The sequence below is a fragment of the Streptacidiphilus melanogenes genome, assembly GCF_000787835.1.
Taxonomy (GTDB): domain Bacteria; phylum Actinomycetota; class Actinomycetes; order Streptomycetales; family Streptomycetaceae; genus Streptacidiphilus; species Streptacidiphilus melanogenes.
In genome coordinates, this window is record NZ_BBPP01000047.1 from 1 (window position 1) to 53,395 (window position 53,395).

General features: G+C 69.8%; 60 protein-coding genes and 4 pseudogenes. 27 read left to right on the forward strand and 37 right to left on the reverse strand.

Features of this window, described 5'->3' with window-relative positions; translation table 11 throughout:
• Window positions 1-112: 112 nt before the first annotated feature.
• The 3 genes from TR49_RS33205 to TR49_RS33215 form a co-directional block, all read right to left on the reverse strand.
• Window positions 113-1,243 carry an ISL3 family transposase gene (locus TR49_RS33205; RefSeq protein WP_052434854.1) on the reverse strand — a complete coding sequence of 377 codons (1,131 nt, stop codon included), beginning with the start codon at window positions 1,241-1,243 and terminating at the stop codon, window positions 113-115.
• Window positions 1,244-1,678: 435 nt separating this feature from the next.
• Window positions 1,679-1,912, reverse strand: a complete 234-nt coding sequence (locus TR49_RS33210) for a hypothetical protein (RefSeq protein ID WP_042388539.1) — start codon at window positions 1,910-1,912, stop codon at window positions 1,679-1,681.
• Window positions 1,913-2,133: 221 nt separating this feature from the next.
• A complete protein-coding gene (locus TR49_RS33215; RefSeq protein WP_042388385.1) occupies window positions 2,134-2,676 on the reverse strand; it encodes a hypothetical protein in 543 nt (180 codons plus the stop codon).
• Between the two features lie 243 nt (window positions 2,677-2,919).
• On the opposite strand from TR49_RS33215, the gene TR49_RS33220 reads away from it, so the two are divergent.
• Both TR49_RS33220 and TR49_RS42025 read left to right on the forward strand, forming a co-directional pair.
• The gene (locus tag TR49_RS33220) at window positions 2,920-3,318 is read left to right on the forward strand and encodes a hypothetical protein (protein ID WP_042388388.1); all 399 of its coding nucleotides are present in this window, start codon (window positions 2,920-2,922) and stop codon (window positions 3,316-3,318) included.
• Window positions 3,319-3,787: 469 nt separating this feature from the next.
• Window positions 3,788-4,671, forward strand: a protein-coding gene (locus tag TR49_RS42025; RefSeq protein ID WP_152627578.1) for an IS5 family transposase whose coding sequence is annotated in 2 segments (ribosomal slippage) — window positions 3,788-4,162 and window positions 4,165-4,671 — 882 coding nt in all. Because the reading frame shifts where the segments join, the coding sequence is not laid out codon by codon here.
• A gap of 170 nt (window positions 4,672-4,841) precedes the next feature.
• Here the strand turns inward: TR49_RS42025 and TR49_RS33235 are convergent.
• From TR49_RS33235 to TR49_RS33245, 3 genes are read right to left on the reverse strand one after another with little or no spacing between them, the layout of a single operon-like run.
• Complete coding sequence (locus TR49_RS33235) at window positions 4,842-5,180, reverse strand: hypothetical protein (protein WP_042388393.1); 339 nt, start codon at window positions 5,178-5,180, stop codon at window positions 4,842-4,844.
• On the reverse strand, window positions 5,177-5,356 hold the full coding sequence (locus TR49_RS33240) for a hypothetical protein (RefSeq protein WP_042388395.1): 180 nt from the start codon (window positions 5,354-5,356) through the stop codon (window positions 5,177-5,179). The genes TR49_RS33235 and TR49_RS33240 overlap by 4 nt, the downstream gene beginning before the upstream one ends.
• Window positions 5,353-5,556 (reverse strand): hypothetical protein, encoded by a 204-nt coding sequence (locus TR49_RS33245; RefSeq protein WP_152627579.1) that lies wholly within the window; start codon window positions 5,554-5,556, stop codon window positions 5,353-5,355. Before TR49_RS33245 ends, TR49_RS33240 begins: the two co-directional genes overlap by 4 nt.
• A 131-nt stretch (window positions 5,557-5,687) precedes the next feature.
• Between TR49_RS33245 and TR49_RS33250 the strand changes: the two genes are divergently transcribed.
• Entirely contained in the window at window positions 5,688-6,959 is a 1,272-nt protein-coding gene (locus TR49_RS33250) for a helix-turn-helix domain-containing protein (RefSeq protein WP_042388542.1), read from the forward strand.
• On the opposite strand, the gene cutA is transcribed toward TR49_RS33250, so the two are convergent.
• The gene (gene cutA / locus TR49_RS33255) at window positions 6,956-7,279 is read right to left on the reverse strand and encodes a divalent-cation tolerance protein CutA (RefSeq protein WP_042388399.1); all 324 of its coding nucleotides are present in this window, start codon (window positions 7,277-7,279) and stop codon (window positions 6,956-6,958) included. The genes TR49_RS33250 and cutA overlap by 4 nt on opposite strands.
• 774 nt (window positions 7,280-8,053) lie before the next feature.
• Between cutA and TR49_RS43270 the strand changes: the two genes are divergently transcribed.
• The 4 genes from TR49_RS43270 (at window position 8,054) to TR49_RS33280 (ending at window position 10,485) form a co-directional block, all read left to right on the forward strand.
• Complete coding sequence (locus tag TR49_RS43270; RefSeq protein WP_152627581.1) at window positions 8,054-8,749, forward strand: hypothetical protein; 696 nt, start codon at window positions 8,054-8,056, stop codon at window positions 8,747-8,749.
• Window positions 8,746-9,078, forward strand: coding sequence for a hypothetical protein (locus tag TR49_RS33270; RefSeq protein WP_042388408.1), 333 nt, complete (start codon window positions 8,746-8,748; stop codon window positions 9,076-9,078). The genes TR49_RS43270 and TR49_RS33270 overlap by 4 nt, the downstream gene beginning before the upstream one ends.
• 89 nt (window positions 9,079-9,167) lie before the next feature.
• The gene (locus TR49_RS33275; RefSeq protein WP_152627582.1) at window positions 9,168-9,761 is read left to right on the forward strand and encodes a DUF7878 domain-containing protein; all 594 of its coding nucleotides are present in this window, start codon (window positions 9,168-9,170) and stop codon (window positions 9,759-9,761) included.
• A gap of 229 nt (window positions 9,762-9,990) precedes the next feature.
• A complete protein-coding gene (locus tag TR49_RS33280; RefSeq protein ID WP_042388413.1) occupies window positions 9,991-10,485 on the forward strand; it encodes a hypothetical protein in 495 nt (164 codons plus the stop codon).
• Window positions 10,486-10,734: 249 nt separating this feature from the next.
• On the opposite strand, the gene TR49_RS33285 is transcribed toward TR49_RS33280, so the two are convergent.
• From TR49_RS33285 to TR49_RS33295, 3 genes are read right to left on the reverse strand one after another with little or no spacing between them, the layout of a single operon-like run.
• On the reverse strand, window positions 10,735-11,106 hold the full coding sequence (locus TR49_RS33285; RefSeq protein WP_042388418.1) for a hypothetical protein: 372 nt from the start codon (window positions 11,104-11,106) through the stop codon (window positions 10,735-10,737).
• Between the two features lies 1 nt (window position 11,107).
• On the reverse strand, window positions 11,108-11,341 hold the full coding sequence (locus TR49_RS33290) for a type II toxin-antitoxin system HicB family antitoxin (RefSeq protein WP_042388428.1): 234 nt from the start codon (window positions 11,339-11,341) through the stop codon (window positions 11,108-11,110).
• Window positions 11,342-11,363: 22 nt separating this feature from the next.
• Entirely contained in the window at window positions 11,364-12,350 is a 987-nt protein-coding gene (locus TR49_RS33295) for a 5'-nucleotidase (RefSeq protein WP_042388431.1), read from the reverse strand.
• 184 nt (window positions 12,351-12,534) lie between these two features.
• On the opposite strand from TR49_RS33295, the gene TR49_RS33300 reads away from it, so the two are divergent.
• From TR49_RS33300 to TR49_RS33310, 3 genes are read left to right on the forward strand one after another with little or no spacing between them, the layout of a single operon-like run.
• Window positions 12,535-13,206 carry a DUF4209 domain-containing protein gene (locus tag TR49_RS33300; RefSeq protein ID WP_042388433.1) on the forward strand — a complete coding sequence of 224 codons (672 nt, stop codon included), beginning with the start codon at window positions 12,535-12,537 and terminating at the stop codon, window positions 13,204-13,206.
• Window positions 13,203-13,574, forward strand: coding sequence for a PadR family transcriptional regulator (locus TR49_RS33305; protein ID WP_042388437.1), 372 nt, complete (start codon window positions 13,203-13,205; stop codon window positions 13,572-13,574). The genes TR49_RS33300 and TR49_RS33305 overlap by 4 nt, the downstream gene beginning before the upstream one ends.
• Window positions 13,571-14,539 carry a hypothetical protein gene (locus tag TR49_RS33310; RefSeq protein ID WP_042388439.1) on the forward strand — a complete coding sequence of 323 codons (969 nt, stop codon included), beginning with the start codon at window positions 13,571-13,573 and terminating at the stop codon, window positions 14,537-14,539. The genes TR49_RS33305 and TR49_RS33310 overlap by 4 nt, the downstream gene beginning before the upstream one ends.
• A 277-nt stretch (window positions 14,540-14,816) precedes the next feature.
• Here TR49_RS33310 and TR49_RS33315 read toward each other — a convergent pair whose 3' ends face one another.
• Entirely contained in the window at window positions 14,817-15,233 is a 417-nt protein-coding gene (locus TR49_RS33315; protein WP_152627583.1) for a hypothetical protein, read from the reverse strand.
• Window positions 15,234-15,644: 411 nt separating this feature from the next.
• Here TR49_RS33315 and TR49_RS33320 point away from each other — a divergent pair, with 411 nt between their 5' ends.
• Window positions 15,645-16,886: an IS701 family transposase gene (locus TR49_RS33320; RefSeq protein ID WP_042388543.1), complete on the forward strand. Its 1,242-nt coding sequence runs from the start codon at window positions 15,645-15,647 to the stop codon at window positions 16,884-16,886.
• 381 nt (window positions 16,887-17,267) lie between these two features.
• A pseudogene (locus TR49_RS33325) lies at window positions 17,268-17,708 on the forward strand (pyridoxamine 5'-phosphate oxidase family protein); the annotation flags it as partial.
• Window positions 17,709-17,733: 25 nt separating this feature from the next.
• Here the strand turns inward: TR49_RS33325 and TR49_RS33330 are convergent.
• Both TR49_RS33330 and TR49_RS33335 read right to left on the reverse strand, forming a co-directional pair.
• Window positions 17,734-18,939, reverse strand: a complete 1,206-nt coding sequence (locus TR49_RS33330) for an IS256 family transposase (protein ID WP_236653637.1) — start codon at window positions 18,937-18,939, stop codon at window positions 17,734-17,736.
• A gap of 12 nt (window positions 18,940-18,951) precedes the next feature.
• The gene (locus TR49_RS33335) at window positions 18,952-20,178 is read right to left on the reverse strand and encodes an IS110 family RNA-guided transposase (protein ID WP_042388446.1); all 1,227 of its coding nucleotides are present in this window, start codon (window positions 20,176-20,178) and stop codon (window positions 18,952-18,954) included.
• A gap of 853 nt (window positions 20,179-21,031) precedes the next feature.
• Here TR49_RS33335 and TR49_RS33340 point away from each other — a divergent pair.
• On the forward strand, window positions 21,032-21,610 hold the full coding sequence (locus TR49_RS33340) for a DUF2231 domain-containing protein (RefSeq protein WP_052434856.1): 579 nt from the start codon (window positions 21,032-21,034) through the stop codon (window positions 21,608-21,610).
• A gap of 485 nt (window positions 21,611-22,095) precedes the next feature.
• Here the strand turns inward: TR49_RS33340 and TR49_RS45985 are convergent, their stop codons facing one another.
• Window positions 22,096-22,257: a hypothetical protein gene (locus tag TR49_RS45985; RefSeq protein WP_236653638.1), complete on the reverse strand. Its 162-nt coding sequence runs from the start codon at window positions 22,255-22,257 to the stop codon at window positions 22,096-22,098.
• Between the two features lie 283 nt (window positions 22,258-22,540).
• On the opposite strand from TR49_RS45985, the gene TR49_RS45095 reads away from it, so the two are divergent.
• Entirely contained in the window at window positions 22,541-22,747 is a 207-nt protein-coding gene (locus tag TR49_RS45095) for a hypothetical protein (RefSeq protein ID WP_201776265.1), read from the forward strand.
• Between the two features lie 55 nt (window positions 22,748-22,802).
• Complete coding sequence (locus TR49_RS33355; protein ID WP_201776266.1) at window positions 22,803-23,729, forward strand: IS30 family transposase; 927 nt, start codon at window positions 22,803-22,805, stop codon at window positions 23,727-23,729.
• 237 nt (window positions 23,730-23,966) lie between these two features.
• Here the strand turns inward: TR49_RS33355 and TR49_RS33360 are convergent, their stop codons facing one another.
• On the reverse strand, window positions 23,967-24,476 hold the full coding sequence (locus TR49_RS33360; RefSeq protein ID WP_042388454.1) for a hypothetical protein: 510 nt from the start codon (window positions 24,474-24,476) through the stop codon (window positions 23,967-23,969).
• Between the two features lie 139 nt (window positions 24,477-24,615).
• Window positions 24,616-25,833, reverse strand: a complete 1,218-nt coding sequence (locus TR49_RS33365) for an alpha/beta hydrolase family protein (protein WP_042388458.1) — start codon at window positions 25,831-25,833, stop codon at window positions 24,616-24,618.
• Between the two features lie 123 nt (window positions 25,834-25,956).
• Between TR49_RS33365 and TR49_RS33370 the strand changes: the two genes are divergently transcribed.
• A complete protein-coding gene (locus TR49_RS33370; RefSeq protein WP_042388460.1) occupies window positions 25,957-26,571 on the forward strand; it encodes a TetR-like C-terminal domain-containing protein in 615 nt (204 codons plus the stop codon).
• Window positions 26,572-26,712: 141 nt separating this feature from the next.
• On the opposite strand, the gene TR49_RS33375 is transcribed toward TR49_RS33370, so the two are convergent.
• Both TR49_RS33375 and TR49_RS42030 read right to left on the reverse strand, forming a co-directional pair.
• A complete protein-coding gene (locus TR49_RS33375) occupies window positions 26,713-27,102 on the reverse strand; it encodes a L,D-transpeptidase (protein WP_052434857.1) in 390 nt (129 codons plus the stop codon).
• Window positions 27,103-27,274: 172 nt separating this feature from the next.
• Window positions 27,275-27,832: a DUF4232 domain-containing protein gene (locus tag TR49_RS42030; protein WP_084725693.1), complete on the reverse strand. Its 558-nt coding sequence runs from the start codon at window positions 27,830-27,832 to the stop codon at window positions 27,275-27,277.
• On the opposite strand from TR49_RS42030, the gene TR49_RS44175 reads away from it, so the two are divergent.
• Window positions 27,805-28,458, forward strand: coding sequence for a hypothetical protein (locus TR49_RS44175; RefSeq protein WP_052434859.1), 654 nt, complete (start codon window positions 27,805-27,807; stop codon window positions 28,456-28,458). The genes TR49_RS42030 and TR49_RS44175 overlap by 28 nt on opposite strands.
• A 669-nt stretch (window positions 28,459-29,127) precedes the next feature.
• Here TR49_RS44175 and TR49_RS33385 read toward each other — a convergent pair.
• The 4 genes from TR49_RS33385 to TR49_RS33400 all read right to left on the reverse strand — a co-directional run bounded on the left by TR49_RS33385 (window position 29,128) and on the right by TR49_RS33400 (window position 33,798).
• Window positions 29,128-30,111 carry an AI-2E family transporter gene (locus tag TR49_RS33385; protein WP_236653642.1) on the reverse strand — a complete coding sequence of 328 codons (984 nt, stop codon included), beginning with the start codon at window positions 30,109-30,111 and terminating at the stop codon, window positions 29,128-29,130.
• 444 nt (window positions 30,112-30,555) lie between these two features.
• Window positions 30,556-32,193, reverse strand: coding sequence for a phytoene desaturase family protein (locus TR49_RS33390; RefSeq protein ID WP_042388463.1), 1,638 nt, complete (start codon window positions 32,191-32,193; stop codon window positions 30,556-30,558).
• Window positions 32,190-32,639 (reverse strand): SRPBCC family protein, encoded by a 450-nt coding sequence (locus TR49_RS33395; protein ID WP_042388465.1) that lies wholly within the window; start codon window positions 32,637-32,639, stop codon window positions 32,190-32,192. Before TR49_RS33395 ends, TR49_RS33390 begins: the two co-directional genes overlap by 4 nt.
• A 25-nt stretch (window positions 32,640-32,664) precedes the next feature.
• The gene (locus TR49_RS33400) at window positions 32,665-33,798 is read right to left on the reverse strand and encodes a glutathione-independent formaldehyde dehydrogenase (RefSeq protein WP_042388467.1); all 1,134 of its coding nucleotides are present in this window, start codon (window positions 33,796-33,798) and stop codon (window positions 32,665-32,667) included.
• Between the two features lie 391 nt (window positions 33,799-34,189).
• Between TR49_RS33400 and TR49_RS33405 the strand changes: the two genes are divergently transcribed.
• Window positions 34,190-34,840, forward strand: a complete 651-nt coding sequence (locus TR49_RS33405) for a HemK2/MTQ2 family protein methyltransferase (protein WP_042388470.1) — start codon at window positions 34,190-34,192, stop codon at window positions 34,838-34,840.
• Window positions 34,841-34,859: 19 nt separating this feature from the next.
• On the forward strand, window positions 34,860-35,057 hold the full coding sequence (locus TR49_RS42040; RefSeq protein WP_084725694.1) for a CDGSH iron-sulfur domain-containing protein: 198 nt from the start codon (window positions 34,860-34,862) through the stop codon (window positions 35,055-35,057).
• Here TR49_RS42040 and TR49_RS33410 read toward each other — a convergent pair.
• Both TR49_RS33410 and ddaH read right to left on the reverse strand, forming a co-directional pair.
• Window positions 35,016-36,026 carry an iron-containing redox enzyme family protein gene (locus TR49_RS33410; RefSeq protein WP_042388473.1) on the reverse strand — a complete coding sequence of 337 codons (1,011 nt, stop codon included), beginning with the start codon at window positions 36,024-36,026 and terminating at the stop codon, window positions 35,016-35,018. The two genes, TR49_RS42040 and TR49_RS33410, sit on opposite strands and share 42 nt — an antisense overlap.
• A 25-nt stretch (window positions 36,027-36,051) precedes the next feature.
• Window positions 36,052-36,921 (reverse strand): dimethylargininase, encoded by an 870-nt coding sequence (gene ddaH / locus TR49_RS33415; protein ID WP_042388549.1) that lies wholly within the window; start codon window positions 36,919-36,921, stop codon window positions 36,052-36,054.
• A 114-nt stretch (window positions 36,922-37,035) separates the two neighbouring features.
• Between ddaH and TR49_RS33420 the strand changes: the two genes are divergently transcribed.
• Window positions 37,036-37,431: a VOC family protein gene (locus TR49_RS33420; protein WP_201776267.1), complete on the forward strand. Its 396-nt coding sequence runs from the start codon at window positions 37,036-37,038 to the stop codon at window positions 37,429-37,431.
• A 5-nt stretch (window positions 37,432-37,436) separates the two neighbouring features.
• Here the strand turns inward: TR49_RS33420 and TR49_RS33425 are convergent, their stop codons facing one another.
• The gene (locus tag TR49_RS33425; RefSeq protein ID WP_160311678.1) at window positions 37,437-38,543 is read right to left on the reverse strand and encodes a carboxylate-amine ligase; all 1,107 of its coding nucleotides are present in this window, start codon (window positions 38,541-38,543) and stop codon (window positions 37,437-37,439) included.
• Window positions 38,540-38,713, reverse strand: a complete 174-nt coding sequence (locus tag TR49_RS44180; RefSeq protein ID WP_042388475.1) for a hypothetical protein — start codon at window positions 38,711-38,713, stop codon at window positions 38,540-38,542. The genes TR49_RS33425 and TR49_RS44180 overlap by 4 nt, the downstream gene beginning before the upstream one ends.
• Before the next feature lie 282 nt (window positions 38,714-38,995).
• Here TR49_RS44180 and TR49_RS33435 point away from each other — a divergent pair.
• A pseudogene (locus TR49_RS33435) lies at window positions 38,996-39,547 on the forward strand (GNAT family N-acetyltransferase); the annotation flags it as partial.
• Window positions 39,548-39,631: 84 nt separating this feature from the next.
• On the opposite strand, the gene TR49_RS33440 reads toward TR49_RS33435, so the two are convergent.
• The 4 genes from TR49_RS33440 to TR49_RS33455 all read right to left on the reverse strand — a co-directional run bounded on the left by TR49_RS33440 (window position 39,632) and on the right by TR49_RS33455 (window position 43,089).
• On the reverse strand, window positions 39,632-39,904 hold the full coding sequence (locus tag TR49_RS33440; RefSeq protein ID WP_042388481.1) for an isoamylase early set domain-containing protein: 273 nt from the start codon (window positions 39,902-39,904) through the stop codon (window positions 39,632-39,634).
• 474 nt (window positions 39,905-40,378) lie between these two features.
• Complete coding sequence (locus tag TR49_RS45990) at window positions 40,379-40,609, reverse strand: hypothetical protein (RefSeq protein WP_236653639.1); 231 nt, start codon at window positions 40,607-40,609, stop codon at window positions 40,379-40,381.
• 73 nt (window positions 40,610-40,682) lie between these two features.
• Window positions 40,683-41,177: a hemerythrin domain-containing protein gene (locus TR49_RS33450; RefSeq protein ID WP_042388486.1), complete on the reverse strand. Its 495-nt coding sequence runs from the start codon at window positions 41,175-41,177 to the stop codon at window positions 40,683-40,685.
• A 385-nt stretch (window positions 41,178-41,562) separates the two neighbouring features.
• Window positions 41,563-43,089 carry a CYTH and CHAD domain-containing protein gene (locus tag TR49_RS33455; RefSeq protein WP_052434861.1) on the reverse strand — a complete coding sequence of 509 codons (1,527 nt, stop codon included), beginning with the start codon at window positions 43,087-43,089 and terminating at the stop codon, window positions 41,563-41,565.
• 92 nt (window positions 43,090-43,181) lie between these two features.
• On the opposite strand from TR49_RS33455, the gene TR49_RS33460 reads away from it, so the two are divergent.
• Window positions 43,182-44,180, forward strand: coding sequence for a PHP domain-containing protein (locus TR49_RS33460; RefSeq protein WP_042388488.1), 999 nt, complete (start codon window positions 43,182-43,184; stop codon window positions 44,178-44,180).
• Window positions 44,181-44,409: 229 nt separating this feature from the next.
• On the opposite strand, the gene TR49_RS33465 is transcribed toward TR49_RS33460, so the two are convergent.
• Both TR49_RS33465 and TR49_RS33470 read right to left on the reverse strand, forming a co-directional pair.
• Window positions 44,410-45,366: a TIGR03557 family F420-dependent LLM class oxidoreductase gene (locus TR49_RS33465; protein ID WP_042388490.1), complete on the reverse strand. Its 957-nt coding sequence runs from the start codon at window positions 45,364-45,366 to the stop codon at window positions 44,410-44,412.
• A gap of 199 nt (window positions 45,367-45,565) precedes the next feature.
• Complete coding sequence (locus TR49_RS33470) at window positions 45,566-46,678, reverse strand: carboxylate-amine ligase (protein ID WP_439654148.1); 1,113 nt, start codon at window positions 46,676-46,678, stop codon at window positions 45,566-45,568.
• A 163-nt stretch (window positions 46,679-46,841) separates the two neighbouring features.
• On the opposite strand from TR49_RS33470, the gene TR49_RS33475 reads away from it, so the two are divergent.
• A complete protein-coding gene (locus TR49_RS33475) occupies window positions 46,842-47,309 on the forward strand; it encodes a hypothetical protein (protein WP_042388492.1) in 468 nt (155 codons plus the stop codon).
• A gap of 9 nt (window positions 47,310-47,318) precedes the next feature.
• Here the strand turns inward: TR49_RS33475 and TR49_RS33480 are convergent, their stop codons facing one another.
• Window positions 47,319-47,642, reverse strand: coding sequence for a hypothetical protein (locus TR49_RS33480; protein WP_042388495.1), 324 nt, complete (start codon window positions 47,640-47,642; stop codon window positions 47,319-47,321).
• A 207-nt stretch (window positions 47,643-47,849) separates the two neighbouring features.
• Between TR49_RS33480 and TR49_RS33485 the strand changes: the two genes are divergently transcribed.
• From TR49_RS33485 to TR49_RS45995, 3 genes and pseudogenes are all read left to right on the forward strand, one after another.
• Entirely contained in the window at window positions 47,850-48,410 is a 561-nt protein-coding gene (locus TR49_RS33485) for a hemerythrin domain-containing protein (protein WP_042388564.1), read from the forward strand.
• A 578-nt stretch (window positions 48,411-48,988) separates the two neighbouring features.
• Window positions 48,989-49,384 (forward strand): hypothetical protein, encoded by a 396-nt coding sequence (locus TR49_RS33490; RefSeq protein ID WP_042388497.1) that lies wholly within the window; start codon window positions 48,989-48,991, stop codon window positions 49,382-49,384.
• Between the two features lie 200 nt (window positions 49,385-49,584).
• Window positions 49,585-49,858 (forward strand): annotated as a pseudogene (locus tag TR49_RS45995) (hypothetical protein).
• Here the strand turns inward: TR49_RS45995 and TR49_RS46000 are convergent.
• The 4 genes from TR49_RS46000 to TR49_RS33505 form a co-directional block, all read right to left on the reverse strand.
• Window positions 49,850-50,515, reverse strand: a complete 666-nt coding sequence (locus TR49_RS46000; RefSeq protein WP_236653640.1) for a PP2C family protein-serine/threonine phosphatase — start codon at window positions 50,513-50,515, stop codon at window positions 49,850-49,852. The pseudogene TR49_RS45995 and the gene TR49_RS46000 overlap by 9 nt on opposite strands.
• On the reverse strand, window positions 50,512-51,072 hold the full coding sequence (locus TR49_RS46005) for a hypothetical protein (RefSeq protein ID WP_236653641.1): 561 nt from the start codon (window positions 51,070-51,072) through the stop codon (window positions 50,512-50,514). The genes TR49_RS46000 and TR49_RS46005 overlap by 4 nt, the downstream gene beginning before the upstream one ends.
• A 306-nt stretch (window positions 51,073-51,378) precedes the next feature.
• Window positions 51,379-51,879, reverse strand: coding sequence for a hemerythrin domain-containing protein (locus tag TR49_RS33500; protein ID WP_042388500.1), 501 nt, complete (start codon window positions 51,877-51,879; stop codon window positions 51,379-51,381).
• A 230-nt stretch (window positions 51,880-52,109) separates the two neighbouring features.
• Window positions 52,110-52,805, reverse strand: a complete 696-nt coding sequence (locus TR49_RS33505; protein WP_042388504.1) for an HAD family hydrolase — start codon at window positions 52,803-52,805, stop codon at window positions 52,110-52,112.
• A 241-nt stretch (window positions 52,806-53,046) separates the two neighbouring features.
• Between TR49_RS33505 and TR49_RS43275 the strand changes: the two are divergent.
• Window positions 53,047-53,216 (forward strand): annotated as a pseudogene (locus tag TR49_RS43275) (glutathione-dependent formaldehyde dehydrogenase); the annotation flags it as partial.
• Window positions 53,217-53,395: the final 179 nt, after the last annotated feature.

The following is a 53,395-nucleotide window of genomic DNA, read 5'->3' on the forward strand; positions in this document are numbered from 1 at the left end:
CCGCGCTGGGGCGCCCCACCGACCAGCGCTGCTGACCCGTCCGGAACCGGGCGGCCGATTGGCCGCCTTGGCCGCCGTCGCGGGCCGGAAGATCACAGAACGTACTCCTCCATCAGCTGGGCCAGGTGCATGGTGGCGGGCCAGAGGGTGGCGATCTCCGTGTGCGCGTGGAATCGCCTGCGCGTGGACGTACATGGCCCAGTCGGCGGGGTTTGCGTTGGTTGAGGTGGCCGACCCACGGGGCGAGCGCGCGCCTGGTCTGCAGCGGTGGGATCAGCAACTGCTCGACCGTGGGTGCGTGGGCGTACTTGCGTACCGTCTTGCGGTCCAGGCCCAGGAGTTCGCCGATACGGCCGATGGCCACCCCCTTGGTGTGCAGGCTCTGGACTGCCGCGTAGCGTTCGCGGATCACGGTCGCCCGCTTGCCTTCCGGCAGCACCGTGTCGGGCCCGCCCTCCGACCGTTCATCCTCGGTTGGTTCGGGTTCGGCGAGGCAGGAGCGGTGGGCGACCACGCACTTCTCGACGGCCTCAGCCAGGTTCCTCCAAAGGTGGAACCTGTCCGCGACCTGCACCGCGTCGGGCGCGGCGGCGCGGACGGCCTCGGCGTACGCGCTGGCCCGGTCCCGGCACACGATGTCCGCGCCGGGGTGGGCTCGGAGCCAGGCGGCGAGCGTGGCGGCGGTCCGGTCGGGCAGGACGTCCACGGGGCGCCCGGCCTCGATGTCGATCAGGATGGTTCCGTAGTCGTGGCCGCGGCGGAACGCGAAGTCGTCGACGCCGAGGACGCGCGGTGCGCGCATCAGCGGTGGATCGGGGCCCTCTCGGATGAGCTTGAGCAGGGTGTTCGTGCTCGCGTGGCAGCTCAGATGCTCGGCCAGGCGGCTGCCCGCGCGGCCGGCCAGGGCGAGGGCGACCCGCTCCAACAGCCTGCGCTGGAGCACGGTCCGACGACCGTAGCGGAACGTGAGGCCCTCGACCTGCTCGGCGAAGGTCCGGCGCGGGCATCCGCCCGTGTCGCAGCGGAACCGACGGACTACCAACATGATCACCAGTGCCCGTCCGCCGGCCGCCAGGTCGGCCATCCTGCGCTGGTACCGGTCGTGGACACGTCGCGAGGTAGCGCCGCAGGATGGGCAAGCGGCCCGGTCGGAGCCGGTCCGCGCGGCGATCAGCAGTCCCGCGCCAGCCTCCCGGATCTCTTCCACCACCACGCCGGACAGATGCGGGAGCAGCGTCGTCAAGATCTCATCGGATAACACGCCTGTTCAAAGACCAAGCTGACGTCCGGTCACGCTGGGCGATCCCGAAATGTTGATCAGAGCCGTCTTCCGTGTCCTCTGGCACCCGGGCCACATGCCAGCACAGTGTGCGTGGCGCCCACGGGTCCACGCGCACGTCTTCCGCGCGCAGCTGGTAGTGGGCCATGGCGCTCTCCGCTTTGGGCGGCGCCCCGGTACGGGGGGTGTCCGGGGCGCCTGACCGCCGCGGCGCGACCCACGCGGATCACGGCGGCATCCGGCGTATCACCGCTTCCCGTGGCACCAAACCGGGCGGAGGTGAACTGCCTGCTACCCAGGCGTGTAAGCCTTGACCGGAGGCCGCTGCCTCGGCACGATCAGATTCAGATGGCCCTGCTGGTCCCCCGTCTCGCAGGGCCATCACTGCGTCCGAACGGCTCACTCCCACACGTCGGAGCCGCCGCCGATCCACTCGACCATCCGCTCAGCGTCGAGGTCGAGCTCGTCCAGGCCGGCGCGGCGGCAGAACCCGGACACGTCCCCGATGCCGTAGGCCTTCCCGACGTACTCGCCGAGGATGTCCACCCGCCGGTACGGGGGCGTCGCATCGGATTGGACGGGGTGAACGACGACGTGGGCGTGACGGTGCTCAGCGTGGGACGGCTCGGTCATGCCGCCCAGCCTCCGACGCCGACGCGGTGATCGCGTCCGCGCGATCTGGCGAAACTTCCAGAAGCGCGGCTGACACCGGCTTTGGTCCATCATCATGAACTGGTGGACGTACCTGGCGTTGATCAAGCGAGGAGCCCCCGTGCACCGGACTCGTGCACGGGGGCTTTGCTGCGATACCGAGCTTGAGGCCCGATCGGCGCGCAGCCGGTGGAGCCTTTGGATCAGTGGTGGACGCGCATCGCGCGGTCCGGTCCGGCCAGCCACTCGAGGTGGGGAGCCGTGCCCTGCGTCACGATGCCATCCGTGGCCTCGTTCAGGTGCCAGGTGCCGACCGGGACGTTCTTGCCCACGGTGATCTTGAACTGGATCTTGTACCACTTGTGCGGCACCATCGCAACGCCGTTGGCCGGCGTCGGGACGAACTGAAGCTCCGCGCCCTGCGACCACGTCCCCGTGGACGCCTGCCAGCGGTGCGTCACCGGGTTGAGCCAGCTGACCGTGAAGCCGCGGTCGGTACGCGCGGCCAAGCTCCAGACGCTCAGCCCGTAGCTCACGGCGCTGACGCGGACCGGGCTGTTCTGCATGTACCAGGCATCCGCGTAGAACGTCGTGCCGGCCTTCACCGACGCCGGGATGCCGTACGTGTTGTTGTACATGTGGTATGTGCGGCTCCCGGCCGCCGACTGTGCCGTCGCGGCACCGGCGCCCAGCCCGACGAACATTCCCGCCGCCGCGAGCGCGGTGAGCGCGCGCTTCCAGCGCATTCTTTCCTCCCCCTCAATTTGATGTTGGGGGCGCAGCTTAGCCGTTGATCAAGTGGCCCCGACAATGGGTTCACCAGTGAGTCCGGACCCATACGGGGCCTCTCGGGAGGTACCTGGGCGACCGAGGCCCCCGACGCTTGAGTCCGAAGCGTCCGGGCCGCCGCATACCCACGCACATGCACATGAGTAGGTCGATCGGCCGAGCGACACCAGCCCCCAGGGCGACAATACGAAGGGACAGCCGTGATCCGCGCCCTCAGAATCACCGCAGCGATCCTCGCCGCCACAGCCCTCGTCAGCCTCCCCACAACCGCCACCGCGATCGGGCGAACACGCGCCGTCGAGACCATCAATCTGCACATCATCTTCGTCCCTTCCGCCGGGCAGTTGAACCTGGACTACAGCGAAGGCGGCGACTTCCCGAAGGCTCTCGACGGACGCCCCCCTGAGCATCAGGTTCTGGTCCAGGGCATCGCCGTCGCGGTTTACAAGGACCGCTACGGCGGAATCGTCACGATTGCGGAAGACGCGGCTAGGCCTGGTCAGGCCCCGATCTGTGTCGCCGAAAGCTTGATGTTCCACTGCCAGGGAACTCTGGACGCGCCGGGGCTTCCGGGTCGGCCCACCGTCATCATTTACTAGGCCGTGTCCGGTGAATCGTCAGTCGTGGAGCCAGGGGTGGGACCGGAAGGTTGCGTAAGGTCAAGGTGGAAGGTGCTGGCTGATGTCTCCGGTTGCCAGCCCCGGTCCCGGGCTTCGCGGATGGCGAGGGCCACGTTTGCGGGAGTGACACCCGCCGAAGGCAAGCCGAGCCAGTTACCCGGATGCGCCTGGGGAAACCGGATGACGAGCACGGACCCTGACTGCTCGGCGTGCTCGACGGCGACCGTCAGTGGAGACTGCCCGATCCCCTGGCTGTAGGTCGGCTTGCGCCTGACAGCCCACCTGTAGGGCACTTCGGCGACCGTAATGCGCCGGGTCCCCTTGCTTGGCAGCGTCACCGATCCTCCCACCGTGCTGGCCAGTCACCCCTGAGCAGACTATTGCAGGTCACCTGGCGGCTCACGATGCCCCCGGAACCAACCGGGATTCCTTGATCGTCCGCGGGGGTGTGGGACGTGGTGATCTTACGAACGAGGAGTGGGTGCGGCTGGAGCCGCACCTGCCGGTGAACGGTGGCCGGGGAGCGCAGTGGAGCGACCACCGCCGAGTGCTCAATGGCATCTACTTCCGCGAGCGCACGGGCGTCCCCTGGCGGGATCTGCCCGTGCGTTACGGGAACTGGAAGACCGTCTATGAACGCCATCGGCGCTGGTCCGCCGACGGGACCTGGGACCGGATCCTGAAAGCCGTCCAGGCCCAGGCCGACGCGGAGGGCCGTCTGGACTGGAGCCAGGTCAGCGTCGACTCCACCACCTGCCGGGCCCACCAGCACGCCGCAGGCGCACGGAAGGCCGCCCCGACCAACGGCTCAAAAAGGGGGCAGTCCCGGCCCGCCACCGCGCCGACGAGGGACTCGGACGATCCCGCGGCGGCCTCACCAGCAAGATTCACCTGGCCGGCGAAGGCGGTCGCCGGCCACTCGGTCTCGTCGTAACCCCCGGCCAGGCCCACGACGGGAGCATGTTCGAGCAGGTCATGGCCGAGGTCCGAGTTCCCCGCCAGGGCGGCGGCCACCCACGCACACGCCCCGACGCACTGAGCGCCGATAAGGCCTACAGCTGCCGCCGGATACGGATCTACCTGCGCAGACGCCAAATCCCGCACAGCATCCCGGAGAAGAAGGACCAGGTGGGCCACCGGCTGGCCCGGGGCCAGGCGGGTGGCCGCCCACCCGCCTTCGATCGCGCCGCCTACAAGCGCCGCAACGAGGTGGAGCGCCTGATCAACAGGCTGAAGGGCTTCCGCGCCGTGGCGACGCGCTACGACAAACGCGCCTACGTCTTCCACGGCACCGTGACCGTTGCCGCGATCCGCCTCTGGCTCCACGACTGACGATTCACCGGACACGACCTAGGCCCAGTCCAGTTGCCTGAGCCGTCGGGGCCCCCGTGCACGAGTCCGGTGCACGGGGGCTTTGTGCTGTCCGCATGCTCCTCCTCGATGAATGCGGACAGGCCCACCCTGGGCGCGCAGCAGCGCGACGGGATCCCCGGGCAGGCAGCTCATCTCAACGGCCACGCGTCGGCGCGCAGAGCCCGCGCCGTCTTCGGCCCTTTCCAGTTGCCATGCATCCACCGGCCAGATTGCACGATGACGCCGCGGCCGATCTCGCCCAGCAGCTTCTGCATCGTCGGCATATTCAGCACCTCCACACCCTCCACGTGGCAGCGGCACGAACAGCGGCGCCGCTCCGAAGAGGCCGTCGGGGTTGCTCGGTGCTCGTAGCTGCCGGGGCACAGCCGGTGCAGGCGAGGAAGCGTCTCCTCGTAGCAGCAGCCGGAGCGGCCGTTCGGGCTGTCCGTCGGCCCGTCGTCGGCCCCTCGCGGTTCGATCCGGCTCACTTCTGCCACTCCTCACGCCACGCCGGGTACAGGTCGTGCAGCTGGTCGACGAGCGCAAAGCCCTCGGGCAGGAGGTGACCGCGGTAGGCCGAGCGGCGCAGGCGTTCCCAGACGGCGCGGTCGACGACCGGGTCCGGGCCGGCGGCTGGTGTCGGCTCCTCCGCGGGCGACCTCACGACGCCCGCTCCTCGGCTGCGCGCTGTTCGTGGCAGGAACAGACGCACGGCACCGTCACCCAGCCCAGCACGCGGCCCTGATAGCCGGGCGCGCTGCACATCTGGTGCAGGTCCGGCCAGCGCTCCGCGCCGGTACGGCACTCCGGCGTCGAGTAGCCGCGCAGCAGGGGGCCACCCGTCGACAACCTGCTCCCGCTCACCTGCTGCTCCCACCGTGCGATCCGTCCACTCACTGCACGATCAGCTTCCCAAGCAGCCACAACCACCCGAGAGGGCCACGGAAGGTGGCCAATCGGTGACGGGGGGCCAACAGGGGGCCAATATGGGAGCCATGACGGAGGCGTTCGGGGACCTGTTACGTCGGCTGCGCGAACGCGCCGGCCGCTCCCAGACCGAGCAGGCCGAGGAACTGTGCCGCCTGATGGGCGATCCGCTCAACAGCGTCACCAGGTCCGAGGTCTCCCGTTACGAACGCGGCGGACGCGTCCCCCGGCCCCGTATGGTCCGCCTTTACGCCCAGTCGTTCGGTGTACCCGAGGGTGAACTGCTGCGCGCCGCGGCCGTTGCACGAACCGCCCGCTCCGCTTCTACAGTCAGGGCAGGCGCCCCGAACGTGGACGCCGATCCGGAGGATCCGTTGAGACGCCGCGAGTTCATGGGCGCTGCAGCCCTCGGTGTCGGGCTTGCGGCCGAGCCTTGGAGCCGCCTCGCCTATGCCCTTGAGCGCCGCGGCCCTGCCGACGCCCAAGTGTCGGCGGCCATGACCGAGCGCACCACAGCGCTGTTTGCGGCCGAGGAGCGCATGCCCGCCCGCGAGCTGTACCGGGGCCTGGCCGAGCACCTCGACGAGCTGACCGTGCTCCTCGGCGCCGGCGGATGTCACCGCCGCGACCTCCTTGTCACCGCAGGGGAAACCGCCGCGCTCGCAGGGTGGCTGGCCTTCGACATGGGCGACATGACGACCGCCCAGCACTACTACGCTGCCGCGGCGCACGCTGGCCGCGAAGCCGACCATGAGCCGCTTCTCGCCCTGGTCCTCGCCTACGGCTCATACGCCGTCGACGAGCCCACCGGGGCCCGCAGCATGCTCCGCGCCGCACAGCAGCACGTCCGGCAGCCCGGCTGCGCCACCGCGCGCGCCTGGGTGTCCGCGCGCGAGGCGGAGGAGTCCGCGGCGATAGGAGACCGTGAGGGTGCTCTACGGGCGCTGGAGCGGGCACAGGCCGTCTTCGACTACGCCGACCCGGACAGCGAGCAGCCGTGGGTTCGGTTCTTCTCCCGGGCACGCCTGGACTCCATGACCGTCGCCACGTACGCGCGCCTGGACCACCCGGACATTGCGGAGGTGTCCGAGGCCGCGCTGCAGGCGCTGCGCCCGGAGGACGCGAAGGTGCGCGCGGTCATCCTCGGCGACGTAGCGCTCTCGTACGTTCAGCGAGGGGAGGTCGACCGGGGCAGCGAGATCGCCCGCCAGGCACTCGACGTGACGATGCGTTCGGAGGCAACGCTCGGCCGGCACCGGCTGGCTGCGGTGGCGCAGCAGCTGCCCGCCCAAGGTGAGGGCGGACAGCTGCGGGACGAGCTTCGGGCGCTACTGGGTTAGCGCGTGGTGGTCTCGGCGTCGACCCAGGCGAGGTACTCGGCACTGCCGCGCTCGATCGTCGCGGAGATGATCTCCGGCGTGTCGTAGGTGTGCAGCTGCTTGATGAGCGCCTCGAGCTCGTCGTACTTCGCTGCGGGGAGCTTGAACAGCACGCGCCATTCCAGTTCTTCCTGCAGGGCGCCATCCCACCAGTAGACGGAGCGGACCGGGCCCTCGATCTGCGCGCAGGCGGCGCCGCGGGCTTCGACGACGGCGCGCGCGAGCCCGGAGGCACGGTCGGCGCTGTCGGTGGTGGTCAGCACGGTGATGTGCTCGGCCATGGTTCCTCCCGAAGTCGGTGACGACTCGAGGCTACCTGTGGCGCTGACTACGCCGGATCTGCTCCTGGCCCCGGGACGAGGTCGGCGGGCCCCCAACCGGGGCAGCGGAGGTCGTGTGGGGTTTGTCCGCCGCGGCCGTGGCGGGCGCCGTCGTGCAGCCGGGCTGCTGGTACGCCGGAAGTACTACGGCGGGGCGCAGAGTCAGCGGATCAGCATCTACTGAGAACCGTCTGACGGCGGGCCTTGAGCAGCCCCGGTGCCCCCAGTGCTAGGCCGGGGCCTGTGCCCCGGGGGCCTAGGGAGGTTCGGAACGGGGCCCGGGAACCACACGAAGGGTGCCTGGCTGGGGAGGTGGAGGCGCCAACAAGGGCGACGCCAGCGCGGGCACCACCGAGGCCGAAGAGACGACCACGGCCACCGAGGAGTTGGCGAGCGCTGACACGGTGATCGAGACCGGCGAAGGCGCGACGCCGAGGGAGTCGACTGCAGCTTCGACAGCGCTGACACCTGGACCAACAACCCGGTCGACAACAGCACCGAAGCCAACCCCTACGCCTACGCCGACGACAACCCCCTCACCGACACCGACCCCAACGGCCACCGCCCCCTCGGCCCCACCGACGGAGGCACCAGCGCCGACAACATCTGGGCCGCCCAGCGCGGCATGACGGCCGGCTACACCGTCAGCAACGGTCACTACACCTGGCACCAGACTCCCAAGCCCGATCGGGCTGACCAGATCCGGTACCACCGCTACATCGCCAACCCCCCTACATGATCGACGATCAGTACGTGCGGGAGTATGCCGCCCACGAGCGCCAGGTCTACCTCGATCGACTGGCCTACGATCGGGCACAGGCACGACTGGCGGCTCAGCGGGCGCAAGCAAGACTGGCGTACGAGCGGGCCCAGACACAGCTGCACCAAGCCTCGGTACACTTCAACAACTACGCCTGCGGGCGTCTCGGCCGATGTGTCGGGCAACCGCAGCAGCTCCAAGGCAGCCTCCCCAAGCCGATCAAGGTTGCCGGACTGAGCTTGGGCGATGCATTCCTCACCGGGGTCGACCTCGCCCAAGGCGGCGTGGATCCAGCCACTGACGCCGCTGACGCCGTCGACATCGAAGCCCTCGACGCCGCACTCGGCGACGGCGCCGGCGCCTCCGACGCCGCCACGACCGCAGCAAAAGACAACAGCGCCGACGTCGACTGGCGCACTGAGTTCGAGAACCTGACCAAGGGGCGGCAGCCTCACGTCAGGGAGTCGCCCACGACGGAGGACATGCGCGGCCTCTTCGACCGCTGGACCACCGGAGCGGACCGGATGCCCGCGCGTGGCGCGAAGGTCCCGGACGTGTTCAAGCTGTCAGATGGAACAGTCATGCAGTGGCGACTGACCTCCGGATCCGGCGGCGAAACCATCGACATCTTCCCCGAACTCGGAAAGGCACTGAAGGTTCATCTGCCATGAGCCAGGAACAGATCATCGAAGAGATCCTCTACGAAGGCCTGGAGGACTGGGTGCCGATCGACACCGTGATCGGCTGGGCCCGAGAGACAGCCCCCGACGAATTCAAGAGCCTCACGACCTCCGTCTTGGAGGAACTGCTCGGCAACGGATGGATGCTGGCCGGGGACATCGGCGACCAGGGCTTCGAGCCGCGCCAGGGAGAGTGGCAAGCCACCCTGCAGACACTCCTGCAGGAGCTCGAGGAGATGCAGTGGGCCCCGTTCGGCGGTGGTTGCTGGTTGGCCAACACCGAGGCCGGCAGTGAATGGGTGCGACGCCGTCGTCCCTGAGGAGCTGAACTCCAACCCCTGCCAGACCGAAATCGCTGGAGCCCAAGACCGCAGTCACCCTCAGCAGGTCTTGGTATCCGCTCGACCGCGTGAGCCGTCGCCTGAGCAAGCGGCGGTCGCCGGCCTTCCATCCCGCGGAACTCGAGGCGGGTGCTCTCCGCGCCGGTTCTGCATCGACCCTGGTCCTCCATTCGGCTGCGTCGCAGCCGGACTTTGCGGGTGTGTTCAAGCCGGCAGGGTCATCAACGCCTTCCCCTTCGATGCCGGAGGATGATGAGATGGAATTCAGGTACAGCAACCTGACAATCCAAGACCTGCGGCACCGCACCCTTGCCGACCTAGTCGTAAACATCGAGGCTGATTTCCAGATCATCGAATCGGACAAGGTTCTCTACACAGAGCAATCCTTTCCGGTCTACGAACTCGCACGGCAATTGACACTGTGGGGACGCGCAGAGGAGGACGCGCTTGACGATTTCACGTTCGATTCGATGTCCTTCGAAGACCCCGGTGCCGTCCAAGTGGCCAGGAGTGGCGACGCTTGGGTCGTGTTCTCGGGATTCACGCCCGGGGTGACCAGCTCTAGTTTGAGCTTGGACAGGATTCGAGGCGCAGTCCAGAGATTTTCGGCACAACTGCGGGCGGAGCTCGACTCCCTGGGGGTTTTCGCCCCAGATATCTGAATCGACGGACAGGGCTTGGCGACATCTCGTTGCCGGGCCCTTTTCGTTGTTGTGCTGCAGCGCAATGAAACAGCTCACAGGCAGGAGACCCCGCTGATGGCGGGCGAGCCCGGGCTGTTGGAAGAACGCTCCTTGGCGCCGTTGGGGGAGCTGGACGATGCTGCGGCAGATGTCGTCAAGTCCCGTGGGGGCGACCCCTAGTGCGTGATCAGATTGGGAGGAAGTCGCAATGAGCGGCCAGAAATTGCCAACGGACGAAGCGGAGCTCTACCGGGCGTTCCTGCGAGGAGCGGTACCGTTTCGCCCCTACTCGGCAGCAGTTGACTTGGTATTCAGAGTTCCTGAACTGCGCCAATGGATGATCGACGGCGGATTCGCATACCTGCGCGAAGACAAAGAGCGGCCAACTGCCGAGATCGACTTCAAGGCCGCCACGGACCGCGTCCGTGAAGCGGTGGCCAGCGGGTCGTTCGAGTCGGAGTTCCCTCCGGGCGACTCGTGCCGCGCGGCGCTCTGGCTGGCCGCCAGCCTCGCAGGCGTCCCGCACTTGGACCCGCTGAGATTCTTCGTGGAAGCCCTGAGCGCCGACCACGCAAAGCTCTGCGCCGAGGCAGTCATGTATGCGGCGGATTTCATGGACGGCACTGCTGATCCGAGCGGCGGACTTGACGATGAGTCGATGGGGCCGCGTGAAGAACTGTTTGACAAAATCTGCTGGGAGTAGAGTTCGATCTGGCCAAGACATTATGAGTATTGGCCTCGGAGGCCCCAGGCCCAACGGAAGCGGTCCGACTTGGAAGCACGTCCGGCTTGAGGTCGGGCCTGGCAGCGATGACCGCCCCGGCGATCGCCGCCAGCACCCAATGGCAGCTTTCCTATGAGGGATCATGGGAAAGCTGCGCTTCGCTCCAAAACGGTTGGACGTCGGCTGCTTCTGCCGGTCAGCTCCTGGGCTTCAAATCGCTGTGTCCGGTCAGACCCGCCAGCCGCGGATCAGGTCGGCGCACGTGTACACGTCGGCACTGCCCGCGCGAACCGCGTGCGCCAGCTCGCTCAGCGCCCCGTAGGGGGCGTCGACGGCCTGCCCGGACGCCGCCATGTAGGCCACCGCGATCAGCGCCCCGTACAAGGCATTGCGAGCCGGCAGGGGGCGGACCGAGACAATCTCGTGGAACAGCGCCGCCGCGCGCCAGGCCGCGTCTGCGGTGTAGTCCAGTCGTGGCGTGTTGACCCGGTGCCGGGCGACCGCGGCAACCAGGCCGGAGAAGTCGTGGACGTCCGGGTATTTCGGCAGCACCTCTGCCTGGCGTTCCAGGAGCCAGCGGATGTCGACGTGGAGCTCCATCTCAGGCGGCCTGCCCGGTGGCGCTGTCCGGTTCCTCCTCCGGGAAAGCCTCGGCGAACTCGCAGGCGTGCTTCGCCAGGAAAGCGGCCGCAGTCGCGGCGCCGCCGTCCAGGCGCGGATCGCGTTCGGCCGCCTGCGTGATCAAAGCGGTCACCGTGGTGCCCTCGGCCTCGGCCCGTGCGACGAGCCGGGCATGCACATCGTCATCGAGCCGGATGTTGATCTGCTTCGTCATACCCCCAGCGTATAGCAAGCCGCTATACACCGGGGAGGTCCTGCTCGGTTTCAGTGGCCCCGGCCGGCCCCGACTGCGGCACCTGGTTGAGCTGGCCGAACGGCACGTGCACGCTGGGTGCGGCCAGCGAGGTACTGGCGAGGTGGCCCTTCTGGTCATCAAAAAAGATGTGCGGCTTCAGCACCTTCATGATCGCCCCCTTGTCGATGCCGCCAAGGAAGAAGGCGTCGTTGACCCGCAGCCCCCACCGCTTCAGGCTCATCACTGCCCGCTCGTGAGCGGGGGCGTTGCGCGCGGTGACGAGCGAGACGTGGACGCGGATCCGGTAGGTGTCATCGCTCCTGCGCCTTTCCTCCTCGCTCTGCTGGATGCGGTTCACGGCGGCTAGGAAGTCTCTCAGCGGGCCTGGGTCGAGAGGTTCATCGGCGTGAGCTGCCTCGTGCGCCCGGTATCCCTCGATCCCTTCCGTCTGGAAAACCTGCTCGGAAGCATCGCCAGCCAGCACACCGTCGAAGTCGAAGGCGATCCGCAGGTCCCCGTCATCGGAATCGTCTTGCAAGACAGGGCCGATGACCTGGCCCGCGGGCAGGCCCATGGCGACGGCCTCGCGCACGTCGCCCTCGTTGGCCGACAGGAACAAGGACATGTGCAGAGCCCGCATGAACCGGTACGGCGAGCGTCCCTGCATGAAGATCGCCCGGGTGATCGACAGCCCCCGGGCCCGGACGGATCGCATGACCCGCAGACCGGTGTCCGGATCGTTGCGGGACAAGACGATGACCTCGACCAGCGGATCGCCTTCGTCGGCGAGATCGTTCAGCGAGAGCACGCGGCGGATAAAGGAGAACGCGACGCCAGGCTGGAGTGTGTCGTCCAGGTGCTCCTGCTGGTAAGCCCGATAGCTCTCCTCGCCGTGCTCACGAAAGACCCTGTCCGAGTCAGACAGGTCGAACAAGGCGCTGGACGCGACACCGACGACCAGACGTTCAGCGAGCTCGTAAGGCGGCATATCAAACCCTCACGGACGACAGCATCCCAAGCACCGCCATCGTCGCACTGGTGTCCCTGCCCCACTGCCTGAGCACATCGGTCCGCCGGCTCCGCCATGTCGTACAACGCACGCGCATCCACCCTTCGGCCCCGTCCAGGTCTCCCCGCCCGTCGACGCCGACAAAGACCACGTCGTCGCACAGTTGGTCTTCGCGTTGGACCTGTCCGGGATTCCCACCGCCGTTCGGCTCGACCGCATCCGCGAGCGCTTCGCCCCGGACGAGGTCGAGCTGACCCTCGCCCTGGCCCACGCCACGGTGCTGCCGGTGCCTCGCGCCCGGACACTCGCCCACGCCTTCCAGTACTTCTGGCTGGGGAAGCTCGACGCGGCGGCGTGCATCGCCCTGCCGCATATCGAGCAGATCCTCCGCCAGCTCCTACGCCCCCAAGTCCCCATCGTGTCCGTGGCCAAGGGTCAGACACCCGGCACCATTGACCAACTGGGCAGGCCCATCCGCAACATGCCGGCCGCCGGGTATCCCGCAGATTGGAGCCGCGCCCTGGAGCTTCTCCTCACCCACCCCGGCCGCGGCGTGAACCTGCGCAACGACGTCTGCCACGGCTTGATCGGCACACCACCAAAGAACCGCGTCGCGCTCATCCGCCAGGCAGCTCTGTACCTGCTCAGCCACACGGGCACCGAAGCCTCACGCTTCCGGCCCAGCCCGTCCTTTGACTGGACCTGGGGAAGTGGCGCTCACTCGGGGCTCCACCGGTCAGGCACCCTCGACCAGCCCTACCGCGTGGTTTCCTCCCGGGGAGCCCGGACAAACCTTGAACGGCAACTACGACGGACGATATATCTAATCCCATGAGCGATCGAGCCATGCAGGAGCCGACGCTGCTCCTGCTCGCAGCACTGGCTGGCGAGCCGAGACACGGCTACGCCCTGATCCGCGAGGTCCATGCAATCTCCGCCGGCCGTGTCAGGCTCCGGGTCGGCACCCTCTACAGCGCCCTGGACCGCCTCCTGCGCGAGGGCCTGATCCGCGTCGAACGCGAAGAGGTCATCGACGGCCGCGCCCGCAAGATCTACGCCCTGGCCGACCCGGGACACGACGTACTGACAGCCGAAGCCGAGCGGCTCCGCGCCCTCCTGGCCGCCGTCGAGCAGAGCATCCAGCCGCGCAAGCGCCCCACCCGTGCCGCCATCAGCCCCAGCCCTAAGGGAGCCCTGGCATGACCCACCAACCGAGCCCCCTGGCCCTGCGACTGGCTCTGCGCCTGTATCCAGTCGCCTACCGCGCCGAACACGCGGCCGAGCTCACCACCACCTTCCACGACGTCACCACCGGTGCACCGCGGGCCGAGCGGCTACGCGAGTACGCGAGCCTGACCGGCACAGCCATTCGCCTGCGCGTGGGGCTGGGCCGCACCGGCCTGCCGGGACGCGTCCTGGCTCAGGCCGCCCCGTTGGCGATCGCGGTCGCGGCAGGCAGCCAACTGCCTTACCTGCTGCGCGCACACCTTCTGCTCGAATCATGGGGTTCGCCCTTGGGACCGCCGCTCGCGGACCAGGCCTGGGCTGTCGACCAGGGCCTGCTTGTGCCGCTGCTGTGGATCGCGGCCCTGGCCGTCGCGATCGCCAAGCGCTGGGGAGCCCTCCGGGTCCTGGCCCTGTTCGCCGGCCTGGACCAGGCCGTGCTGGGGATCATCCACCCCAACGCAATGCCGGTTCCCTTCGGCATGGTGATGGACGCCGACGCGTTCACCGCGCTGTCCGGACTTCTAGGCGCCGCGCTCGTTCTGGCCCCACCGCGCGAGCAACTCGCAACCGCACCCTGGCGGGGGCTGCTGCCGGCCGCGCTGACACTCGGGGTGGCCATCACCTTGGTCTTCCCCGGCTTCTACCTCCGTATCCTGCTGGGCGTCCTTTACGGCTTCTTCGGCGAAGAAGCCTCCGGGCCGATGATCGGGCCCTCCGCCGCCGTCCTCGGCTGCGTACTCGCCGCGCTGATCAGCGTCTGGGCGCTCCGGCGCCCGGAGCGCGTCGCGGGCATCGCCCTGGCCGCCCTGCCCTGCTCCCTGGCGGGATACCTGCCCACCGTCTCCGGCTACGGCGCCGCCATCAGTGCCGCCGCGGTGCTGCTCACCGGAGCGGCCGTGGCCACACTCCGCCGACGCGGCGCGCCAACCGAGCGCGCCTGAAACGCGCGGGACCGTCGCACTCTGGGGTCGTCAAGCGATAGCAGCAGGTCATCGTGCATCTGATGCCTAGCAGGTTGCGGGGGGCCTCCGGCTCCTCGAACGCCCTCTCAGCGGTGTCACATCCCGTAGCGGCTCCACAGGTAGGCGGCGCAGGGCCCCACGCCGGGAGGGCCCGGAGGTGTTGACCGAGTGGGCGGTGGTCACCGCCTGAGCAGTCTTGCGCGGTGTGCCCGCCTTGCCCGGCCGCGCGATATGGGCCCGGGCAGGGCGGGACAGGTCAGCGGGTGACGTGGATGGTGTCGGTGTTGGAGTAGTCGAGCGGGACCAGCCTGTGGTTGCGGACGGTCTCGAGGACTGCGCGCAACTGGTAGGCGCCGGGTTTGTCGAATTCGACGGACGTGACCATCACGCCGAATCCGTCGGGGTCGAACGAGATGGGCTGCGCCGGGCAGTACGCGTGCCAGCTGCCGTGCGTTCCGCTGCGCCACTGGAGGCAGAACCAGGGGTGACGGGTGCGCGAGTCTATCCCCTCCGGCTGGACGTCGAACCGGTGGTGAGCACGGACCGCGCCCGGGGCCTTGAGGACGAAGAACCTCTGCCCGGACCGGTCGGTCGCACCTGCGGTCACCGGCACGGCCGCGGCAAGTCCCACGGTGGCGGCGATCACGCCGAGGCGCAGGATACCTTTCAACACTGCTGCGATTCCCCCTCTTTCATGACACTTGAGGAAAACACGTGCCAGGTGGCAGGTGTTCGCACGCGATCGTATCCGCCTGCGGAATCGACCACGCCCCGATCCGGCGAGATACCCGCCCGCTCGCGCCGGGGCCGCACAGCGCCCGCACTCCCTCAGGTGCTGCCCCCCCGTTCAACCAGCAGGTACCGCGACCGGCCCGCCCGGTAGAGCAGGGCGTCCCAGCCAGCTCGCCTGAGGGTTGCGTCCTGGGAAGTGGTGTACGGGTTTCCACCTGATCCGGGGGGGTTGATCCTGAATCGGTTGGGCACCCGCATAGTTGAACGACCATCGGCTGATCTTCGAGGTGTCTAATACTCCAACGGTGGATCGTGTCTTGAGCTGCTGACTCTCGTTGTGCTGGGTGTGGTGGTGATAGCTGAGGCCCGTGAGTGGGCATCCGAGTTGGAGTCGTTGTTCGCGCGGACCGCCGGTCGTTTCGGGCGGGCTGACCTGCGGTGGCGGATGCGGGACTACGTCCGTGGCCTGCTGGCACCGGTGGACCGGAAGAACGGCTGGCAGTTGGCTGAGCGGGTCGGTCACAAGACACCGGACGGGTTCCAGCGACTGCTGAACAGCAGTCGCTGGGACGCGGACGCGCTACGCGACGACGTCCGTACCTACGTGGCTCAGCAACTGGGCCCGGGTGGAGTGTTGATCCTGGACGACACCGGCTTCATCAAGAAGGGCACCACCTCGGCCGGGGTGGGACGGCAGTACACCGGCACCTCCGGAAAGATCGACAACTGCCAGATCGGGGTGTTCGCCGCCTACGCCACACCGCTGGGCCGGGCCCTGGTGGACCGCGAGCTCTACCTCCCCAAGGCTTGGACGAAGGACCGGGACCGCTGCCGGGCCGCGAAGATCCCCGACGACCGCGAGTTCGCCACCAAGGGCGAGCTCGCGCGCGCAATCGTGCTCAGATGCCTGGCCGCAGGCCTGCCGGCCGACTGGGTCACCGCCGACGAGGCCTACGGGCAGGACTGGTCCTTCCGCCGGATGCTCGAGGAGTCCGGCGTCGGCTACGTGGTCGCCGTGCCCAAGTCCCAGCAGATCAAGTCCTTGGCCGGGATGTGGCGCATCGACGAACTCATCCACGATGCACCCGAAGAAGCCTGGCAGCGGCTCTCCTGCGGTGACGGCGCCAAGGGTCCTCGCGTCTACGACTGGGCCGCGGCCAAGCTTCCGCGCAACCTCGTCTTCGACCCGGATCCGCCGACCCACCACCGCTGGGTCCTGGCCCGCCGCAGCCTGTCCGAACCCGGCGAACTGGCCTATTACCTCGCCTACGCGCCGGTCGAGGCGGGGGTCGCGGACCTGGCTCGCGTGGCCGGCTCCCGCTGGGCGATCGAGGAATGCTTCCAAGCCGCCAAGAACGAGTGTGGCCTGGACGAGTACGAGGTCCGCCGCTACCCGGGCTGGTACCGGCACATCACCTTGGCCATGCTCGCCCACGCATTCCTCGCGGCCCTGGCGGCCCAAGCCCTCGCCCGGGAAACCGCAGAAACGACCCCACCAGCCCAATCCCACTCAGCGTGGCAGAGATCCGGCGCCTCCTGGACACTCTCCTGCCTCCACCTCGCCCCATCCCCGATCCCATCCGACACGCACTGAACTGGTCCCACTGGAGACGCCTACGCCAGGCAGCCGCCCGCCACAGCCACTACCAGAACCGCAGCTCAAGACACGATCCACCGTTGGAGTACTAAGAACTCCTAACAGAATGGCCAAGTCGGGACAAAGTTTGGTCCGCCCGCGCTGACCTCTGCCTCAGTCCGCGTGCTGACCGGGTTTCCTCGGCCCGGCGTAGGAGCGGGCCGAGGCGGGCGCCGTACTGTCCCTGACGGGCGCCTGCTCGATGAGATCCGCCTCGGTACGGGCTGGCATTGCACTGCCGCGTTCTTCCGACTGCGCCGAGGAGTAGCGACCGGTCAACGCGGGCGAGATCAACCGCTGATCCGCGCACTGCTTCGGTCATCTTCTAGGGTCGTCCGTATGATGATCGACACTGGGGTCGCCGACTCGCTCTTCGAATCCCTCCAGGCGGACGCCCTCACCAGCCCAGACCAGCTGCGCGAGCTCTACCCGCAGCCGAACCCGAACTCGCTCCGTAAGGAGATCGACCGCCTGACCGAGGAGTCCCGGGCTCTGATCGGCTGTTCCTCGCTGGTGTTCATCGGCAGTGCGGACGTCGAGGGCCGGTCAGACGTGACGCCGCGTGGCGGCCCGGCCGGGTTCGTCTCGGTACTCGACGAGCGGACCTTGGTCATCCCCGATGCGACCGGCAACAAGCGACTCGACACCATGCACAACCTGCTGCAGACCGAACGCGTCGGACTGCTCTTCCTCATTCCCGGCCGCCCGAGCACGCTGCGCGTCAATGGCCGAGCCTGCGTCTCGGCGCGCCCGGAGCTGCTCGCCCAACTCACGCCGGTCGTGTCCCTTGATGTGGTGTAGCCGATCAACCAGCGGTCGTGTTGGTGGTGTTGGGTAGCGCGGGGGCGCTATCGGGGAGCTCGGGGTAGAGCTGCTCCATGCTGCCCTCGGGCAGGTAGCGGCGGGGGAAGGCGATCCACTCGTCGTGCAGCTCGAACAGCACGGCGGTGACCAGCCGCAGCAGCGCGTCGTCGTTGGGGAAGACCTGGACGACGTCGGTGCGGCGTTTGACCTCGCGGTTGATCCGCTCGAGCGGGTTGGTCGACTGGATCTTCTTCCAATGTCGCTCCGGGAAGGCAGCGAACGCGGTCAGGTCGTCCTTCGCGTCCAGCAGCATCTCCTTGACCTTCGGGAACTGCTTGCCGAGCATGTCGGCGACCGTGTCGAGCTGGGTGCGAACCGCGTCCGCGGTGGACTGGGCGAAGATCGTGCGGATCGTCGCGGCGACCATCTCGCCGGCTTCCTTGCTGATCACGGCGAAGGTGTTGCGCAGGAAATGGACCCGGCAGCGCTGGTAGGCGGCGCCGAGCATGATCTTGCGGATGGCCTTGACCAGCCCGAGGTGGTGGTCGCCGATGACGAGCCGGACGCCGGTCAGGCCGCGTTCGCGCAGGTGACGGAGGAACTCGGTCCAGAACAGTTCGGTCTCGCTGTCGCCGACCATCACGCCGAGGACTTCGCGGCCGCCGTCCTCGGCGATGCCCGTGGCGATGACCACGGCCCGGGACACGATCTGGTGATCGACTCTGGCCTTGCAGTAGGTCGCGTCCAGGTAGACGTAGGGGAAGCGGACGTGGTCCAGGGCCCGGGTGCGGAACGCGGTCAGCTGGCCGTCCAGGTCCTGGCAGATGCGGGAGACCTCGCTCTTGGAGATCCCGGTGTCGGCTCCGAGGGCCTTGACCAGGTCGTCGACCGAGCGGGTGGAGACGCCGTGGACGTAGGCCTCCATGATCACGGCGTAGAGGGCCTGGTCGATGCGGCGTCGCCGTTCCAGCAGGACGGGGAAGAAGCTCCCCGAGCGAAGCTTGGGGATCCCCAGCTCCAGGTCGCCGGCCTGGGTGCTGAGGGTCTTGTCGCGGTGGCCGTTGCGGAACGTGGTCCGGGCGTCGGTGTGCTCGTTCCACTCGGCACCGATCCTCGCGGTGGCCTCGGCCTCGATCAGTTCCTGGAGCATCCGCTCGGCCACACCGCGGACGAGTTCGAGACCGTCCGCCGAACGTAGACACCTCACGGGGATAGCGCGTCAAGCTGCCGCGAAAAGTGGTGTGGGGAAGGCGATGTCTTCGTCGAACGGTTCGTGCTTCTGGAGGCAGTGGTAGAGCTGCCCGAGCAGGCGATTGAAGAGGTTCCTCTGGGCGGCCGCGTGCCAGTCCCCGGCTTCCCGCCGGCGACGGTAGTGCCCGTTGGCACCTGGTGATGCGCTGATCGCGGAGAAGGCCCAGAGGTAGCCGGCGTGGTTGAGCCGGTCGTTCTTCACCCAGCGTCTGGTGATGCTCGACTTCTTCCCCGACGCCCGGGTGACCGGGGACGCGCCAGCGTAGGCCTTGAGGCCGCGGGCGTCGGCAAATCGGGTGTGGTCGTCTCCGATCTCAGCGAGGATCCGGGCGCCGAGCTGGGTGCCGAGCCCGGGGAAGCTCAGGATCACTTCGGCGTCCGGATGCTGTGGGAAAGCCTCGTTCACCGCCTCCGCCAGTTGGTCGGCGGCAGTGCAGGTGGCGTCCAACTGCCGCAGTAGGGCGAGCATCTGCTTGCCCAACGCGTCCTCGACCAGAGCGGGCTGGTGGGCGTACCCACCGTGGAAGACAGCGCGGATCCGGTCGGCTTCGGCGTCGATGCCACGCTGCCGCCCTGCCCTCTTGAGCGCGGATCGGATCTGGTTGAGGGAGAGCCGGGCGGCCTTCGTCGGTGTCGGGGCAAGCGCGAGCAACTGCCGGGCTTCAGGCCGGCAGAGGCCGTTCTGCCAGGTGGCGAAGGCGTCCAGGGCAGCGGGGTAGTACTCGCGCAGCAGCGAGCGGAGCTGGTTGGACAGCTGCTGGCGGTTCCAGGTGGCGTCCTGTTGGGCACGGGCCAGGACTGCGATCGCGCGGCCCAGGTCGCTGTCGTTCGGGAGCGGCCGATGGGCGTGCATGTCCGTGCGGAGGATGTTCGCGAGGACCAGGGCGTCACCCGGGTCGGACTTCTTGCGGGAGACGGCGTGGCGGTCGCGGTAGCGGGCGGCGGCCATCGGGTTGATGGCGTAGACCTGCCGCGTGCCGGTCCGCAGCACGGCGACGAGCAGCCCGCGGGAGGTCTCGATGGCAATCGGGATCGGGTTCTCCTCGCTGTCGCCGTGGTCAGCCAGGAGGTCCAGTAGTAATCGGTAGCCAGCCGCGTCGTCGGTGATGTGGCGTTTGGCCAGCAGTTTGCCGGTGTTGTCGACGAGGGCAACGTCGTGCGTCTTCTCCGCCCAGTCGATGCCGCAGTAGATCAAGATGTTCTCCCGAGAGTGCAGATGTTCGCGCTGGTCACGAGCACTTGCGGGCCACGCGTCGCACTAATCCCAGGCCTCGACCATGCGGCGGTCGGGCCGACACCTCACGAGCCATTCGTGGCACCAGCGCACCGCGCGGGTCTCGGTCTGCGCGGGAGCTCGGAGGCTCTCGTGCGGCAAGGGATCACCGTGCAGTGGGCTCGTATCACAAACGTCAACGAGTGAGCCGGAAGAAGAGTTTGGTGTGAGGCGCCGGAGGTGCCGATCTACGTATGGGCCTGACTGGCCTGTGACTCCAAAGGCCTGCCTCCGACGCCTCTCGGGCGATCACCGCCCAAGCGGCTGCCGCAGCAACCGTTAGCACCGGATTAGTGACTCCAGCAGTCGCAGTAAGTCATGCTGGGACAGGGCCACCCTGCACCTCCTGAGTTGAACTGGCCGTTCACTTCGGAGAGTTGCATGGTGGCCCGCCCTGCGGGCAGGGAGCAGAGACCACGCAGGGTCACGCCCCCGGCGTACGCCTGAGCCGTGATCGGCTACACCACTTCAAGGGACGCGATCCCAAGCGCAGCAACTGACACCCCACCGCCCCGACATACGCCGTTACCCAGGAGGAGCATCGCCTGGTCCGGGACTCAGCACGCGCTGCGCTCCCCCGAGTACCGCGCCGACACCCGGGACGCCTTCGCGACTATCGCACGAAGGCCGCCGACTACTACGGGCCCCTCGGTCTCGCCAACCGGCTCGCTCCGTGATGTCCTACCCGATCCGTGCGGGCAAGCCGACAGGGCCATGCGAGCGCCTGGTACCCGGCCGCGGTTTGCTGCCCCCTGACTCTGGTTACGCGCTCACCATGGACACCACTGCCGCGACCAGCGCTGACGTCCCGCACGACCAGCCGGTGCGGCGGGCCCTCGACTCGCTGGACGGACTGACCCCGCTGGATCCGCTCGCTGCGCTCATGCGCCGCGCCATCACCAGCACAGCCCTGGCCCCTGTCCGAGACACGCTGCGCGGGGACTGGCTGGGACACCGACTGCATCCGGCGCTGGTCCAGCTCCCCATCGGCTGCTGGACCAGCGCGGCCGTGCTCGACCTCCTCCCCAGCGAGCGTCGGGCGGCGACCGGTCTGATCGCCCTCGGACTGTTGACCGTCCCACCCACCGCTCTCACCGGCTGGATCGACTGGGCCGATCTACCGCCCGAGCGCCAGCGCGCCGGACTGGTCCACGCCACCACCAACCTCACGGCCATCGCGCTCTACACCGCGTCGCTTTGCGCCCGGACCCGGGGCCGCTGGGCCCGCGGGCGCACGCTGGCCTGGACAGGCCTGGCCGTGGCCTCGGTCGGCGGAGCGATCGGAGGACACCTGGTCCATCGCGAGCCCAGTAACGCTGACGGGATGGACAGCCCGTCCGGCGCGACGGGCTGACAGCCGGGCTGACGGCCCGTCTGCGAACTCCGGAGTGGACGTTGCCACCGAACCTTCGTGGCGGGACCGACCGTGGAGACGGCCGTGCACAGCGCGGTCGCGGATCTCCTGATCGCGCTGCTGGCGATCAGCGCGGTGCGCGAACGGGCGGAAGCCAGACGCCGGGCGGCCTCTAGAGTCGCCAACGTCGCGGCCGGAACTGACGGCGCGGGGCAGCCAAGCCCGCATGGTGCCGCCCGTCGGCGCACATGCGGTCCACGCCCACGAATGGCGCAATACCGGGCGGACGGCTGAGCCCCTCCTAGGGTCGGCGGGGTGACCGTCCAGCGCCAGCTGGACGCGGCCACACGGATCCAGCATCACGACAAGACAGCGTGGCGTTGTCTTGAAGGATCAGCCGGTGGCCGTTCTCCTATCCCAGGACTCACTCCGACGCCGAAGCAAACCCCCGGATCCGGCAGAACCCGTACACCACCTCAAAGGACTCAACCCCCGGCGCACTTGGGCCGCCAGGTGCGTGCGTGGAGCCGCCGCATGAGATCGCGGTGCCACCGCAGCGCCGTGTCCGGGCGGACGAGCAGCCGCAGCCGGTGCAGGAACTCCCGCGGCAGCGGCACCAGCAGAGCCGCCAGGAACGCGCGATCCAACGGAGAGAACGTCACCTTGTACCCACCGAGCTGTCGTTCAAGGACCGCGATTTTGGTGGCGCAGAACGAGGATCTCCGCGTCCTTCTCGCGGTCGCTCATCGGCAGCAGTCGCAGGGCGGCGAAAGCGTGGGAGACGGCAAGGTAGAGTGATCATCTCGCCGTAACTCCAAGCAACCTCTGACCGGGCGGATGCAGGCGCACAGTTGGCGGCTGTCAACGCTTCGCGAAAAGTGACCCTCTGGCAGTCCTTGGATTCTAAAGCTTGTCGCAACATCCGTGATCATGATGGGTGTGTTGATGGGCATACAAGGGCGCAAGCGTCGGCTCGATCTGGAGGCGGAGTACTGGCGCCTGCTGCAGTCCGGGGTCGGCACGGTCGAGGCCTGCAAACTGGTCGGGATCGGGAGGAAGACCGGCTACCGGTGGCGGGCGGAGAACGGAGGCCTGCCGCCCGAGCGGGTGCCTGAGGCCGAGCACTCAGGCCGCTAACCTGTCGCTGCTGGAACGCAAGCGCATCGCGACGCTGCGGGAACGCGGCCTGACCATGACGGAGATCGCTTCCCGGATCGGCCGGTCGACCTCCACGGTCAGCCGTGAACTGCGCCGCAACATGCTCGAACACGACAAGGGTGTCTACGACGCCAACATGGCTCACCACCGCTCCCGCGAGCGGGCTACCCGTCCGCGCCGGCCGAAGCTGCAGACCGACGCCGAACTCCGCGCCGAGGTCCAGGCCAAGCTCGACCTGGAGTGGAGCCCGGAACAGATCGCCGCCCACCTGCGCATCCGGTGGCCGGACCAGCCGGACCGGCACCTGTGCCATGAGACCATCTACCGCGCGCTCTACCAGGGCGCCAAATACACCCTGAGCAGGACCTTGACGAAGAAGTTGCGGACCGGCCGGGCCCTGCGCAAACGCCGCCGCAGCGGCAGCGCGCGGGCTCCGCGGTTCCAGACGCCGGCCACCCCCATCCACGACCGCCCTGTCGTCGTCGAGCTGCGCGAGCGCGTGGGCGACTGGGAAGGCGACCTCGTCGTCGGCCGCGGCAACAAGTCCGCCGTCGCCACACTGGTCGACCGCTGCACCCGCCTGCTGCGGCTGGTCCCGCTGCCCGACGGACACGACTCCGCGAAGGTCTGCAACGCCATCACCGCCGCGATGGCAACTCTCCCCGGACAGGCACGGATGACGCTGACATGGGACCAGGGCACCGAGATGGCCCGCCACCACGAACTGGCACCCCTGTTCCAGGACGGAGTGTTCTTCGCCTATCCAGCCAGCCCCTGGCAGCGCGGCACCAAAGAGAACACGAACGGCCTGCTGCGGCAGTACCTGCCCAAGGGCACTGACCTCTCCGTCCACACCCACGAGGAGCTACGCGCGATCGAGGACCGTCTCAACAGCCGGCCCCGAAAGACGCTGGGATGGCGAACTCCAGCTCACGCGTTCGCCGCCGCTCTGACAGCATGAGACCAGCAACGTTGCGACGATCATGCGAATCCGCCTGATCTTGGCCGCTGACAACGGAACGCCGAAATGGCGATGACGGGGTGTTCTCGCTGTTCAGGGTGACATGCACCGGTTCCATGTCAGTCCATGTCACCCGGCCCTGTCAGTTCCATGTCGCGCACCATGTCGCCGCGTGGCAAGGGGCGCTACGCCGCCCGGGACCGTGACGGGCGTCCCGGCACTCCGTGGCTTCGGGTTTCAGCGCAGGACCTCGACCAGGAGCACCCAGGCGTTGACGGCGGCGATCGTGACGGCGAGGACGAATGCGGCGGGCAGCCAGTACAGGCCGCCGCCATGGCCGGCCGCGAGGGATACTCCGGCGGTCAGCAGGGTGAGGGTGACGGCGGCCGCGAGGAAGCGCCGCAGGATCACTTCGGTTGGGTTCGGGCTGCGGCCTCGGCCGGTGTAGGCGGCGCGGACGGGCGAGATCGCGCTCGCAGCGGCGTTGAGGAGGACGAAGGCGGCGAGCACGTCGGGGTTGATGGCCGGGGTCAGTGCGACGACGCTGATGAGCGAGACGATGAGCAGCGCGACGAGGGCTTCGAGGGCGCGGCCCGTCATGGAGCTCTGGCCTTCGCGTTTCTCCATGTCCAGGACGGTGCGGATGTTGACGCTGAGGCCGACGAAGATGAGGCCGCAGAGCGCTGCTGCCGCGCCGCCCGCGCACAGGAACATGTCGGTCCAGCCTCCGGTGGCGTAGCCGGTCATCTGCGGGGAGCCCCTTTCGTCGGTGTCGTTGCGGTGGCTTTGCGCCGGTGTGTGGTGGTCATCGGGTGTGCCGGGCACCGGAGTGCGCGCATCAGTGCGCCCACCCCGGGCGTCCGGGCGTTCGGCAGGCCTTAGGCACTCAGCTCCCGGGGTGGGCCTTTGCGGCGAGGGTGGTGTCGATCCAGTCGAAGGTGATCTGGTTGAAGCGGGACATGGCGCCCATGTGGCAGTGCTCGCCGGCGCCTTCGGCCTCGGGGAGGGTGATCAGGGTGTGGGGGCAGGTCAGGGCGGCCTGGACGCGGTGGGGCTGGCCGCGGAAGAACTGGTCGTTCTCGGCGTCCAGGATGAGGGTGGGGCAGGCGATGAGCTGGGCGACGCCCTCGAGGGTGTACTCGGCCGTTCGGCGGATGTAGTCCGCGGGCGAGGTGGCGCCGAATGTCCACACCCCGTTGCGCAGGGCCCACCGGAGTTGGGTGTTGCCCTTCATGAGCATGCTCGCGACGGGGTTGGCGAGGTCGTCGTGTCCGGTCTCGACCCACTCGGCAAGGAACGGCGGCATCATCCGGGTGTGCGCGTCGTGGTAGTCGTAGAGGCCGTCGTCCAGCACCAGTGCGGCGAGGCGGTGCTCGAACGCGGCGGCGCGGGCGGTGAGGTAGCCACCGAGGCTGTAGCCCATCAGGACGAGCCGGTCGGGGTCGATCTGGGGGCGCGTCAGCGCGTAGTCGACGACCGGGGTGACCACGGCCTCCCAGTCCGGACGGAAAACCAGGTGCTGTTCGCGCAGCGCTGCCCCCTGGCCGGGGCCGTCGTAGGCGAGCACGTTGTAGCCGCGGCGCAGCGCGGCCGCCCCGACGACGAAGTACGCCTCCTCCAGGGTGGAGTCGAAACCGCTGGTGAAGATGACGGTGGGGCGGGGGGTGTCCGAGTCGTCGACGAGGAAGAGGTAGCCGGGCAGGGTGCCGTCCTCGTACGGGATGCGGACGGCTTCGACCGGGGTGTCCATCAGGGACGCGGCGGTCGCGAACGTCTCGCGCGAGAGGGCGGACAGACGCTTGACCTCGGGGTCGCCTGCGGGGTCGTCGCGGCGGTAGAACTCGGCGGTGCGGTAGTAGCTCGAGGCGCGCAGCAGGGCCTCGCGAGCGCTCACCCGGTGTCCGCCTGCCAGGGCGCGGGAGCCGATCGCGTGGACGCGCTCGGCGGTGCTGCTCCACTCGCGCAGCCAGGCGTCCTCGTCCCCTTCGGCGATGTTGCGGGCGGTGGCCACGACCTCACCCAGGTCCGCGCCACCGTAGTTGGCGAACCCGGCCGCGCGCAGGGTCTCGAAGGAGAACGACTCGTCCTCGAACAGGAACCGCATGATGCACCCCAAACTCTGAAATCAACCTTTAGCGAGACGGAACGCACCCGTCTCGTCTACTGGAAGACGGTAGTCTTCATCTAGTCGAGACGCAACCGTTCCGTCTCGTGGTAGTTTTCCGGTATGCCCAGCTCACCCGCACAAGCCCGCGACCCCCAGCGCCGCCCCCTGGGGGGCCCCGTCCTGCAGGACTCCGTCACCGAGGCGATCGCAGCCGCCTTCTTCGAAGAACTGGCCGGGGCCGGCTACGCGCGGCTCTCCCTGGAAACGGTCGCCAAGCGGGCCGGCGCGGGCAAGGCCGCGATCTACCGCCGTTGGCCCTCCAAGCTCGACATGACCGTCGCCCTGGCCACCGCGGTCGCCGTGGACGCGCCCGTACCGCCCGACACGGGAACCCTGCGGGGCGACGTCCTCGCGTTCCTCACCGGCGTCGCGGACGCGCTGCGCAACCCGCTGGCCTCCAAGATCATCCCCGACCTGCTCGCCGAGAGCGCCCGCAACCCAGAACTGCAGCAGGCCCTGTTCACCGCCGTCCGCGACACCCGCCGCAGCAAAGCCACCCGCATGCTCGAACAGGCCGTCGAGCGCGGCGAACTGCCCGCCGACACCGACCTCGAGCTCGCCCTCGACCTCCTCGCGGGGCCCCTCTACTGGCGCCTCGCCGTCCTCCACGCGCCCACCGCCCCCGACTACCTCCACCGCCTCACCGACAAGCTCCTGGCCGCCATCGCCGCCTGATGCCGCCGGCCGGACCGCCCGGCGGCGCTGTCCTCGGGCTCGCTTCGGATGCCGGGGGGCAGCTGCGGCCCTCGGCCTGCCGGCGCTGCCGGGCGGATGGCGGGCGACCGTGGGGCCTGAGGGTGCGCCACATGCCCGAAGTCAGCCGGACAGGCTCTCGGCGGCGGTGGTTTCCGGGCCGTTCGCACTGCCGGCGAGCCACTGCTGCCAGGTCAGGTCGAACGAGGCGTATCCGTTGTCGGCCTGCGCCTTGCCGCGCGGTGAGCCGGTGATGGTGACCGGGTCCCCGACGTGGACGTAGTTGTAGAACCAGGTCGCGTCGGCAAGCGACAGATGGACGCAGCCGTGCGAGCCGACGCTGTGGCCCGGGTGCTTGTCGCCGTCGGAGTAGTGGACGTACGTGCCGGACCCGGTCAGGTGGACATCCCAGGGCAGGGTCGTGTCGTAGAAGTTGGGGTTGCCCGGGTCGCAGGTGATGTGGACGCTGCAGGAGGTCATGTGCACCTCGGGCTGCTTGTCCATCACGGCCATCGTGCCGTCCTAGGACGGGAACGAGGGGCTGCCCGCGTCGATGGGCATGGTCTTGACGACCGTGCCGTACCTGCTCCCACTCAAGATCATTTCGATTGGACAAGACACGTCTACTCAGCTCGCCGGGCGGACGCGCGCTGCGTTCGTGGCGGCGCGCGTCCGCGCGGGGCTGCTACCAGCGCAGCGCGAGGCGCGCGGTGGCCTGCCAGTAGGTGGTGCGGACGGACTCGTCCACCCGCACTCCTGCCCTGGGCAGGGCGACGGGCGCGGCCGGGCCGACCGAACCACGCTGGGCGGCACCGGGGAAGTACACCTCCAGGAAGTGCACGGTGTGGCTGTGCCGGGCTCCGCCGCTCGTGGTGTGGACCAGCGCGTAGGCGGACTGGCCGGGGGCGAGGGCGACCACGGCCTGCGGGACGCTGCCGGGGATGTCGGCCGGCCCGGCCTGGGCGTCACCGAAGCGCGGGTACGGGTAGCCGTAGGCATAAGCCTGCCGATGTTGGTGGCCGTCAGCAGCAGGCGCTGCCCCGGCTCGGTCTTGGCCGTGACCTTCGTGTTGCCACCGGTGCAGGTGACCGGCGTGGCGGCCAGCCTCGCTGCGTGCGAAGCGACAGTGGCGGCGTCGGACGGCGCGGCCAGGGCGATCGCGGCACCGAGGGCGTGAGGTCCGTTGCCCAGGTACCAGGTGGAGCCCTCGGTGCCGTGGCCGACCCGCAGGCGGCGCAGCCATCCGCCGGGCTTGAGAACCGTCTCGTAGGCGTTGTGCAGGGTCTGCCGGGATATTCCGGCCTCCTCGGCGGTCTGCCGCTCGCTGGCGGCGTGGAGGCGGCCGCCGGCGGTCTCGGCGAAGTTGAGGTGGGCCCGCAGCACGCGCAGTGCGGTGCGGCCGCGCTCGCCGCGCCACGGAGTGGTCTCGATCCGCTCCCGCAGAGCGGCAAGGTCCTCGTGCGCGCCGTGACGGGAGCCGACGCCCACGGTGGCGGCGACCTCCGCGCTGGCGCTGGCCCAGACCCGCTCGATGTAGGCGCGGGCGCGGGCCTGACCGGAGCGCAGCTCGATGATCTGGGCGTGCCTGCCGCCCTCGTGGTCCGGGTGCAGCAGCAGCCGGGTCAGCTGATCTGCATTGCCGCCGGCGCGGGCCACGTGGCAGGCGATGGCCGCGGTGATCCGGTGGCCGTGCTCCGCAACGCCCTGACGGTCCTCACGGCGGACCAGGGCGCCCCTGGAGTTCCGCCTCGTGTAGCTGCCGGTCGCGTAGCGGCCGGTGAGGTCCCCCAACAGGATCAGGTCGACCGCAGCGGCGGGGAGCCGGTCGAAGCCGAGCAGGGTGGGGTGACTGCCTCTGATTGCCTCTGACTGCCTCGAAGTTGGCAGAGCGGTCGTGGTCGAGGCGAGTGCTGGAGGGGCGCCGTGTGGCATTCTGGTGACGTCTCGCAAGGACGGGAACACCACCGCAGCCGGTCAAAGCACCGGTGGTGTTCGGGACCGACCTCCGATCGGTGCCAGCGAAGCCTCCAGGACGGTCATCCTGGGGGCTTTCGTATTGCCCTGGCACTGCTCGAAGGCAGACATCACTCTCGCGGCGGGGCAGGAAGCCGCCAGCGGCGAGCCAGAGTGACTGCCTCTGACCGCCTCCGGCTGCCTCCAAAACGACCGGGTCGAATCGGGGTCGAATCAGAGTGATTGGCTCTGACTGCCTCTGATTGCCTTCGACTGCCTCTGACTGCCTCCTACAGCAGGTCAGAGCGGGTTTGATCCACATCAGCCCAGGTCAGAGCGGTGGGGCAGAAAAACCCGGCGTACAGGCCGACTCGTCCGCCGCTCACGTTTATGCAGGTCAGCACCGATATCCCGGAAATCCCATAACTCTACGCTTAGGCCCCGTTACACGACCGCGCCCCGTTCGTCCGGGTCATCGCCCAGGCGCGCCAAGGCCCGCGCAGTCGGAGAACGCCCTGATCAGGAAGTCAAGGGATGGGGCCGAAGGCCAGACGGGGCTGGCGTTGAGCTTCTGCTTTACGGTCCTCACGAGTTCTGTCCACTTCGTCCGCTGCGGTCGGCGGGGGCCGGTGTGCGTAGGGCCTGTGTCACGGCCCAGACGACCGAGACGGCGGGGACGGCGAGGACCGCACCGATGATGCCGAGCGCGATCGCTCCGGCGATCACCGAGACCGCGACGACGACGGGATGCAACCGCACGGCCCAGCTCATGATCAGCGGCTGGAGCAGGTGCCCCTCGATCTCCCCGATCACCACGATCAGGCCCAGGACGATGACGGCGGTGATGGGGCCTCGGGTGGCCAGCGCCACCGCGCTCGCGACGGCGAGGGCGACGGGTGAGCCGATGAGCGGCACGAACGCGGCCACGAACTCCAGCATCGCCAAAGGGGCGGCCAGGGGAACCCGAAGCACGAACAGGGCGACGCCGACCAGGACGGCGTTGATGGCCGCGACCAGGATGATGCCGCGGATGTAGCCGGACAAGGTATGCCATGCGGCCAGTCCCCCGCGCTGCCAGCCGTCGCGCCGGCCGGGAGGGAGCTGTTCTCGGCAGAAGTCCCACATCCGCTCTCCGGAGTAGACGAAGAACACCGAGCAGAACAGACCGAGCGCGGCGACGGTGAGGATCTCCACGGCCTGAGTGGCGCCGCTGACAGCGCTCTGCAACAGGGTGGAGCGGTGAGCGGAGATGAAGGCGGTGACTTTCTGCTGCAGGCCGGTCAACGCACGAGGCCGCACATGGAACGGTGCGCCTTCAAGCCAGCGCTCGACGCGGCCGATGCCGGTGTCGAACTGCGCCGCCACCCTCGGGGCCTCGTGCGCGACCAGCAAACCGGTCGCCGAGAGCACAGCGGCGATGAACAGCACGGCGAGCACATAGGCGCACGCCACGGCCAGCGCGCGGGGCATCACCCGACTCATCCGGTCAGCCAGCGGCCTCAGCAGCGCGGCAACCACCAGGCCCAGGAAAACGGCGATCACGACCGGCTGGAACCTGGCCAGCAGCATGAACGCCACATAAACCACCACCCCCAGCACCAGCACTCGCCACGCCCACCCGGCGGCGGTCTGCAAGAACGCCGGCACCCCGGGGCTGGGACGCCGGGCGTGCGCTGCACCGTGGTCGGCGGCCGGTGACCGACCACCGGCCGCCGAGCCGGCTTGGGCCCGCCCGGCGTCCCGCGCCCAGCGCGGGACGCCGACGCACGACGGCTGGCCATCTCCGGCCTCCGCCCCGGCAACTGCAGCCACCGGCCCATCCGCCATCTCCCTCCTCCGCCCCGTAACGCCACTGCCCTCAATCGCCGCGCCGAGACCCCGGGGTTACGTGGCGATGACTCGGGCCGCCGGCACGGTGCACCGGTCACATAAGCGGGCAGGCCCAACGGCCACAGGACTGCCCGCGATTCGGGTCCCGGTCCCGCTTCGTCGGCGGCTGCGAGCGGTCAAGGCTCACAAGGGCCCGTGGTCCGGCTCCCCGAGCAGGTGTCGTTGGAGAGCGGACAGGGCGACGGCCGCCGGCCGCCGGGTCGCCGTTTGGGAGCGGAGGGCCGCTCGGGCGGCGTTCGCTCCGCAGGCCCCGTGCACTCCTCCCCCGGGGTGGGCAGACGAGGATGCCAGGTACAGGCCCCGGATCGGGGTTTCCGGTCGGCCGGTCGATGTGGTGGGGCGGAAGATCAACTGCTGGTGGAGGTTGGTGGTACCGCCGTTGATGGCGCCGCCGACCAGGTTGCAGTTGAGCCGTTCCAGGGTGTGCGGGGAGAGGACGCGACGGTGTTGGATGCGGGCCCGGAAGCCGGGGGCGAAGCGTTCGACCTGCTCCTCCATGCGGTCGGCCATCGCCTCTTCCTCTGCCCGGTCCCAGCGGCCGGTGAGCTGGTCGGGGCCGAGGTCTTCTGTCACCTGTTGCGGGACGTGGGTGTACATCCAGGCGGATTCGGTGCCCCGCGGGGAGCGGGTCGGGTCGGCGGTGGTCATCTGGCCGAGCAGGCCGAAGGGTCGCGCCGGGATGCGTCCGGTGGCGGTCTGCAGGGCGTAGTCGCTGAGCTCATTGAGGTCGGCTCCCACGTGCACGGTGCCGGCCGTTGCCGCCTCGGGTGCTTTCCAGGGGATGGGCCCGGACAGTGCCCAGTCGACCTTGATGGTGGACAGGTCCCAGTGGAAGCGGCGCATCGCGCGCCGCATGCCGTCGGGGAGGTACTGCCAGTCGATCAGGCCGCCGTACAGGGCGGTGGCCGGGATGGCCGCGAGGACGGCGTGCCGGACGGCCAGTTCTCCCTGGTCGGTGCGTACGGCGACGGCCCGGCCGCTGCGTACGACGATCTCGCGGGCCTGCGTGCGGCAGTGGATTGTGCCACCCCTGTCGTGCAGTCGTCGCACCAGGGCTGTGGTCAGGGAGCTTGAGCCGCCTTCGGGCACGGGCCAGCCGTGCTGCTGGCCGAGCATCGCCATCAGCCATCCGAAAGCGGCACTGCCGGGGGCGTCGGGCAGCAGGTCGGCGTGCAGGGCGCAGCCGGCCAGGAGCAAACCCGGCCCTGGTTCCTCGAAGTCCTGTTCTTGGATGAGTCGGCGGACGGGGAGGGTGGCGAAGCGTGCCATGCGCAGCCCATCCCTGGCCCCCAGGCGTGCTGCGAGGTGCGCGGCGGCGTGGACAGGGGGAAAGGGCGCGAACAGGGCGTTGACCAGCCACGGGTCCAGCCGCGTCCACAGGTCGGCCAGATCCTGCCACTTCTGCTGGTCAGCGGGGGTACACGCCCCGTCGATGCCCGTGGTGCCGTGCCCCGAGTCGCGGTGCAGGACGGCGCAGGAGCCGTCGAGCATCGGGTGGGCCAGTACCGCGGCAGCGTGGCTCCAGGAGAGTCCGTGCCGTTCCAGTCCGAGGGCTTGGATGACCGGCGAGGCCACGGCCAAGGGGTAGAACGAGCTGAAGAGGTCGTGGGTGTAGGCGGGGTCCAGGCCGTGGTCGCTGCGGACGGCGCCGCCCGGGTGTTCGGCTCTCTCGAGGACGTCGACGGTCCAGCCGGCGTCCGCGAGGAGGTTGGCGGCGACCAAGCCGTTGGGTCCGGCTCCGATGACGACGGCGTCGCTCATGGCTGTGCCTCTGTGCGTTCGTCGACGGTGGCGGCGAGGCGGGCGAGCATCTGCCGGTGCCGCAGGTGCAGGAGTGCGTCGGCGGGGGCCGTGTGCAGCTTGGCGCCGACGCCGCGCAGGGGGTGTTCGTCGACGACGACCACGCTGTGTTCCTCGCCCCATTCGATGATGCGGATCGCGATGCGGGCGCTGCCCAGGGGCCCGGCGAACGCTTCCAGTTCGAGCCGGCTGGGCGGCTCGCTGATGCGCACCACCGTGCGGCCGCGCAGATCCCAGGGACCGATGCGGACCAGGTAGCGCAGCGCAGCGCCCTGGTCGGGCCAGTCCCCTTGGGCGGCCTTCGTGTCGTGCGTGCCGGGCACCCAGCTCGCGTAGGCTTCGGGGTCGCTGAGGACGTCCCAGATCTGCTTCGGGGTTCCCGGGACGAGGACGTGTCGTACGGCCATGGGATGTCTCCCTGAGACGTGGGTTTCACGGGCGGAGGACGACCTTGGTCCAGCCGCGGTCACGGTCGTCGAAGTGGCGGTAGGCCTGCGGTGCTTCGTTCAGGGGCAGTTGGTGCGAGACCAGGAACGAAGGGCGGGCTCGGTCGGCCGCGATCAGGTCCCGCAGTTGCCGGTTGTAGCGCTTGACGTGGGCCTGCCCGCTGGCCATGTGCAGGCTCTTCTGGAAGAACGCACCCAGGTCGAAGGCGATCTGCCCCTCCCGGGCGAGTCGGTCCGGGGCTCCGGGGTCCTCGGGCACGAACACGCCGACGACGCCGATGCCGCCGGTCGCGCGGACACTTCCCACGAGCCGGTTCATGGTCTGGTTCGGATGCTCTGTGCCGTCGGGGTCGTGGGCCTGCCAGCCCACGCATTCACAGCCGCGGTCCGCGCCAGCACCTCGGGTCAGGTCCATGACCTGCTCGACGGGGTCGGCTGCGGAGTCGTCGACGGGGGTCGCGCCGATCTTCTCGACGAGGGCGAGGCGGTCGGGCAGCCGGTCCACGACCATGACGTTCGCCGCGCCGAGGAGGGTGGCCGAGTAGGCCGCCATCAATCCGACCGGGCCGGCGCCGTAGATCACGATGCTGTCGCCCGGTTCCAGGCCCGCGAGCTGGGTGGCGTGGTACCCGGTGGGCCAGATGTCCGCGAGCATCACGTAGTCCAGCTCGCGTTCGATCGAGTCTTCGGGGAGCTTGAGGCAGTTGACGTCGCCGAACGGGACGCGCAGCAGTTCGGCCTGGCCTCCGCGGTACGGTCCCATGCCGGTGTAGCCGTACGCTCCGCCATCCATTCCGGGGCTCACCGTCAGGCAGGAGCCCGTCAGGCCGCGGTCGCAGTTGCGGCAGAAGCCGCACGCGATGTTGAACGGGATACAAACGCGGTCACCGGCCCGGATCCGCACGACGGCGTCGCCGACCTCCACGACCTCGCCGAGGTTCTCGTGCCCGAACACCGTGCCGGGCTCGACATCGGTCCGTCCTTCGTACATGTGCAGGTCGGAACCGCAGATGCTCGTCGCCGTGACCTTGATCAGGACGTCGGTCGGCTCTTCGATCCGGGCGTCAGGGACCTCGCGCACCGCGACGTCCCGCTCCCCCTGGTACACCAGCGCCTTCATGGATTCTCCTGACACGGTCCGAAAGGGGTGGGTTGCACGCGCGCCTGCCCGCGATGCCCTCACCCACACCGCCCCGGCCTGCCTTCCAGAGCGTGATCACCTCGTGGCTCGGCGGCGGAGGCCGGTCCCGTACGGGGTCGGGCCGTGTCATGGGCTTGTTCTGGGTAGCCGCCGATTAGCGGCGGCGGGAACCTGCGGACGTGCAGGCGCGTCTGGGCGGAGCGTGCCCTCCCCGCGCTACCAGTGCCCGGGCCAGGTGAGCCGACTGCCTGACCTCGAAGCGGCCACGGCGAGAACCTGGGAGCAGCGGGCACGCAGGGCTCATCCTCCGCCTCAATACTCCCTTGCGTACCACGAGCATCGAACTCCCCTTTGTGGGCAGGCGCTGGCCATGCTGCTGATCAAGCCGCCGGGCGTCTACCGGGCCCAAGTCGACACCGAAATGCTGATCGGCGCCTTCCAGGACGAGTCACTCGTCCCGGGAGCCGCGGTCCTGGACGTCGGCACGGGCTCGGGTGCCGTCGCCGTGGCGGCAGCGTGCCGGGGGGCGCTCGTGACCGCCGTGGACGTGTCGTGGGCTGCCTTGACCGCCGCGCTGGTCAACGGGGCCCTGCACGGGCGGTGGATCCGGGCTCGGCACGGGGATCTGCTCCGGCCCGTTCGCGAGCAGCGCTTCGACATGGTCCTTACCAATCCGCCGTATGTGCCCTCGCCCTCGCCGGGACCGGCGCGCAGCGGGCTGGCGCGGGCGTGGGACGCCGGGCGGGACGGCCGCCTGCTGCTCGACCGGATCTGCGCGCAGGCCCCCGCACTGCTCAAGCCCAAGGGGGTGCTGCTGCTGGTGCAGTCCGATCTCAGTGGAGTCGACACCACCTGTGAGCTGCTGCGCGCCCGTGGACTTCGCACCGAGATCGTGGCCCGGGCCAGGCAGCCCTACGGTCCCGTCATGCGCTCGCGCGCCGAGTGGTTCGAGCGGGCGGGGCTGGCGCGCCCGGGCCAGCGTGAGGAGGAACTGGTGGTGATCCGCGGTGCCCGGCGGTGATCGAGTCGCCCGTGTGGTGATGCCGGATGGTGTGGGGCCGCTGCTGGTGGACGGCCCGATCGAGGTCGAGTTGGCGGACGGCTCGACGGTGCGCAGTGAGCGGCCGGTCGTGGCGTTGTGTGCGTGTCGGCGCAGTCGGTGCTATCCGTTCTGCGACACCAGTCACCGCCGTCGATCAGCTCCCGGCGGGCGCGTCGAGCAAGCCGAGGTGCAATGAACTTCGTCCTTTGGTCCAGTTGCTGACCATGCGTTGGGCGAGCCGGTCCTCCAGCAACGCCGAGGCGGCAAGTCCGAACGCGATGTCGTCCTCCAGCTGCGGTTCCTGACGCAGAAGTTCACCGATCACGCCGCGGCGGACCAGCTGCTCGTGGACCGCGTCAGCCTCCACGTGCTCGCGGTAGAAGCGCGTCCCCGCCTCGCCGGCGCCGAGCGCGGTCAGCGCCTCCACGAGCCGGGCGGAGCCGGGAGAGGACGCGATCTCCACGCCGGCGAACTGCCCGACCAGGGCGCCGCGAAGGCCCCGGTGGAGGCCGAAGAGGGACATCAGGTTGACCACGGCCAGCCCCTCGGCGGGGACACGGTCGAGATAGTGGTTGTAGGCGGGGTCGAGGCCGAAGTCACGCATCATGTCCGCGAACAGGCGCGAATGCACTCGCTCGCCGTGGCCGTCTCCGTACTCGTCGAACTCGATCGCGACGAACGCCGCCTGGGCGGCGCCGTGAAGCCTCGGGATCGCCCACGCCTGCGGATCTGCCTCCTTCAGGTGGTACAGCGAGCGCTGGACCAGGTACTCGCGGACCTGCCAGCGCTCGCCGTGCGCGCGCAGGAAGTGGGACGGGCCCGTGCCGTCCAGTGGCTCGGTGAGCAGCGCCGAGAGCTGCTCGGCCAAGGGCGCGCTGTCGGCTTCGGCACGCAGCGCGGACAAGAACGCGCGCTCCAGACGGCCTCGCCAGCCCAGCAGCTCCGGGTTCCACTCCCATTCGGGGTCGACCCCATCGAACCCGCGGTAGTGCAGCTCGTAACAGACGTAGAGGGCCAGTTGGAGGTCCTCCCCGAGGATCGGCCCGCGGGGCGGGGGCAGTCCCCGAACAATCGGCGTCGGCGGCCTTGCCAATTGTCGAAGCAGCGCGGCTGAGCACAGCCCGCGGCCATCGGGAAGTGGCGGACTGCTGCCGTCGACACCCATGCGTGTTCTCCTCCTCCCACTCTGTCTATGCGGCGGCCACTTCGGCCCCTGGTCCCGGGTGGGTCGCATCGTCTTGGTGAAGTTCCAGCACGCAGCACTTCGGGCCGCCGCCGGCCTTCATCAGCTCGCTGACCTCGACGAAATGCGGCTTGTAACCCCTCGCCCGCAGGGGCGCGTCGAGCCGCGCCGCACCGCTGGGCAGGACGACGTTCAAGCCGTCGCAGATCGCGTTGAGGGCGAACGCCGCTGCTTCGGTCTCACGTGCGTGGACGGCGTCAGGGAACAGCGCGGTGAGCCGGCTCGCGGCCGCGGACGAGAACGCCTGCGGGTAGTACATGACCTCCCCGTCCGCGAGTGCGGCCAGGGCTGTGTCCAGGTGGTAGAAGCGTGGATCGACCAGTGTCAGCGGGACCACGGGGCGCCGCAGGAAGGCCTCGGCCTCCACGTGGGCGGCCGGGTCCGTGCGGAATCCGTGTCCGGCCAGGAGCAGGCCACCGGTCAGCAGGTGGTCGCCCTGCCCTTCGTTGCAGCATCTGGCACGCTCCATCACCTCATATCCCTGCGCTCGGAACCAGGCCTCATACGCGACGGCTTCGGGGCCACGCTGGGGGTGGCGGAACTTGGCGACGAGCACCCGCCCGTCGATGACGGTGGCCGCATTGGCCGCGAAGACCATGTCCGGCAGTCCCGGGACCGGCTCGACCAGCTCGACCTGGTGCCCTAGGGAGACCAGAAGCTCGTAGAGCCGGGACCACTGGTCCTCGGCCGCCGCCGGGTCGGGCGGGTCGGCAGGGTCCATCCACGGATTGATCGCATACCGGACGTCGAAGAACGTCGGCGGGCACATTAGGAAGCGGCGGGCGCGCGCCACCCGGTCAGGCACAGGCCGGAGCATCACATCGAGCCCCTTCCATCCGATTGCCACGTTGCACCTGCGGCTACCCCGCAAACCCTCAGGCACACGTGCCCGCCGACCGGTTGACCCGAGGCGGCACCGGGCAGACGCGCCATGTCGAGAACGAGCGAGCTGGCCGGAGCGGTGGAGGTGGTGGCTGTGGAGCTGGCATGGGTGCTGGACTGCGCGGATCCGCCCACTCTCGCCAGCTTCTGGGCGGGCGCCCTCGGCTACACCGCCGGGCCTTACCGGCAGCCCTACCTGGAGCTCTCGGATCCTCGCGGCCACGGCCCGGAACTGCTGCTGCAGCGTGTTCCCGAGCCCAAGCGCGGCAAGAACCGGATGCACGTCGACCTGCGGGTGCAGGACCAGGACACGAAGGTCGAACGGCTGGTTGAGCTCGGCGGCCGGCTGCTGCGGCCGCCGTTCGACGACACGGGATGGTGGACAGCGCACGTAGCCGACCCGGAGGGCAACGAGTTGTGCGTCATCGTCCCGCCCAGACCGTAGCGAGTTCAGCAGTCCGCTGTGGCGGCCGCGAGCTCGGCCACGACGCTGCGCAGGTGACCGTGCCGCTCGTAGGCCGCGCGCTGGTGGTCCGCCCCGGTGCCCGTCCTCCGTACTCGGCCCAGCAGGTCGGCCGCCAACAGGTCGTCCCCGGCCGCGCGCAGCCCAGGCCTGGCACGTTCCACCAGGGCGGTCAGGCAGGCGCTCAGGGGACGACGGCCGCCCGTCGCCGGGTCGACGCCCTGCCCGCGCAAGCCGAGGCGGGCCGCTTGCCCGTGGGCGGCGAGCAACGCCACATCGTCCACGTGATCGCGCCACGGCGTACCTGCCCTGATCTCCGCCATGAGCACGGTTCCCAGCCCGCGCATGAGGACGGCCAGCAGCAGGTCAAGGTCAAGGTGAGCGTTGACGTCGCACAGCCGGATCTCCAGCGTGGGCCAGCGTTCGGAAGGGCGCGCGTACCAGTAGATCATCTGGCGGTCGCGGATCTCGCCCGTAGCCACCATCCGGGTCACGAGCGCCTCGTAGCCGCTCTCGTCCAGGACGGGAGCGGGCCCGACGGTGGGCCAGCGGACGTACTGCGCTGCCCGCCAACTCTCCCAGCCGCGGTCGTGCCCTGCGGCGAACGGAGAGTTGGCGCCCAGCGCTTGGAGCACCGGGAGCCAGGGCCGCAGCCGGGCGCTCAGGGCGAGGGCTTCACCCCGGCCGAGGGTGCCGAGATGGACGTGGCAGCCGGACAGTTCACTGTCCGTCGTGCGGACGAACGGGGCGAGCCGGTGCACGATGTCCCGGTAGCGATGAGCGTCCGTCACGACAGGTTGACTGGTCGTCAATACAGCGCAGCCGGCACCGACCAGGCCGCCGCCGATGCCCTCGGCCGCGACGCAACAAACCCGGCGCGCTTCGGCGAGATCCGCGCGCACCGCGCCCGCGGTGAATGCGGGCGCGGTGCGGATCTCCAACTGCGCGGCGTAGAACTCCTCACCGACGCGATCCCCCAGCCTCGTCGCGGACTTTGCGACGACCTCCTGCGCACGCGGCATCGAGACGCCCGTCTTCGGGTCCACGAGCAGGAGTTCCTCCTCCACACCCAGGGTGAGAACCTCCTCGATCACCACCGATACCAGCGGCTCCGCCCGCCTGCACCCGCACCCGAGCCGCGGGCGACGAATCCGAGCAACCAGAGCACGAGAACGGCCAGGGCGACCCACCACAGGATGTGGATGGCGAAGCCCGCGCCTCCCAGAATCACAGCAAGGAGCAGCACCAATATCAGAGCAAGCATGTGTCGTACCTCCTTGCACGCGTCTGCCCCGATTCGGCCCACGCACGCGTGCTCCAGTTCCAGTTGTCGCCTGGTCGTGCGGGGCCGGTGGCGCACCTTGGTCCTGCTGGCTGGCCGCGCCACCAGCCCATCTGACCAAGCCCGACAGTTGAATCGTGCTGGCGTCCCGCCCACGGGCGTCACCGTGCCGCCCCCAGACGCCCCGAACATCGCCCACGCCCGGCCCCAGTCGCGAGGGCAAGGCCTCCCAGCTGACGTCGGCACCGGCCCGAAACCCTTGGACGGCAACGGGACCGGCTTGCTGAAATAGGAGACGGCCGCTTTTGGAGTCGAAGGGATGCGGCGATGACAGAAATCAGGCTGCACCTGTCGGTCCGCGGCCTCACCGACGCGGACCTGCCGTCCTGCAGCTGGGCCGGCTCCCCCAAACACGTGCGCGAGCTCGTCCACCAGATCCGCCGCGCCGAGGCGGGCGAGATCGACTACCTGGCGGTGTGCACGCAGGTCGGGCTCCCCGTGGCGGTCGGCGGCATCGACTACACGGTCAACCCCGGCGCCGGCACGCTCTGGCAATTCGGCGTCCACCCGGCCCTGCAGTCCTGCGGTATCGGCACGCTGCTCATCCGCTCCGCCGAGCGACGGATCCACGCCCGGGGCCTGACCCGCGCCGAAGTCGGCGTCGCGGAGAGCAACCAGCGCGCCCGCGCCCTCTACGAACGCCTGGGCTACCAGGCCTTCGGCCGCGAGCTCGATTCCTGGGACGTGGAGGCAGAGGACGGCTCGCTCCAGCGGTACGAGACGATGTGCACGCTGATGGGCAAGGACCTGGCCTGACGCTGGATTTCGCGGCGTTCGTCTCCTGAGGCGAGGGGCCGGGCCGTCTGGACGGGCGGTGTCCTGGGCCGCGGGGAACGGCGATCAGGTGTGGATGTAGCTCTTGGCGCCGTCGTGGTGGTCGGCATCTTCCTCGTCGAACCACACGTCGCCCTCCGCGAGGTAGCGGAACGCACTGACCTTCCCCTTGGGCAGAACCCGACTGACCGCCCGGCTGCCGTCCTCACGCGCCTGAAACGGATGGGCACCGGGGGTCCAGTCGTTGAAGTCCCCCACGACGCTCACCGGCCGCTCGTCCGTTCCCGACAGGACGAATGTGACTTTCGTGCCCTGCTTGACGGCCGCGCGCTCCAGCATGACGCCTCCTCAGCTTCGTGTATCGGACCTCCCAGACTGGACTGCGCTTTCTGACCCGGTCCGGTGAAGCGGATACGGCACGCCTGCACATCACCCGTATAGCGGCGCGCCATGAAGCCGACCGGCCGCAGCCGGTTGGCTTTTCATGTCACCTGGATGGCCTACCTTCGCGGACCTCAGCTGGGGCGGTGCTGGGCGCGGAGGCACCGCGCGAGCTCCTCGCCGTAGAGGAGTCCCAGGGTGCCGGCTCCGGCGGCGGCTCCGGCGAGATAGCGGGCGGGGAACGGAGGGCGGCGCGCCGTGAGCCGCCATGCACTTCGGCCGGGTTTCCCAGCCGACCGCACAGTCGACGGACCTGGTCGGGGTGGAGGCAGGCGAGGGCGGCCAAGGCCATGTAGGGCAGGGATTCCAGAAAGCTGTGCATGTGCTGCTCAGTGACGGTGACCTCGCGGCCGGCGTCCTCCGCGGTGTGCACTACCCACAGGGCGGTGGCCTCGTGGGCGAGGACCCCCAGCACGAGCGCCGCGAGGAGCGCGGGTCGACTTCGCGCAGCAGCACCAGACCCGCCGGGACACCCACCTCGGCCATCATCAGCAGATGGATCAGCGACTCGCGGGTTCCGGCGTTGTCCTGAATACGCGTGCGGCGGTGCATGATCCAGTCGGCGGCGGCGGGGACGGTCCACGCGGGCAGCAGCCCGTGCATGAGAGACCGCAGGGTCGCGTCCTCCACCTGGGCGGGGGGCGCGGGTGGGGCCGCCGCCACGCGTGGCTAGAGGTCATGCGCTCATCGCGTCCGCGACGCGCTGGATCAGGCCGGGCCGGTGCGGGCTGGTCGGCGCGGTCTGCCGCAGCGCCAGCAGGTGCTCGCCGATCTGCTGCAGTTCTTTGCGTCCCATCGCGTCGCGCACCTTGGGGAACCAGTCCTGTTCCTCAGTGTGGATGTGCCGGGTGACGACGTCGGTCAGCACGGCCATCTTCGCCGGGAGTTCCGGGTCGTCGTCGCTCATGGCGTCGATCTCGGCGCAGAGGACTTCGGCGACGTGGTGCTCCTGGTGGGCAAGGTCCATTTCGAAAGCGAGGTCGGGCACGGCGGCGCGGATCTTCGGGTAGAGGACCTCGTCCTCCAGGTAGGAGTGGACGGTCAGGGCGCGGACGATCTCGTCGGCGAGCGCTGCGCGGGTGGCGGTGCCGGTTTCGGCGCGGTACTGCCGGAACAGGCGCTGGACTTCCTTGTGGTCCGCCTTGAGGAGGACCAGGGCGTCGGTGGACATCGGGTACCTCCGCTGCACGGTCGATGAAGGGCCGGTCGGCCCGGCCGGTGCTCGGCGGATGCCCCGTGCACGGCGGTTCACGCCCCACTGCCTGGGGACGGCTGTGTGCCGGGCACCGGCGCGACTGGTGCTATCCCAGGAGGTGCAGCACGGCTGCTTCGACGGCGCCGGGCGTGGCCGGAACGCCCGCCTGGTGGTGCTCTCTGAGGCGGGGAAGCGCCGCGGCGATGGATGTGCCTTGCTCGAATAGCTCGATGAGCCGGAGGTTGATGTAGACGGCACGGCAGACCGCCGGTGTTCCCCAGGCAATCGGCTACCTCGCGCACGGCTCGGGTGACGGCCAGGCGCTACGTCGTCTGCGAGCCGCTCCGGAACCGTGCGCTGTTCACAGGCCAGCTGCGCGCCGGGCGGCGCGGATGTCGGCCGGGGAGTTCTCACGTTGCCGGGTCCTGAGGATGCCGAAGGCGAAGGCCTCTTCGGGGCGGGTGCCTTCGGCGTGCCCCAGGGCAGTTAGGGCCTGCTCGGCGCTGCGGGCGTCTTGGTGCTGGCCGAGCCGCTTGTGGATCTTCTTGTGCCGTGCCTCCTGTTTCGTCGCCGTCGAACCGAGAGCGGGCCGGAGGGCTTCGGCCAGGTACCGGGTCCGTTTGGCGGCCTTGCGCGCGCGGTGCAGCGCGTCATCCTGGCGCTCGCCGTCGGTTAGCTTGATCGCTTTGCGCAGGCGCCGCCGGGTGCGGCGCACCTCTCGTCGCAGGATGCGCTTCGCGCGGCCGCCCCCTCGATGCGTGCCCCCGCGCAGCGGCGGATCGGCGACGAACGCCTCCAGCCGGTCCAGCAGGGTGAAGTAACGCGCTGATGAGAGAGCTGCCACGAGTTGGCGGTGCGCGTGACGGCAGCGCCGGTCCAGCACCTTGCGCAGCTTCCGCTGCGCCGCGTGCGGGCTGCAGTCGTCCGGAAGGGCGCGGGCCTGGGCGGTGAGGCGGTCGCGCAGTGCCTCCGGCTCGCGGTAGGCCCCGAGCTGGTGTCCGAGCCAGCGCAGGTCCGCGGCCAGGTCGTCCGCCCGGTCCTCATCGAACAGGCTGGTGCAGGCGCGCAGCAGACTGCGGAGCCTTCGTGCGGTGACGCGCATCTGGTGTACGGCGTCTTCCTCGTCGAGCCGGACGGCCGGGTCCAGCGCGGTGAGGCGGTCGGCGTGGCGGCGCAGGGCCGCGACGATGGCCTTTCCCGCTTTCCCGGCGTGGGCGAGGTCGGTGCGGGGCACCGGCTCGGTGTCCAGGCCTGCGGCTCGCAGGGCGCGGGCCAGCTTGATGCCGCGTCCGGCACGGTGGAGTCCCTGATGGGTCAGCTTCCGGGCGGCGTCGTCCAGGAGGCCCGCGTCGCCGCCGGTCAGTTCCACCTCGGTCTCGTCCCAGGTGGTCAGCTCGGGTTGCGGACCAGTGGTGTCAGCCGGTTCCGTGCCCGGGCCCAGGACGCGGGCCGCCACATGGTCCGCGGCCAGCTCGGCGAGCGACCGTTCCTCATCGTCCAGCCAGAGCACGCGTCGCCGGTGGGTCAGCAGATGCGCCACCGGTCGCAGGCGCTCTCCGCGCGCGTAGCCGCAGGCAAGCTGTCTCAACTCCTGTGGAATGTCCGCGTCCGACGCCTCACCGTCGAGCGGCCGGGTGATCTCGCGGCGGCCGCCCGTCTCGCCGGGGACCTTGAGGTGCCAGCCCGCGTCGTGGCCGCCGGCCCGGCGGCGGAGCGTGGCGCCGTGGCGGAGCAGGCTGTGGTCGGGGGTGTCGTAGTAGACCGCGTCCAGGACCTCGGTCTGGGCCGCTTCGGCGCGCGCCACTCCGGCGGGGCGGGTGGCTGCCGGATCCGAAGCCAGAGCTCCGTCGAAGGTGATCTCGTGTTCCGTGTGCGTAGTGCTGGGCATGCAGCGCGTCTGCCCCGCAGGTCGGACGCTACTCCGCGGGTTCACCGTCGGCGCGGTCGCCCCTCCACCTGGCCTGGCCGAACACTGGAAGCATGGATCCCGTCGAAGCACTGCGGCGGATCGCCTTCCTGCTGGAGTGGTGTGGCGCCTCTCCCTACCGGGTGCGGGCCTTCCACACGGCGGCCGAAGCCGCCCGCGACCTGCCGCCGGAGCCGGTCGACGCGAGCGAGATACGGCGGCTGGCCGGGGTGGGGCCCGTCACCGCGGAGGTGATCGCGCAGGCGTCAGCGGGCGGCACCCCGGCCTATCTGGCTCGGCTGGAGGCGGAAACGGGGCCGGCCGCCTTGTCAGGCTGGGACCTGGTCGTGGCCAGCCGCGGCGACTGCCATGTGCACTCCGACTGGTCCGACGGCGGCAGCCCCATCGAGGAGATGGCCCGGGCTGCACGCGCTCAGGGCCATCAGTGGACGGTGCTGACCGACCACTCCCCCCGGCTCACGATCGCGCACGGCCTCAGCCCCGACCGGCTGAGGCTCCAGCTGGACGCCGTCGCCGCCGTCAACGCCGGGCTGGCTCCGTTCCGCCTGCTCACCGGCATCGAGTGCGACATCCTCGAGGACGGCTCGCTCGACCAGGACGAGGAGCTGCTGGCCCGGCTCGACGTGGTGGTCGCGTCCGTGCACTCGAAGCTGAGGTCGGAGCCAGAGCCGATGACGGCGCGCATGCTCGCCGCCGTCCGCAGCCCGCACACGGACGTGCTGGGGCACTGCACCGGCCGGATCGTCACAGGCCGTGAGAGGCCGCAGTCCCGCTTCGACGCGCAGGCCGTTTTCGCGGCCTGCGCCAAGTCCGGCACCGCGGTGGAGATCAACTGCCGTCCCGAGCGCCGCGACCCGCCGGACGATCTGCTGCAGCTGGCATGCGAAGCTGGCTGCCTCTTCGCCGTGGACACCGACGCCCACGCGCCAGAACAGCTGCCGTGGCAGAGCTCCGGGTACGCCAGGGCGGCGCGGGCCGGTCTCGGCCCGGACCGCCTCATCACCAACTGGCCCGTCCAGGAGTTGCTGGACTGGGCGAACCGATCCTGCTGACCGTCCAGCCGGAGGAGACGCGGGTCGCCGAAACGCCCGAGCGCCGGCGAGTCGAAGGACGGACCACACCGCGCCGAGCGCCGCGGTCGCAGCCGGGGGTGTCGGCGATGGTGCAACCATGAGCCAGGCCGACATGCCTCCAGCACCGCCAGCACCGGTACACCCCGGCCCGCTCAGCACGCCTCGCGGTCCGTATTCGGCTCCGGGCGGACCGCAGGGGCTAAAGGATTCACTGGTTGAGAGCGGGCAGGACCCGAGTGCGGTAGGAACCGAAGAAGTCCTCCTGGTCCGGGCCGATCTGGCCGATGTAGACCTCGTCGAACCCGGCCCGAGCATAGGCGCGCACCGTCTCCACGTGTTCCTCGGCCTGGTCGCCGCAGGTGACGGCGTCGGCGACCATCTCGCGGGTCACCAGCTCGCTGGCCTGCTCGAAGTGGGCTGGGGTGGGCAGGATCTGGGCGAGTTCCCCGGGCAGCAGCTCGGTGGGCCACAGCCGGTGCACCAGGTCCACGGCCTTGTCGCGGTTGCTGCTCCAGCACACCTTCACCCCGCCGACCACCTTCTTGCCACCGCCCCCGCCGTCTCGGAAGGCCCCCACCAGGTCGGTGTCGGGAGTCATGGTGACGAAGCCGTCCCCGATCCGGCCTGCCAGTTCGGCGGCCTTCGGACCGAACCCCGACACCAGGACGGGCAGTGGGCGGGCGGGGGCTGTGTAGAGGCGAGCGTTGTCCACGGTGTAGTGAAGGCCGCGGTGACTGACTAGGTCCCCGGTGAAGAGCTTCCGCATCACCGCGACGGCCTCCTCCAGCATCTCGGCCCGGGTCTCGAACGACGGCCACGCATCGCCGTGGATGTGCTCGTTCAGCGCCTCCCCCGAGCCCACGCCGAGGGCGAACCGCCCGCCGAGCAGCACGCTGGAGGTTGCCGCGGCCTGGGCGGTCACCGCGGGGTGCAACCGCACCGTCGGGCAAGTCACCAAGGTGGTCACCGGCAGGTCCACGGCCTGCGACAACGCGCCGATCATCGACCAGACGAACGCACCGTTGCCCTGGGCGTCGTTCCACGGATGGAAGTGGTCGGAGATCGCCAGGCGCGTGAAGCCCGCCTGCCGAGCCCGTCGGGCCTGGTCGATCAACTCGGCCGGGGTGAACTCCTCGCATGACAGGAAGTAGCCGTACTCGGTCATCGCGATCCTGCTCCTCTCGCAGATCTCAGTCCCCTCCGCTCCACTCAAGTGCGGCTACCCCCACCGCGCCCGGCTACCGGCCGACGAGCCGCGTTCTTCCGCCGGCCCCGCGCCGGACAAAAAAGGAGAGGCAATCCCCGGCGTCGGCGCGGGCACCGCTCACGGGACGCAGGCGACTCCTTGCGACGAGCGAACGGCATCACCTGTCCTGGGTATGGTCGCCAAGCTGGGACAGGACGGCTGGCCATCCGTGTTCGTCGAGGGCCCGGCGCAACCGGACGGCTCCGTTTCCCTCTTTGAGCAGGCGTTCCATGACCCGGCGGACGGGCTGCTGATCGCCGGCCTGCTGCAGGGCGGGTTCCAGGTGGGTGAGGGCGTGGCGGACGACCGTCGCCGCGGGTCGGGGCTGCAGATCCCGCGGGTCGTGCAGGTGCCCGGTCAGGCCATTGCGGGCGGCGTGCCAGACCGCGGCTGCCAGTGCCTCCGGGGCCGGGTCGGGAGCGGGCAGGCCAGCCTCCGCCTCGGCCAGAACGGTCATGACCAGCGCGCGGACCAGGCCGGCCAACGCCACCGCGTCGTCGACCCTGATCTGCACGTCGAAGGCCCGGACCTCCAAGGTCGGGAAGCGGGCCGAAGCACGGGCCAGCCAGTACAGCTGTCCGGGGTCGACGACCATCTGGCGGTCCACCAGGTCGCGGCTGCGGCGGTGGTAGTCGCGGGCGTCGTGGAAGCGCGGTGGGATGCCGCTGACCGGCCAGCGGTCGTTGACCAGGTAGCGCCAGCTGGCGAAGCCGGTGTCGCGGCCGCGCCACAGCGGTGAGCTGGCTGACAGGGCCAGCAACAGCGGCACCCATGGGCGCACCCGGTTCAGCGCCTCGATGCGCGCCTGGTCGTCCTGGATCTCGACGTGGACGTGCTGGCCGTTGATGAGCTGCTCGTCCGTCAGCAGTGGCGCCTGTTCGTGCAGCTGCTGGTAGCGGGGTTTGTCGGTGACCGGTACCGGCCAAGCGCCGTCCGCGAACGGCGACGCCGCGCACGCGGCCAGGACGCAGCCCTCCAGGTTAGCCGCGTCGGCGAGGGTGCGGCGCATCCGCAGCAGGTGCGCCCTGACTTCGGGGAGCGTCCGGCACACGGGGGTGGCCGTCTCCTGCGAGCAACAGCTCGTGCTGCACCTCTTGCGGACCGAGGGTGGGGTACAGGCGCGAGCGGCGCCGGCCTGGGTGGCGTACGGAAGCGGCCGACCGGTCGCGGGGTCGAGCAAGAGGAACTCCTCCTCGACGCCCAAACGCGGCACGCGGCTGGTCCCGGACACCGCGGGGTCTTGGTCGTGAGTGTTCAACGCTGCTCCTCGTGGCCGGCTCTTCCCGTCCGGGCAGGGCGTGACCTGCGCCATTTCGTCCAGCGCGGCATACCGGTACCGTCCAGGTCAAAGCCGCCCACACCGAGGTGGCCGCCCCCGTGTGAGGACTCCTGCCGTGCCGCCCACCTCGACCGACACGCTCCAGAGCGTGATCGCGGCCGTCGCCGGGCGGCTGCTGCGCGACTTCCCGGCCCCGCCCGGGGCGCTCAACCAAGCCTTGGCCCAGTTGCAGGCCGAGCAGGCCGCCGCCGTGGCCGCCCGTCTGCGCCTGCCGACCGCGCTCGACCTGGCGCTGCTGGCTTTGACCGGCCCGCCCGGACCCGAGGACGAGCCCTGGCTGGACGACACTGTTCTGGGCTGGGCGGCCGCCCTGCTGGCCGACCCCGACCTGGCCCGCCGCGCCACCCTCGCGGCCGGACTGTCACCGGCCGCCTACCGGCGCCTGACCCAGCCCGGGCCGCACGAGCAGGCCGCCGCCGCACTGCTGCGCCACCCCGACCTGCTGGACACCACCGCGCTCGCGCACCGCGACGATCTCCTCGCCGCCGTCGAACGCGGCCTCCAGGACATCCCGGCCGCCTGACCGCGCTGATCAACGTCCCAGAGCGTGGGCCAGTTCGCGCTTGGTCATGCTGGAACGGCCGTGGATGTTCTTCCTCCTGGCCTCCTGGTAGAGCTGCTCCTTCGTGGGGCCCTGGGCGCCGGTGTGGGAGCGCTGGCCGCCGCGCCTGGACGAGGAGGTGTCCTTCGTCGAGGTCCGGCTCGCGGTCTTCGACTCACCCGCGCGTGCGCGTTCCTTGTTCACCGTCCGCCCCGCGATCTCCTCGGCGCGTTTAGTGCTCTCACCGCGGTCCTGCGCGCTCTTCTTGATGTGCTCGTACTGCCGCTCCCGCTTCGGGGACGATCCTGCCGGCATCAGCCTGCCCGCCTCTCCACTCCCGCCGGGCGGCCCGTCCGCCCGGGGTTGGCGGATACCCCGCCGGGGACCTCGGCACCGCCATCGGGGTCTGGATCGACCCGGCCGGACGCGCCGGGGCCGGTTCGACCGCTTGGACTGGGGGCGAACGGGGAACGGATGCCGCCCCGCCCCTGTCCGGGGGCCGACCGAAGGGACGCAATGACCATGGGTCACGGCGGCAACGTCATCGAGGAACTCAAGGCCGACCACCGCGAGGTGCAGGCCATGTTCGACAAGATCAACGGCATGCCCCCGGGCGACGCCCGCCGACGCGACATCGCGGACGAGTTCACCATCGAACTCGTCCGCCACTCGGTCGCCGAAGAGATGTACCTCTACCCGGCTGTCCGCGAGCACATCCTGGGCGGGGACGCGATGGCCGACAAAGAGATCGCCGACCACTCCAAGGTCGAGAAGATGCTCAAGCAGCTCGAAGGCATGGACGCCGGCCGCGCCGAGTTCGACACCCTGGTCGCCGGCGTCATCAGCGAGGTGGTCGCGCACGTCATGGACGAGGAGACCCGCCTCTTCCCTGCCCTGGCCGACGCGTGCACCTCCCAGCAGTTGGACGAGCTCGGCGACAAGATTCGCTCAGCGAAGGCGATCGCTCCCACCCGCCCGCACCCGGGCGCGCCCAGTACCCCGCCGATGAACAAGCTCCTGGCCCCCGGCGCCGGCCTGGTCGACCGCGCCCGCGACATGATCTCCGGCCGCGGCCGCTCCTGACCCCAGACGGCCCTGGGCGTGTCCGCCGCCCCGAGCACCGGCGGACACGCCCCGCCCCGGCACGGCGGCCAGACCAGTGCCGTAGTTCCCAGCGCCTGCCACGCCCGCCCGGGAGACGCGGACGTCCAGGTACGCGTCATTGTCAATCCGGTCCGCCACGCACACGATCGTCATCTCGGCGCGCGAGCCGAGGCCGCCGCACATGCGCACATGCAGCCCCCAACCGCCTGGGAACAGCCCACGCACCCCGCGCGGTTCGACTGCGCTGAGCCAGCCTCCAGAGCACAAGGTCCCGGACCGCAAAACTACTCGCCGCCGTCCGCTTCGGGCCGACAGGCATGTCGCCCCTGCCGATCTCCGCGTCGCCGTACGGCACCCTCGGGTGGCTTCTGATCGGTCGGTGCTGTGGTGCCCCCGGTGATCACGGGGTGGGTGCGGGACGCCTGAGCGTGATGACCAGGTCCTCCGTTCGGCCCAGCGGCCGCGGTTCGCGTGCGTGTCCACCGGATTCTCTCCTCCCAGGGGCCGACGGCGGCCTAGGGTCGGTGCCCATCGCGGGTTCGGACGGAGGGACAGCCGTGGTCTTCACGGTCAACAGGGACGCGTGGGGCGTTGTGATCGTCACCCTGCTGGCGCCGCTCACGCTCGATGACAGGCCGGTGCTGTGCCGGGCGGTGGAGGAGCAACTGCGCCGTCCTGTCTGTCACCTGGTCCTGAACCTGGGCAATGATCCGTTGGGGCCCGCGGCGGTCAGCGCTGTGCTGCGGATCGACGCCCTGTGCACCGCCCGCGGTGTAACCCGGGCCGTCGTCACGCGTGACCCGGACCGAGTCCGCCGCGCGATCACCGACAACGCTCCCTCGGGTTCGCGTCCGGAGATCACCGTCACCGCCGAACTGGCCACCGCGCTGTCCGCCCCTGAAAGCCTGCACACCCCGCCTCCGCGCCCGGCAGCAGTTGTGCGGGCCCGCTGAGGGGCGCATCCGAGGCCGGCACGGTCCCGGCGGAACATCAGCGAGCCGCCAACCCGGTTGACGCAGCGAGCAGTCCCCCGACGTCCGTGACGCGCCGGCCATCCGTGAAGGGCCGCCCGATCAAGAGTGTGGCCCAGCTCGATGCGAGCAAGCGCGCCCCGCAGACGCACGGATACCGACCGAACGAGGAAGTGAGCGGCATGGGGCATCACGAGAGCGAGGCCGGCTCGGTCACCGGCACGATGGACAAGGACTACAACCTGACCTGGTTCGTTCAGTCCTGCCTGGCCAACGCGCTGCGCCTGGAGACCTACATGAAGGACGCCGCCCGCGTGGGCGACGCGGAGCTGTCGGAGCTGTTCACCAAGGCTCAGGCGGACAGCCTCAAAGGCGCGGAAGCTCGGCAAGCGCCTGCTCGCAACCCGCCTCGGTGCCGCGCCGGTGACGCATCGTCTTGTCCAGCGTTCAACGTAGGGGGTGCCATTCAGCGAGGAGGATGGTGGCGTCGTCCCTCAGCCGCTGGTCCTGGTGCGAGAGGATCTGCTGGGTGAGGCGGCGTAGCGCTTCGGGTGCGGGCAGGCCGTCGGCCATGGTGCGGACGACGGTATCGGCCAGCCGGTCTTCGCCGAACAGTTCGCCGGTGGCCGAGCGGGCTTCGGTGACGCCGTCGGTGAACAGCAGCACGCGGTCGCCGGGCTGCAGATGGGCGGTGTGGACCCGTGGCGGTGCCGCTCCGTGTCCGGCCAGGCCCAGTGGCAGGTGCGGGGGACGTTCGAGGGCGCCGGTGACGATGTGGCGGTCGCGGATGAGAAGGGGGGTGGGGTGGCCGCAGTTGATCCAGTCCAGGCGGCCGGTGACGGTGTCGAGGTCCGCGATGACGCAGGTCAGCAGACGGTCAGGGATCCAGCGGGCCAAGGTGCCGTCGATCTGGTCAGCGATGTCGGGCAGGCCGCCGCCGGCCCGACGGGTGGAGCGGCAGGCGGCCAGGGCCACGGCGCTGCAGCCGCCTGAGGCGAGGTCATGGCCCATCGCATCCAGCAGTGTGAGGTGAAGGCGCCTGCTGGCCAGGCTGTGGTCGAAGGCGTCGCCGCCGACCTCGTAAGCTGGTTCCAGGACAGCCGTGGAGGTCACCGAGGCGGTTCCGATGGTCCGCGGCGCACGAACGCCCACAACAGCTCCGCCTGAAGCGTCATCGTCCGCCTGCGCACCGTCTGGGCGAGGACGTCGCTGTAGGCCCGCTTGGTAGCGAGGATCATCGCGGTCAGCGAGGCGAGCGCCTGGCACCGGTCCACCAGGGACTGTTCGAGGGCGGGCGCAGCCACGCGCAGCACCCCCAGGCGTCCGACGCCGTCCACGAGCGGAAGCCAACCCACCCGGTCGCCACGATCGCCGACCGCGGCGAGCTGCACCGTCTCGGTCCGGTAGGCCCGCCCGGCGAGTGAGGTGTCCACCGGCAGGGTCTCCAGCACGGGGGCGCAGCCGTCGGCGAGCTGTTGCGCCTGTTCGACGGTGGGCAGAGCGACCAGCTCACCCTGCTGCATGTCAGCGACATAGACCCATGCCCGCGACAGCCCCAGACGCCGGCCGGCCTCCTGCACAAGCGCGGGAATCTCGCGCGGGGCCAAGCGATGGGACGCGGCCAGCACGTCGGCGAGGACCTCCCCCAGACCATGGTCCAGCGTCGGCACACATCCGCCCTCCGCCGTCGTCGGCCGCGGTCGGTCGACCATCTCCTCATCATCACGCGGCAGGGCGGACCGCGTCACGACGGCGCGCTGCGTGACCAGGTTCCACGAGAAACTTGGCTCCGACGCGACGCGGTGCCCACCGCCGCCCGAATGCGACCTATGTCAGCTCGTCACCGCGCTGGCCCGAGCAGGCCGGCCACCGGGCCTGGACGGGGGTTCCCCTGGTCCGACGGAACCAACGGCGGCCGGTCCACCAAGCTCGCGGGAGGGCGCCTCCAGGTCAGCGGGGAAGGCGGGGGCGGGCAGTTATCCGAAGACGGCGTCTGCGGCCTTCTTGATCACGCCGGGCTGTTCGGGCCGGTGCGGGGCCCTGGCACGGGCCTCGAGCAGCTGAGCGCCGATGTCCTGCAGTTCCTTACGGCCCAGCGCGGCGCGGACCTTGGGGAACCAGTCGCCTTCCTCCTCCTCGATGTGGCGGGTGACGGCCTCGATGAGGACGAACGTCTTCGCGTCGTAGCGCTCGTTCTCCGGGCTCATCAGCGCCAGCTCCTGGCACAGGACGTCGGCCACATGGTGCTCCTCGAAAGACTCCAGGATCTCCGCTCGCAGGTCCGGTACGAGCTCGCTGACCCTCGGGTACATCACCTCGTTCTCGATGTAGGTGTGCACGGTCAGCGCTTCAAGGATCTTGTCGGTCAGGTTGGCCCGGGTCGCGTGCGCGTCCGGGCCCGTCGCCTTGAAGGCCCGGAACAGCTTCCGGATCTCCTTGTGGTCTTCCTTCAGCAACACGATCGCGTCGGTGGACACCTCAGTCCCTTTCCTTGAGAAAACTGCTGATGGATGGTCCGCTCAATCGCGCGAGACGGACCGGAGTCCTACTGTCATCGTCATGCCGCCGATCGTGAGCCGCGACCGCGCTGTCCATGCAAGGTGCAGCACCCTGTATCGGCGGAGGATTGCTTGACACCGGCAGGGGCGATTCAAGGACGCGTAATAGGCGGGAGCCTCGGACCGCAGGCCCCGGAGCAGGGACGGATTCACAGTGCGTGGCCGGGGTTCAGAGAGGCCGGGTCGGCGAGCAGGCTCGCGTCGAGGAAACCCGCCAACTCTCCGGCGTCGCGGTAGATCTGCGCCGCGCCTGCGTCTGCGAGCTCCGACCGGCTCCAGCCGCCACTCAGCACGCCGAGACACGGCACTCCTGCCCGGTGCGCGGCCTGAACGTCCCAGGCGGTGTCGCCGACGAACACCGCGCGCCCGGCGTCGACGCCCGCCTGCGCGAGTGCCTGCTCGACCAGGTCCGGGGCCGGCTTGGCCGCGTCCACCTGGTCGGCGTGGACCTGGTCGGCGATCGCGTCGTCCGCGTCCAGCACCTTGCGGAGCACCTCGACCTCGCGGGCACCGGCGGAGGTGGCGAGAACGACGGTCCAGCCGCGCTCCGCGCAGGCCCGCAGGACCTGGGCCGCGCCGGGAAGGGGCTCCAGAGAAGGCCAGTGCACGGCGTACAGGGCTTGGTGCGCGCTGTCCAGTTCGCCGTCGCCCGCCCGGTCTCGCCCGACGCCCAGGAGGTGGTCGAGGAGTTCGGCGGAGCCGAGCCCGATGGCCCGGTGGACCCGCGCCATGGGTACGAGATGTCCGGCCTGGCGCAGGGCCTGCCACCAGGTGACGGTGTGCAGGTAGGAGCTGTCGACGAGGGTTCCGTCGACGTCGAAGAGCGCTGCCGCCGTACTGGTCATCGCCGGCTCCTTTTCCGCTCGCACCGCTGGTGGAGTCTTGCGCGTGCCCGGTTTCGCCGCGTCCATTCCTGGCTGCCTGCCCCCTCGGCACCGGTGGGTGGCAGCCCCATGGCGGCCCGGTCGGTGGCTGGCCGCATGGACGTCGCAGGCAGGGGCATACGCGCCGCCGAGCAGGGTTGCGTGGCCGACTGGGCGTGCTGGGCGCCGCGGATGGCCGGAGCGACGGCGGCCTCTCACAGGGGGCCTGCAGTCCCAGTGCGAGACCACCCAGGTCCGCGAGTACGGCAGCGGCGCGGCCCTGTTCGGCTACACCAAGCTCTACGGCCAGGTCCCCGGCGGGCAGGCCGAGCTCTGCGCGTCCCGTTCGGAAACACCATGCCGATCAAGGTGCCCGACGGGCCGCCGGACGACCACGACTGCGGCGGCCACGAAAACGACGCGCACCCCGAAACCCGACGCGGATACCGCCAACTCGCACCGCACCCTCAAAAGGAGGGCAGCAGCGAAAACGCGGCCCGGCCCCACCGCGGTGGAAGACCTCGACAAGCTGACCAAGGCCGAACTGTACAAGCGCGCCACCGACCTGGGCA

Coding starts and splice junctions, on each gene's coding strand:
- TR49_RS33305 (WP_042388437.1), top strand. CDS start 13,203: ATGAGCGATCGAGCCATGCAGGAGCCGACGCTGCTCCTGCTCGCAGCA.
- TR49_RS33355 (WP_201776266.1), top strand. CDS start 22,803: ATGACGGAGATCGCTTCCCGGATCGGCCGGTCGACCTCCACGGTCAGC.
- TR49_RS33270 (WP_042388408.1), top strand. CDS start 8,746: ATGAGCCAGGAACAGATCATCGAAGAGATCCTCTACGAAGGCCTGGAG.
- TR49_RS33450 (WP_042388486.1), bottom strand. CDS start 41,177: ATGTCCACCGACGCCCTGGTCCTCCTCAAGGCGGACCACAAGGAAGTC.
- TR49_RS33395 (WP_042388465.1), bottom strand. CDS start 32,639: ATGGCCGTACGACACGTCCTCGTCCCGGGAACCCCGAAGCAGATCTGG.
- TR49_RS45095 (WP_201776265.1), top strand. CDS start 22,541: ATGATGGGTGTGTTGATGGGCATACAAGGGCGCAAGCGTCGGCTCGAT.
- TR49_RS33280 (WP_042388413.1), top strand. CDS start 9,991: ATGAGCGGCCAGAAATTGCCAACGGACGAAGCGGAGCTCTACCGGGCG.
- TR49_RS33410 (WP_042388473.1), bottom strand. CDS start 36,026: ATGGGTGTCGACGGCAGCAGTCCGCCACTTCCCGATGGCCGCGGGCTG.
- TR49_RS33285 (WP_042388418.1), bottom strand. CDS start 11,106: ATGGAGCTCCACGTCGACATCCGCTGGCTCCTGGAACGCCAGGCAGAG.
- TR49_RS44180 (WP_042388475.1), bottom strand. CDS start 38,713: ATGCTTGCTCTGATATTGGTGCTGCTCCTTGCTGTGATTCTGGGAGGC.
- TR49_RS33210 (WP_042388539.1), bottom strand. CDS start 1,912: ATGACCGAGCCGTCCCACGCTGAGCACCGTCACGCCCACGTCGTCGTT.
- TR49_RS33505 (WP_042388504.1), bottom strand. CDS start 52,805: ATGACCAGTACGGCGGCAGCGCTCTTCGACGTCGACGGAACCCTCGTC.
- TR49_RS33310 (WP_042388439.1), top strand. CDS start 13,571: ATGACCCACCAACCGAGCCCCCTGGCCCTGCGACTGGCTCTGCGCCTG.
- TR49_RS33480 (WP_042388495.1), bottom strand. CDS start 47,642: ATGCCGGCAGGATCGTCCCCGAAGCGGGAGCGGCAGTACGAGCACATC.
- TR49_RS33390 (WP_042388463.1), bottom strand. CDS start 32,193: ATGAGCGACGCCGTCGTCATCGGAGCCGGACCCAACGGCTTGGTCGCC.
- TR49_RS33290 (WP_042388428.1), bottom strand. CDS start 11,341: ATGACGAAGCAGATCAACATCCGGCTCGATGACGATGTGCATGCCCGG.
- TR49_RS33360 (WP_042388454.1), bottom strand. CDS start 24,476: ATGACCGGCTACGCCACCGGAGGCTGGACCGACATGTTCCTGTGCGCG.
- TR49_RS45990 (WP_236653639.1), bottom strand. CDS start 40,609: ATGCACGGGCTGCTGCCCGCGTGGACCGTCCCCGCCGCCGCCGACTGG.
- TR49_RS33455 (WP_052434861.1), bottom strand. CDS start 43,089: ATGCCCAGCACTACGCACACGGAACACGAGATCACCTTCGACGGAGCT.
- TR49_RS33340 (WP_052434856.1), top strand. CDS start 21,032: ATGGACACCACTGCCGCGACCAGCGCTGACGTCCCGCACGACCAGCCG.
- cutA (WP_042388399.1), bottom strand. CDS start 7,279: ATGGCCGAGCACATCACCGTGCTGACCACCACCGACAGCGCCGACCGT.
- TR49_RS33250 (WP_042388542.1), top strand. CDS start 5,688: ATGACGGAGGCGTTCGGGGACCTGTTACGTCGGCTGCGCGAACGCGCC.
- TR49_RS33440 (WP_042388481.1), bottom strand. CDS start 39,904: ATGCTGGAGCGCGCGGCCGTCAAGCAGGGCACGAAAGTCACATTCGTC.
- TR49_RS42040 (WP_084725694.1), top strand. CDS start 34,860: ATGCCGGATGGTGTGGGGCCGCTGCTGGTGGACGGCCCGATCGAGGTC.
- TR49_RS33370 (WP_042388460.1), top strand. CDS start 25,957: ATGCCCAGCTCACCCGCACAAGCCCGCGACCCCCAGCGCCGCCCCCTG.
- TR49_RS33485 (WP_042388564.1), top strand. CDS start 47,850: ATGGGTCACGGCGGCAACGTCATCGAGGAACTCAAGGCCGACCACCGC.
- ddaH (WP_042388549.1), bottom strand. CDS start 36,921: ATGCTCCGGCCTGTGCCTGACCGGGTGGCGCGCGCCCGCCGCTTCCTA.
- TR49_RS43270 (WP_152627581.1), top strand. CDS start 8,054: ATGATCGACGATCAGTACGTGCGGGAGTATGCCGCCCACGAGCGCCAG.
- TR49_RS33420 (WP_201776267.1), top strand. CDS start 37,036: ATGTCGAGAACGAGCGAGCTGGCCGGAGCGGTGGAGGTGGTGGCTGTG.
- TR49_RS33365 (WP_042388458.1), bottom strand. CDS start 25,833: ATGCGGTTCCTGTTCGAGGACGAGTCGTTCTCCTTCGAGACCCTGCGC.
- TR49_RS33385 (WP_236653642.1), bottom strand. CDS start 30,111: ATGCTGCTGGCCAGGTTCCAGCCGGTCGTGATCGCCGTTTTCCTGGGC.
- TR49_RS33465 (WP_042388490.1), bottom strand. CDS start 45,366: ATGACCGAGTACGGCTACTTCCTGTCATGCGAGGAGTTCACCCCGGCC.
- TR49_RS33405 (WP_042388470.1), top strand. CDS start 34,190: ATGCTGCTGATCAAGCCGCCGGGCGTCTACCGGGCCCAAGTCGACACC.
- TR49_RS33375 (WP_052434857.1), bottom strand. CDS start 27,102: ATGGCCGTGATGGACAAGCAGCCCGAGGTGCACATGACCTCCTGCAGC.
- TR49_RS33215 (WP_042388385.1), bottom strand. CDS start 2,676: ATGCGCTGGAAGCGCGCGCTCACCGCGCTCGCGGCGGCGGGAATGTTC.
- TR49_RS33400 (WP_042388467.1), bottom strand. CDS start 33,798: ATGAAGGCGCTGGTGTACCAGGGGGAGCGGGACGTCGCGGTGCGCGAG.
- TR49_RS33460 (WP_042388488.1), top strand. CDS start 43,182: ATGGATCCCGTCGAAGCACTGCGGCGGATCGCCTTCCTGCTGGAGTGG.
- TR49_RS33295 (WP_042388431.1), bottom strand. CDS start 12,350: ATGCCGCCTTACGAGCTCGCTGAACGTCTGGTCGTCGGTGTCGCGTCC.
- TR49_RS42030 (WP_084725693.1), bottom strand. CDS start 27,832: ATGGCTGCGCCGCCTGCGGGTCGGCCACGGCACCGAGGGCTCCACCTG.